At 74.6% G+C, this 46,361-nt stretch carries 52 protein-coding genes and 1 pseudogene; 34 read left to right on the top strand and 19 right to left on the bottom strand.

The features are described from left to right. Positions 1-582 precede the first annotated feature (582 nt). Positions 583-903, top strand: a complete 321-nt coding sequence (locus AC6H2I_RS27675; RefSeq protein ID WP_497504005.1) for a hypothetical protein — start codon at positions 583-585, stop codon at positions 901-903. 79 nt (positions 904-982) lie between these two features. After that, positions 983-2,266: an amidohydrolase family protein gene (locus AC6H2I_RS27680; RefSeq protein WP_497504056.1), complete on the top strand. Its 1,284-nt coding sequence runs from the start codon at positions 983-985 to the stop codon at positions 2,264-2,266. On the opposite strand, the gene AC6H2I_RS27685 is transcribed toward AC6H2I_RS27680, so the two are convergent. Both AC6H2I_RS27685 and AC6H2I_RS27690 read right to left on the bottom strand, forming a co-directional pair. Next, positions 2,244-2,603: a putative quinol monooxygenase gene (locus AC6H2I_RS27685; RefSeq protein WP_497504006.1), complete on the bottom strand. Its 360-nt coding sequence runs from the start codon at positions 2,601-2,603 to the stop codon at positions 2,244-2,246. The genes AC6H2I_RS27680 and AC6H2I_RS27685 overlap by 23 nt on opposite strands. 15 nt (positions 2,604-2,618) lie before the next feature. Then, on the bottom strand, positions 2,619-3,035 hold the full coding sequence (locus tag AC6H2I_RS27690; protein WP_497504007.1) for a hypothetical protein: 417 nt from the start codon (positions 3,033-3,035) through the stop codon (positions 2,619-2,621). Between the two features lie 116 nt (positions 3,036-3,151). Here AC6H2I_RS27690 and AC6H2I_RS27695 point away from each other — a divergent pair, with 116 nt between their 5' ends. The 3 genes from AC6H2I_RS27695 (at position 3,152) to AC6H2I_RS27705 (ending at position 5,876) form a co-directional block, all read left to right on the top strand. Further along, positions 3,152-3,949, top strand: a complete 798-nt coding sequence (locus AC6H2I_RS27695) for an MmyB family transcriptional regulator (RefSeq protein WP_497504008.1) — start codon at positions 3,152-3,154, stop codon at positions 3,947-3,949. Between the two features lie 96 nt (positions 3,950-4,045). Next, positions 4,046-5,080, top strand: coding sequence for an aldo/keto reductase (locus tag AC6H2I_RS27700; RefSeq protein ID WP_497504009.1), 1,035 nt, complete (start codon positions 4,046-4,048; stop codon positions 5,078-5,080). 301 nt (positions 5,081-5,381) lie between these two features. Then, complete coding sequence (locus AC6H2I_RS27705; RefSeq protein ID WP_497504010.1) at positions 5,382-5,876, top strand: PadR family transcriptional regulator; 495 nt, start codon at positions 5,382-5,384, stop codon at positions 5,874-5,876. 31 nt (positions 5,877-5,907) lie between these two features. Here AC6H2I_RS27705 and AC6H2I_RS27710 read toward each other — a convergent pair whose 3' ends face one another. The 3 genes from AC6H2I_RS27710 to AC6H2I_RS27720 all read right to left on the bottom strand — a co-directional run bounded on the left by AC6H2I_RS27710 (position 5,908) and on the right by AC6H2I_RS27720 (position 7,367). Next, positions 5,908-6,096, bottom strand: coding sequence for a 4-oxalocrotonate tautomerase (locus tag AC6H2I_RS27710; protein WP_497504011.1), 189 nt, complete (start codon positions 6,094-6,096; stop codon positions 5,908-5,910). Between the two features lie 40 nt (positions 6,097-6,136). Continuing rightward, positions 6,137-6,337 (bottom strand): helix-turn-helix transcriptional regulator, encoded by a 201-nt coding sequence (locus AC6H2I_RS27715; protein WP_497504012.1) that lies wholly within the window; start codon positions 6,335-6,337, stop codon positions 6,137-6,139. 238 nt (positions 6,338-6,575) lie between these two features. Further along, positions 6,576-7,367: a class II aldolase/adducin family protein gene (locus AC6H2I_RS27720; protein ID WP_497504013.1), complete on the bottom strand. Its 792-nt coding sequence runs from the start codon at positions 7,365-7,367 to the stop codon at positions 6,576-6,578. A 137-nt stretch (positions 7,368-7,504) separates the two neighbouring features. Here AC6H2I_RS27720 and AC6H2I_RS27725 point away from each other — a divergent pair, with 137 nt between their 5' ends. After that, the gene (locus AC6H2I_RS27725; RefSeq protein ID WP_497504014.1) at positions 7,505-8,815 is read left to right on the top strand and encodes a cation:proton antiporter; all 1,311 of its coding nucleotides are present in this window, start codon (positions 7,505-7,507) and stop codon (positions 8,813-8,815) included. An 87-nt stretch (positions 8,816-8,902) separates the two neighbouring features. On the opposite strand, the gene AC6H2I_RS27730 is transcribed toward AC6H2I_RS27725, so the two are convergent. Next, a complete protein-coding gene (locus AC6H2I_RS27730; protein WP_497504015.1) occupies positions 8,903-10,057 on the bottom strand; it encodes an amidoligase family protein in 1,155 nt (384 codons plus the stop codon). A gap of 296 nt (positions 10,058-10,353) precedes the next feature. Between AC6H2I_RS27730 and AC6H2I_RS27735 the strand changes: the two genes are divergently transcribed. Beyond that, positions 10,354-14,538 (top strand): CHASE domain-containing hybrid sensor histidine kinase/response regulator, encoded by a 4,185-nt coding sequence (locus tag AC6H2I_RS27735; RefSeq protein WP_497504016.1) that lies wholly within the window; start codon positions 10,354-10,356, stop codon positions 14,536-14,538. 64 nt (positions 14,539-14,602) lie between these two features. Here AC6H2I_RS27735 and AC6H2I_RS27740 read toward each other — a convergent pair whose 3' ends face one another. Beyond that, a complete protein-coding gene (locus AC6H2I_RS27740; RefSeq protein ID WP_497504017.1) occupies positions 14,603-15,313 on the bottom strand; it encodes a GntR family transcriptional regulator in 711 nt (236 codons plus the stop codon). A gap of 189 nt (positions 15,314-15,502) precedes the next feature. Between AC6H2I_RS27740 and AC6H2I_RS27745 the strand changes: the two genes are divergently transcribed. Genes AC6H2I_RS27745 through AC6H2I_RS27770 form a run of 6 tightly spaced genes read left to right on the top strand, consistent with a single transcriptional unit; the run spans position 15,503 to position 20,801 of the window. Beyond that, on the top strand, positions 15,503-16,537 hold the full coding sequence (locus tag AC6H2I_RS27745; RefSeq protein WP_497504018.1) for an extracellular solute-binding protein: 1,035 nt from the start codon (positions 15,503-15,505) through the stop codon (positions 16,535-16,537). Next, on the top strand, positions 16,537-17,610 hold the full coding sequence (locus AC6H2I_RS27750; protein WP_497504019.1) for an ABC transporter ATP-binding protein: 1,074 nt from the start codon (positions 16,537-16,539) through the stop codon (positions 17,608-17,610). The genes AC6H2I_RS27745 and AC6H2I_RS27750 overlap by 1 nt, the downstream gene beginning before the upstream one ends. After that, complete coding sequence (locus tag AC6H2I_RS27755; protein WP_497504020.1) at positions 17,607-18,446, top strand: ABC transporter permease; 840 nt, start codon at positions 17,607-17,609, stop codon at positions 18,444-18,446. Before AC6H2I_RS27750 ends, AC6H2I_RS27755 begins: the two co-directional genes overlap by 4 nt. Next, positions 18,443-19,240 (top strand): ABC transporter permease, encoded by a 798-nt coding sequence (locus AC6H2I_RS27760; protein WP_497504021.1) that lies wholly within the window; start codon positions 18,443-18,445, stop codon positions 19,238-19,240. The genes AC6H2I_RS27755 and AC6H2I_RS27760 overlap by 4 nt, the downstream gene beginning before the upstream one ends. Next, entirely contained in the window at positions 19,237-20,142 is a 906-nt protein-coding gene (locus tag AC6H2I_RS27765) for a polysaccharide deacetylase family protein (protein ID WP_497504022.1), read from the top strand. Before AC6H2I_RS27760 ends, AC6H2I_RS27765 begins: the two co-directional genes overlap by 4 nt. Next, complete coding sequence (locus tag AC6H2I_RS27770; protein WP_497504023.1) at positions 20,142-20,801, top strand: aspartate/glutamate racemase family protein; 660 nt, start codon at positions 20,142-20,144, stop codon at positions 20,799-20,801. The genes AC6H2I_RS27765 and AC6H2I_RS27770 overlap by 1 nt, the downstream gene beginning before the upstream one ends. Positions 20,802-20,816: 15 nt before the next feature. Here AC6H2I_RS27770 and AC6H2I_RS27775 read toward each other — a convergent pair whose 3' ends face one another. From AC6H2I_RS27775 to atpD, 9 genes are read right to left on the bottom strand one after another with little or no spacing between them, the layout of a single operon-like run. Beyond that, positions 20,817-21,653: a F0F1 ATP synthase subunit gamma gene (locus tag AC6H2I_RS27775; RefSeq protein WP_497504024.1), complete on the bottom strand. Its 837-nt coding sequence runs from the start codon at positions 21,651-21,653 to the stop codon at positions 20,817-20,819. Continuing rightward, positions 21,638-23,221, bottom strand: a complete 1,584-nt coding sequence (locus tag AC6H2I_RS27780) for a F0F1 ATP synthase subunit alpha (RefSeq protein ID WP_497504025.1) — start codon at positions 23,219-23,221, stop codon at positions 21,638-21,640. The genes AC6H2I_RS27775 and AC6H2I_RS27780 overlap by 16 nt, the downstream gene beginning before the upstream one ends. Next, positions 23,196-23,990, bottom strand: coding sequence for a F0F1 ATP synthase subunit B family protein (locus tag AC6H2I_RS27785; RefSeq protein ID WP_497504026.1), 795 nt, complete (start codon positions 23,988-23,990; stop codon positions 23,196-23,198). Before AC6H2I_RS27785 ends, AC6H2I_RS27780 begins: the two co-directional genes overlap by 26 nt. A 4-nt stretch (positions 23,991-23,994) precedes the next feature. Beyond that, positions 23,995-24,237, bottom strand: coding sequence for a F0F1 ATP synthase subunit C (locus AC6H2I_RS27790; RefSeq protein WP_497504027.1), 243 nt, complete (start codon positions 24,235-24,237; stop codon positions 23,995-23,997). A gap of 12 nt (positions 24,238-24,249) precedes the next feature. Further along, on the bottom strand, positions 24,250-24,921 hold the full coding sequence (locus AC6H2I_RS27795) for a F0F1 ATP synthase subunit A (protein ID WP_497504028.1): 672 nt from the start codon (positions 24,919-24,921) through the stop codon (positions 24,250-24,252). Continuing rightward, the gene (locus tag AC6H2I_RS27800; RefSeq protein ID WP_497504029.1) at positions 24,918-25,220 is read right to left on the bottom strand and encodes an N-ATPase subunit AtpR; all 303 of its coding nucleotides are present in this window, start codon (positions 25,218-25,220) and stop codon (positions 24,918-24,920) included. Before AC6H2I_RS27800 ends, AC6H2I_RS27795 begins: the two co-directional genes overlap by 4 nt. Further along, the gene (locus AC6H2I_RS27805) at positions 25,217-25,555 is read right to left on the bottom strand and encodes an AtpZ/AtpI family protein (RefSeq protein WP_497504030.1); all 339 of its coding nucleotides are present in this window, start codon (positions 25,553-25,555) and stop codon (positions 25,217-25,219) included. Before AC6H2I_RS27805 ends, AC6H2I_RS27800 begins: the two co-directional genes overlap by 4 nt. Continuing rightward, positions 25,552-26,010, bottom strand: coding sequence for a F0F1 ATP synthase subunit epsilon (locus AC6H2I_RS27810; protein WP_497504031.1), 459 nt, complete (start codon positions 26,008-26,010; stop codon positions 25,552-25,554). Before AC6H2I_RS27810 ends, AC6H2I_RS27805 begins: the two co-directional genes overlap by 4 nt. Continuing rightward, positions 26,007-27,425, bottom strand: coding sequence for a F0F1 ATP synthase subunit beta (gene atpD / locus AC6H2I_RS27815; protein WP_497504032.1), 1,419 nt, complete (start codon positions 27,423-27,425; stop codon positions 26,007-26,009). The genes AC6H2I_RS27810 and atpD overlap by 4 nt, the downstream gene beginning before the upstream one ends. A 226-nt stretch (positions 27,426-27,651) precedes the next feature. Here atpD and AC6H2I_RS27820 point away from each other — a divergent pair, with 226 nt between their 5' ends. From AC6H2I_RS27820 to AC6H2I_RS27865, 10 genes and pseudogenes are all read left to right on the top strand, one after another. After that, the gene (locus AC6H2I_RS27820; protein WP_497504033.1) at positions 27,652-28,716 is read left to right on the top strand and encodes a LacI family DNA-binding transcriptional regulator; all 1,065 of its coding nucleotides are present in this window, start codon (positions 27,652-27,654) and stop codon (positions 28,714-28,716) included. A 173-nt stretch (positions 28,717-28,889) separates the two neighbouring features. After that, positions 28,890-29,561, top strand: a complete 672-nt coding sequence (locus AC6H2I_RS27825) for an amino acid ABC transporter permease (protein WP_497504034.1) — start codon at positions 28,890-28,892, stop codon at positions 29,559-29,561. 11 nt (positions 29,562-29,572) lie between these two features. Further along, complete coding sequence (locus tag AC6H2I_RS27830; protein ID WP_497504035.1) at positions 29,573-30,226, top strand: amino acid ABC transporter permease; 654 nt, start codon at positions 29,573-29,575, stop codon at positions 30,224-30,226. A gap of 31 nt (positions 30,227-30,257) precedes the next feature. Then, complete coding sequence (locus tag AC6H2I_RS27835) at positions 30,258-31,064, top strand: transporter substrate-binding domain-containing protein (RefSeq protein ID WP_497504036.1); 807 nt, start codon at positions 30,258-30,260, stop codon at positions 31,062-31,064. 122 nt (positions 31,065-31,186) lie between these two features. After that, positions 31,187-31,906 (top strand): amino acid ABC transporter ATP-binding protein, encoded by a 720-nt coding sequence (locus tag AC6H2I_RS27840; protein WP_497504057.1) that lies wholly within the window; start codon positions 31,187-31,189, stop codon positions 31,904-31,906. 12 nt (positions 31,907-31,918) lie between these two features. Next, positions 31,919-32,860, top strand: coding sequence for a 2-hydroxyacid dehydrogenase (locus AC6H2I_RS27845; RefSeq protein ID WP_497504037.1), 942 nt, complete (start codon positions 31,919-31,921; stop codon positions 32,858-32,860). Continuing rightward, a complete protein-coding gene (locus AC6H2I_RS27850; protein ID WP_497504038.1) occupies positions 32,860-33,525 on the top strand; it encodes an HAD family hydrolase in 666 nt (221 codons plus the stop codon). Before AC6H2I_RS27845 ends, AC6H2I_RS27850 begins: the two co-directional genes overlap by 1 nt. Positions 33,526-33,594: 69 nt before the next feature. After that, positions 33,595-34,029, top strand: coding sequence for a hypothetical protein (locus tag AC6H2I_RS27855; protein ID WP_497504039.1), 435 nt, complete (start codon positions 33,595-33,597; stop codon positions 34,027-34,029). 34 nt (positions 34,030-34,063) lie between these two features. Next, on the top strand, positions 34,064-34,615 hold the full coding sequence (locus AC6H2I_RS27860; protein WP_497504040.1) for a cytochrome b: 552 nt from the start codon (positions 34,064-34,066) through the stop codon (positions 34,613-34,615). 101 nt (positions 34,616-34,716) lie between these two features. Then, positions 34,717-35,199: pseudogene (locus AC6H2I_RS27865) on the top strand (MlaA family lipoprotein); the annotation flags it as partial. 56 nt (positions 35,200-35,255) lie between these two features. Here AC6H2I_RS27865 and AC6H2I_RS27870 read toward each other — a convergent pair. From AC6H2I_RS27870 to AC6H2I_RS27880, 3 genes are read right to left on the bottom strand one after another with little or no spacing between them, the layout of a single operon-like run. Next, positions 35,256-36,647, bottom strand: a complete 1,392-nt coding sequence (locus tag AC6H2I_RS27870; protein WP_497504041.1) for an ATP-binding protein — start codon at positions 36,645-36,647, stop codon at positions 35,256-35,258. Next, entirely contained in the window at positions 36,644-37,303 is a 660-nt protein-coding gene (locus AC6H2I_RS27875; RefSeq protein ID WP_497504042.1) for a response regulator transcription factor, read from the bottom strand. The genes AC6H2I_RS27870 and AC6H2I_RS27875 overlap by 4 nt, the downstream gene beginning before the upstream one ends. 3 nt (positions 37,304-37,306) lie before the next feature. Further along, positions 37,307-37,738, bottom strand: coding sequence for a PepSY domain-containing protein (locus tag AC6H2I_RS27880; RefSeq protein ID WP_497504043.1), 432 nt, complete (start codon positions 37,736-37,738; stop codon positions 37,307-37,309). A 19-nt stretch (positions 37,739-37,757) separates the two neighbouring features. Here AC6H2I_RS27880 and AC6H2I_RS27885 point away from each other — a divergent pair, with 19 nt between their 5' ends. From AC6H2I_RS27885 to AC6H2I_RS27935, 11 genes are all read left to right on the top strand, one after another. After that, positions 37,758-37,946, top strand: a complete 189-nt coding sequence (locus AC6H2I_RS27885; protein ID WP_497504044.1) for a hypothetical protein — start codon at positions 37,758-37,760, stop codon at positions 37,944-37,946. Positions 37,947-37,967: 21 nt separating this feature from the next. Further along, positions 37,968-38,471, top strand: a complete 504-nt coding sequence (locus tag AC6H2I_RS27890; protein WP_497504046.1) for a hypothetical protein — start codon at positions 37,968-37,970, stop codon at positions 38,469-38,471. Then, a complete protein-coding gene (locus AC6H2I_RS27895; protein ID WP_497504047.1) occupies positions 38,468-38,914 on the top strand; it encodes a DUF1924 domain-containing protein in 447 nt (148 codons plus the stop codon). The genes AC6H2I_RS27890 and AC6H2I_RS27895 overlap by 4 nt, the downstream gene beginning before the upstream one ends. A gap of 11 nt (positions 38,915-38,925) precedes the next feature. Beyond that, entirely contained in the window at positions 38,926-39,375 is a 450-nt protein-coding gene (locus AC6H2I_RS27900) for a cytochrome C (protein WP_497504048.1), read from the top strand. Positions 39,376-39,489: 114 nt separating this feature from the next. Then, positions 39,490-39,678, top strand: coding sequence for a periplasmic nitrate reductase, NapE protein (gene napE, locus AC6H2I_RS27905; RefSeq protein WP_497504049.1), 189 nt, complete (start codon positions 39,490-39,492; stop codon positions 39,676-39,678). 8 nt (positions 39,679-39,686) lie between these two features. Then, positions 39,687-40,247, top strand: coding sequence for a ferredoxin-type protein NapF (gene napF, locus AC6H2I_RS27910; RefSeq protein WP_497504050.1), 561 nt, complete (start codon positions 39,687-39,689; stop codon positions 40,245-40,247). Next, positions 40,211-40,486: a chaperone NapD gene (locus AC6H2I_RS27915; protein ID WP_497504051.1), complete on the top strand. Its 276-nt coding sequence runs from the start codon at positions 40,211-40,213 to the stop codon at positions 40,484-40,486. The genes napF and AC6H2I_RS27915 overlap by 37 nt, the downstream gene beginning before the upstream one ends. Continuing rightward, positions 40,480-42,972, top strand: a complete 2,493-nt coding sequence (gene napA / locus AC6H2I_RS27920) for a nitrate reductase catalytic subunit NapA (RefSeq protein ID WP_497504052.1) — start codon at positions 40,480-40,482, stop codon at positions 42,970-42,972. Before AC6H2I_RS27915 ends, napA begins: the two co-directional genes overlap by 7 nt. Positions 42,973-42,986: 14 nt before the next feature. Next, positions 42,987-43,478, top strand: coding sequence for a nitrate reductase cytochrome c-type subunit (locus AC6H2I_RS27925; RefSeq protein ID WP_497504053.1), 492 nt, complete (start codon positions 42,987-42,989; stop codon positions 43,476-43,478). Next, positions 43,475-44,089, top strand: a complete 615-nt coding sequence (locus AC6H2I_RS27930) for a NapC/NirT family cytochrome c (protein ID WP_497504054.1) — start codon at positions 43,475-43,477, stop codon at positions 44,087-44,089. The genes AC6H2I_RS27925 and AC6H2I_RS27930 overlap by 4 nt, the downstream gene beginning before the upstream one ends. A 300-nt stretch (positions 44,090-44,389) precedes the next feature. Beyond that, the coding region (locus tag AC6H2I_RS27935) for a tetratricopeptide repeat protein (protein ID WP_497504055.1) at positions 44,390-46,361 on the top strand (1,972 nt) is incomplete at its 3' end.

A 46,361-nucleotide genomic window follows, 5' to 3' on the forward strand; every position in this document is an offset into this window, starting at 1 on the left:
AGACGCTCTCTGGGAGGCCATTCGACAGGGCATCGACGCAATCACGTCGGCGGAGTGCGTCAACTTCTTCGCCGCCGCCGGATATGACTGCGATTGAGAAGAAAATGCTCTGGCCGGCTTGCCTGGACACCATGCGCTTCCAGCACGCGGGGAGGTGCGACGCCGCCCATCGGCGCCCCCACCCCGCCGCCCCGCGGCGGCCGGCAGTGGCCTTGTCGAAAAGGCGGGTCGCGCGGCGCCTCACCGGAACGGAGGAGTTGTCACGACAGCCGCCTTGGGCGATGGTCGGAGCAGGGCCCGCTCCCTGTCCCGTGGGGGAACGTGTACCGCGTGGCAGCGTAGCGCCGTCGGCTACAATACCGGCCGCGGTGGCACCGGGTCCGCCCTCACCCTTGACCGTCCGGTCGAACGCCGTTCGCCGCCCCGTCTTCCGGCGGCCGTTCTGCGCGACCCGTCCCCCCGCTGATCCGGACCATCTGTCGGTCACAAGCGGCCAAGAGAAGCGACGCCCCCGCTCGTCTTCGCTGCGGATGATGCGCAGGCCGACCGCGTCCCAGGCCCTTGTGAAGCGGAGGCCGGTCAATGACCGCCAGCGTGTCGATCCTTACCGAACTCTTCAACGCCATCGTGGTCGCCAACGGCGGTGGCGACTCCGCGATCGTCCTGACCGCGGACATCGCGCTGGGCGGCGCCAAGCTGCCGCCGCTTCTCGTCAGTATGACGATCGACGGCGGTGGCTTCACCATCGACGCCGGCGACGAGACCCGCGTGTTCTATGCGCACACGGGCACGGTGGCGATCGCCACCCTGATCATCGACAACGCCGTCGCCACGGGCGGCGCCGGCGACGGGCTGCTCGGCCCGGATTTGGCCGGTCTGACCAGCGCCGTCGTCGCGGGGTGACGGGCCGGCGGGCTGTTGCCGGCGGGTGCGGTGCGCTACCATGGCCGGCACCGACCGCAACCCCTTGGGGACCCCGCCGATGTTCGACCTCGTCCTGCGCCGCGCCACCCTTCCCGACGGCCGCACCGGCATGGACATCGGCATCACCGGCGGCCGCATCGCCGCCGTGGAGCCGAACCTGCCGGGCAGCGCCGGCACCGAGATCGACGCCACCGGGCGGCTGGTGACGCCGCCCTTCGTCGACGCCCATTTCCACATGGACTCGACGCTCAGCTATGGCCTGCCGCGGGTCAACCGCTCCGGCACGCTGCTGGAGGGCATCGCGCTGTGGGGGGAGCTGAAGCCGCAGCTGACCCAGGACGCCATCGTGGAGCGGGCGCTGGCCTATTGCGACTGGGCGGTGGCGCGCGGCCTGCTGGCGATCCGCAGCCACGTCGACGTCTGCGACCCCCGCCTGCTGGCGGTGGAGGCGCTGCTGGACGTGAAGGCGCGCGTCGCCCCCTACCTCGACCTGCAGCTGGTGGCGTTTCCCCAGGACGGGGTGCTGCGCGCCCCCGGCACGGTGGAGCTGCTGACGCGGGCGCTGGACATGGGGGTCGAGGTGGTCGGCGGCATCCCCCATTTCGAACGCACCATGGCCGAGGGCGCGGAGTCCGTGCGCCTGCTGTGCGCCATCGCGGCGGAGCGCGGCCTGCTGGTCGACATGCACTGCGACGAGAGTGACGACCCGCTGTCGCGCCATGTCGAGACGCTGGCCTGCGAGACCCAGCGCCTGGGCCTGCACGGGCGGGTGACCGGGTCGCACCTCACCTCCATGCACTCCATGGACAACTACTACGTCTCCAAGCTGATCCCGCTGATGGCGGAAGCCGAGCTGGGGGTGGTCGCCAACCCGCTGATCAACATCACGCTCCAGGGCCGCCACGACACCTACCCCAAGCGCCGCGGCATGACCCGGGTGCCGGAGCTGATGGCCGCCGGCCTGACCGTCGCCTTCGGCCACGACTGCGTCATGGACCCCTGGTACCCCCTGGGCTCCGCCGACCTGCTGGAGGCCGCGCACATGGGCCTGCACGTCGGCCAGATGACCGGCTCCGACGCCATGCGCGCCTGCTTCGCCGCGGTCACCGAGAACCCGGCGCGGCTGCTGCACCTCGACGGCTATGGCTTGGCGCCGGGCTGCCACGCCGACCTGGTGGTGCTGCAGGCGGCCGACCCGGTGGAGGCGCTGCGCACCCGCGCCGCCCGCCTGTTCGTGGTGCGGCGTGGCGCGGTGGTGGCGCGCTGCGCCCCGGTGGAAAGCACGCTGTCCCTGCCGGGGCGCCCGCAGCGGGTCGACTTCACCCTGGCGCCGCGGGGCTGACCCCGCCGCGCGCCGTGGCCACGGTCCCGTCGCCGCGCAGGGGCTGCCACACCGCGACCCGCCGCGGTTCGCGCAGCAGGCCGGGCAGGGCGGCCTCGTAGGCCGCGCGGTAGGGCCGGGCCAGCTCCACCCGCACCACCTCGTCGAGGTCGCGCCACGTCTCGTGGATCATGAAGCGGGCGGGGTCGGCGGGATCGCGGTGCAGCACGGCGTTGACGAAGCCGGCCTCGTGGCGCATGGCGTCCAGCACGGGGTGGAGCAGGGCGAGGAACGCCTCCTCGCACCCGGGGTGGACGGCGAGGTGGACGAGGAACGCGACGCCGGTCGGGGGGGCCATCGCCGGGCCTCCCACTCAGGCCGCCGGCGCGGCGTGGCCGCGCCGCAGGCACAGCGCCTCGACCTCCGCGAAGCCGAGCACCAGGGCGGCCTGGGCCAGGACGAAGACGGTGCCCAGCGCGGTCGGCGCGACGCCGCCGGAGAGCAGCAGGGCGACGCTTCCCACCGCCCACAGGGCGTTGCCGGCGACCACCGCCCAGGCCGCCGGGCGGGGGGCTGCCGGGCGGGAGGCCAGCCAGGCCACGGCGACGGCGCAGGCCAGCAGGACGGCACCCGCCGCCTCGAGCAGCGCGACCGGCAGGCCGAGCGGCCCGGCGAGCGCGCGGCCGCCGGCCAGCAGCACCAGGCCGGCGACGGCGCAGGCCGCGGCGTCGGCCGCCAGGACCGGGCGCAGCAGGGCGGGGGACAGAGCGGGCAACCGGTGGCGTTTCATGACGACCTCCCAGGGATCGGCGGTGGGCAATGGTGGCGAGGATGGCGCCGCCGGCGCGGCGAAGCGATTACCTCGGGCGTAATGGAGGTGCCGCCGCACAGCGGCTATGCTGCGGCATGACCAGCCTCGACCCGCCGGCGTCGGCCGGATACTCCCCCGGCGACCTGCTGCGCGTGTGGCGCCGCCGCCGCCGCCTCAGCCAGCTCGACCTCGCCTGCGAGGCCGCCATCTCGACCCGCCACCTCAGCTTCCTGGAGACCGGGCGGGCGCGGCCGAGCCGCGACATGGTCCTGCACCTGGCCGCGCACCTCGGCATGCCCCTGCGCGACCGCAACGCCCTGCTGCTGGCGGCCGGCCACGCCCCGGTGTTCCCCGAACGGCCGCTGGCCGATCCGGCGCTCGGCGCGGCCCGGCGTGCGGTGGAGCGGGTGCTGGAGGGGCACGAGCCGCACCCCGCCCTCGCGGTCGACCGCCACTGGACCCTGCTGGCCGCCAACCGGCCGGCCGGCCGGCTGATGGCCGGCGCGGCACCGGCGCTGCTGGCCCCGCCGGTCAACGTGCTGCGCCTCAGCCTGCACCCCGACGGGCTGGCGCCGCGCATCGCCAACCTGGCGGACTGGCGGGGCCATCTGCTGGACCGCCTCGCCGTGCAGATCGCCGCCACCGCCGACCCCGTGCTGGAGGCCCTGCGCGCGGAGCTGGCGGCCTTCCCCGTGCCGGCGGCGGCGGCGCCTCACGACGATCTCGGTGGCATCGCCGTGCCGCTGCGGCTGGTGGTCGGCGGGCGGGTGCTGTCGTTCCTCAGCACCACCACCGTGTTCGGCACGCCGCTCGACGTCACCCTGGCCGAGCTGGCGGTGGAGGCGTTCTTCCCCGCCGATGCCGCGACCGCCGCGGCGATGCGGGAGTTGTGAAGTCACGTCACAAATGCTGGTCCGACGCGCCGTCTGTCTCATCGCCGCCGTGCCGCCTATCCTTCCCGCCACACCACCGCCACGGGGAGAAGGATCATGGAGCATCGTCGTCTCGGGGCCTCCGGCCTGAGGGTTCCGGCGCTGAGTTTCGGCGCCGGAACCTTCGGCGGCCGCGGGCCGCTGTTCGGCGCCTGGGGGACCAGCGACGCCGCGGAGGCGCGCCGCCTCGTCGACGTCTGCCTGGAGGCCGGCGTCACCCTGTTCGACACCGCCGACGTCTATTCCGACGGCGCGTCGGAGGAGGTGCTGGGCGCGGCCATCAAGGGCCGGCGCGACGCCGTTCTGCTGTCCACCAAGACCGGGTTGCCCATGGGCGACGGGCCGAACGACGCCGGGACCTCGCGGTTCCGCCTGCTGCGCGCGGTGGAGGGGGCGCTGCGCCGCCTCGGCACCGACCGCATCGACCTGCTCCAGCTCCACGCCTTCGATGCGGGAACCCCGGTCGAGGAGGTTCTGGCGACGCTGGACACGCTGGTGCGGGACGGCAAGGTCCGCTACGTCGGCGTCTCCAACCTCGCGGGGTGGCAGATCATGAAGTCCCTGGCGGTGGCCGAGCGCCACGGCTGGCCGCGCTACGTCGCCAACCAGGTCTACTACTCCCTGGTCGGGCGCGACTATGAATGGGACCTGATGCCGCTCGGCCGCGACCAGGGGCTGGGGGCGCTGGTGTGGAGCCCGCTGGGCTGGGGCCGTCTGACCGGCCGCATCCGCCGCGGCCAGCCGCTGCCCGCCGGCAGCCGCCTGCACGAGACCGCCGGCTTCGGCCCGCCGGTGGCGGAGGAGCGCCTGTTCGCCGTCGTCGACGCCCTCGACGCGGTGGCCGCCGAAACCGGGCGGACGGTGCCGCAGATCGCGTTGAACTGGCTGCTGGGGCGGCCCACCGTGGCCTCGGTCATCATCGGAGCGCGCACGGAGGTCCAGCTCCGCGACAACCTCGGCGCCGTGGGCTGGGCGCTCAGCGACGACCAGCGCGCCCGTCTCGACGCCGCCAGCGCGGTGACCGCGCCCTATCCCCACTTCCCCTACCGCCGCCAGGAGGGCTTCGCCCGCCTCGACCCGCCGCTGGTGTAGGCGACCGGCTCAGCGGTGCGCGTCAAGACGACGGCGCCGCGACAGCCGGCGCGTGACGGACCGGCCGCGCGGGATCACATCCCCCTTGCATCGGATGTCAAAACGATATATCGTTCGATTCAGTCAACGATAGGAGTTCGACATGCGTATCGAAAGAGGAAATCACTGCGGGCACGGGCACGGGCACGGGCACGGGCACGGGCACGGGCACGGGCACGGGCACGGGCACGGGCACGGGCACGGGTGGCACGGGGCCGGGCGAGGCGGAATGGGCGGCGGTGGCCGGTTTGGCGGCGGCGGCATGGCGGAGGGCTTCGGGCGCGGCGGCCGCCGCGGTGGCCGGGTCTTCGGCCCCGGCGACCTGCGTCTGGTGCTGCTGGCGCTGGTGGCCGAGCAGCCGCGCCATGGCTACGAGCTGATCAAGGCGATCGAGCAGCGTTTCGGCGGCGGCTATGCCCCCAGCCCCGGCTCGGTCTACCCGACCCTGACCCTTCTGGAGGAGCTGGGCTACGTCCAGTCCAGCGCCAGCGAGGGGGCGAAGCGCCTGTTCACGGTCACCGCGGCGGGCTCGGCCCATCTCGCCGAGAACCGGGCGGCGGTCGACGGGGTGATGGCCCGCATGGAGCTGGCGGCGCGCGCCATGTCCGGCGACGCCCTGCCCGAGGAGGTGCACCAGGCCATGCACACCCTGCGCGCGGCGCTGTCGTTCCACCGCGCCGGCTGGACCGCGGCGGAGACGGAGCGGGTGCGGGACATCCTGGAGCGCGCGGCCCGGGCGGTCGCCGATGGCGCCTGAGCCGCACGGCGGCCCAGGCGCCGGAGCGCGATCACTCGTCGTCGGACCACAGCTTGCCGGCGGACGCCCAGTTGGTCTTGCTGACCTCGTGGAAGACCACGTCGACGGCGTCGGCCTGGCAGCCCAGCGTGGCCACCGAGGCCTCCGTCAGGGCCCTGGCATAGGCGCGCTTCTGCTCCTGGCTGCGGCCCTCGAAGAGCTGCACGGTGATGATCGGCATGGGGGTCTCCTTTGGTTGCGCGGGGGATCATCCGGCGCCGTTACGGCGTCTCGTCGTCGAGAAACAGCGATTCCACGGGACGGTCGAACAGCCGTCCCAGCTTCAAGGCGAGGGGCAGGGAGGGGGCGTAGCGGCCGGTCTCGATGGCGTTCACGGTCTGGCGCGACACCCCCAGACGCTCGGCCAGCGCCGCCTGGCTCCAGCCGCGGCCGGTGCGCAGCTCGCGCACGCGGTTCCTCATTCCCGGGCCGTCCCGCGCCAGGGGACGACGGCGCCCCCCAGGCTGCACCGGGCCCGCCCGGCGGCCATCACCGGCCACACCACACCGCCGCCGCCGCCGCCGCCGCCGGATGACGCCGCCGGATGACGCCAGCGCACCGCGAATCCCGCCATCGCCACCCCCTGTCGTCTGGAAAGCGTCCTTGACCCTGGCACGGGGTGGATCGTCTGTCAAACCCCCTTTACGGCCGAGCTCCGGGTCAGGTGGCGTAGTCCGGACACAGGCGGTCGAGGCGGCGCAGCAGGGCCGGCCATTCGTCGGCGCCCTCGGGGTCGGGGTCGGCGGTGAGCTGGCGGTGGGTCAGCGCGCACACCGCCGGCGCCGGCATCAGCAGCGGCGCGCCGGTGGCCTGGGCGGCCAGCTGCATGCGGCAGGCCTTGTCCAGCATGTCCATCAGGACGAACGCCTCGGCCACCGTGCGCCCGGCCACCAGGCTGCCGTGGTTGTGCAGCAGCATGGCGCGGCGCTCGCCGAGCGCCGCGACCAGCCGCCCGGTTTCCGCCGGGTTCAGGGCCAGCCCCTCATAGGCGTGGTAGGCGAGCGCGCCGTGGAACCGCAGGGCGTGCTGCGACAGCGGCAGCAGACCGCCCTCGAGCATGGAGACCGCCACCGCCGCCTCGTTGTGCAGGTGCATGACGCACCGCGCGTCGGGGCGGGCGCGATGCACCGCGGCGTGGATGACGAATCCGGTCGCGTTGACCGGCGCGTCGGTCCCGTCGACCACCCGGCCGTCCAGGTCGATCTTCACCAGGTTCGACGCGGTCACCTCGTCGAAGGTCAGGCCGAAGCGGTTGATCAGGACGTGCCCCGGTTCCCCCGGCACGGCCGCGGAGAGGTGGGTGTAGATGAGGTCGCCCCAACCGCGCTCCGCCACCAGACGGTAGGCGGCGGCGAGGTCGACCCGCGCCGCCCATTCGGCGTCGCCGGGACGGGGGCCGGGACGGGCGCCGGGAGTCGGGGGGCCGGAAACGGCGGCGGAGGGCTGGGACACGGGCGGTCTCCGGCAGGCGGGGGCGGGTGGCGGCGGTGGCCGGAATACTGGCATGCCAAATATTGAGCGGTCCACCCCGAACCCTTCGCGCCCCGGCGGCGTTGCCTCTGTCCGGTCATGCCGCCGCGGAGTCGTCCTTGGAGCCCTACATCGTCGTCCTCACCGGCGTCGGCCTGCTGATTTTGATGGTGGCATGGCTGCCCATGCTGCTGCGCGAGCTGCCGCTGTCGCTGCCCGTGTTCTGCGTCGGCGCCGGGTGGTTCGTGTTCCACGTCCTGGCCCCGGCCGGGGATGAGCCGCCGCATCCCCTGCGCTTTCCCGAGATCACCGAGCGCCTGACCGAGCTGGTGGTGATCGTGTCGCTGATGGGGTGCGGGCTGAAGCTCGACCGGCCGCCGGGCTGGCGCGCCTGGCGGGTGTCCTGGCGCCTGCTGGCGGTCGCCATGCCGCTGTGCATCGCCGCCCTGGCGCTGCTGGGGTGGGCGCTGGCCGGGCTCGGCCTCGCCGCGGCGGTCCTGCTGGGCGCCGCACTCGCCCCCACCGACCCGGTGCTGGCGTCCGACGTCCAGGTCGGGCCACCGCGATCGGGCGAGGAGGACGAGGTGCGCTTCGGCCTGACCTCGGAGGCCGGGCTGAACGACGGGCTGGCCTTTCCCTTCGTCAACCTGGCCATCGCCCTGGCGATCGCCGCCGCCGGCGACGCGCCGCAAGGGTGGGGGTGGGACTGGCTGCTGGTCGACGTGGTGTGGAAGCTGGCGGCCGGCGCGGTGCTCGGCTGGGGGCTGGGGGCCGGACTGGGCTGGCTCACCTTCCGCCTGCCCAACCGGGCGCGGCTGTCGCGCACCGGCGACGGCTTCCTGGCGCTGGGCATGACCTTCCTGGTCTATGGCCTGACCGAGATGGCCCATGGCTACGGGTTTCTCGCCGTCTTCGTGGCGGCGCTGGCGTTCCGCCAGGCCGAGCGCAATCACCGCTTCCACGACCGCCTGCACGATTTCGCCGAGCAGACCGAGCGGTTGCTGATGATGGTCGTGCTGGTGCTGTTCGGCGGCGCGCTCGGCCACGGGCTGCTGGACCCTCTGACCTGGGGGGCGGCGGCCTGTGGCCTGCTGTTCCTGGGCGTGGTGCGCCCGGTGGCGGCGTGGCTGGCGCTGCGCGGCACCGGCCACACCGGCGGCGAGGTGGCGGCGCTGGGCTTCTTCGGCATCCGCGGGGTCGGCACCTTCTACTACCTCGCCCACGCCCTCGGCGAGGCGCCCTGGGCGGAGGCGGAGCGGGTGTGGGCGGTCGCCGGATTCGTCGTCCTGGTGTCGGTGGTGGTGCACGGCACCACGGTCACACCGGCGCTGCGCCTGCTCGACCGCGGCCGGGCGCCGGCCGGCGCCCGCGGCCAGCACCGCCGCCGGCCGCTCGTCCGGCTGCTGCGCGCCGTCGCCGGCGACCGCTGAGCAGGGTGTCCGAACGCCGCCCACCCATGGGCGGGCTCGGACACCCTGCACAACCGGCTGAGGGCGCGGCCGCCCGGCGCCCCCGGCTCACGCCACCCGGCGCGGTGCCTGGGGGGCGCCGCGGCGCCGCGGCGGATGCGCCGCCGCCGCCGGCACCGCGCCGGCACGTTCCAGCGCCGCCGCCCAGGCGTCCGCGTCCCCGGCGAAGGCGCGACGCCGGCGGGCGAGCTCGGCCAGCCGGTCGGGGTCGGCGGCCAGGCGTTCCACCAGCACCCAGCGGTTCCAGTCCGCCGCCGGGCTCCACCCCGCCTCGCCGACCCGGGCCAGCGGCAGCCGGCAATGGAGGGCGGGGCGCGGGTTGATCTTCTCGTGCGGCAGGCGGGCCCGGACGAGCTCGGGGTGCAGGTGCATCAGCACCGGCAGCAGGTCGAGACCGCGGTCGCGGCTGGGATTGGCGTCGAGATAGGCCGTCGCGAACGAGGCCGCGTCCGGGCGGTGCGGCGGATCGAGCAGGCTGGCCACATAGGCCGCGGGGAAGGGGGCGGGCAGGGACGCGCGGGCGGCGCGGGCGCCCGGGCCGCCCGCCCACGGCGCGAGCGTGGCGTGGCGCAGCCACGGCTCCAGCAGCGCAAAGGCCGTGAGGTGGGCGGCGAGCGTCGCGGTGGTGGCGTCGGCCCCGTCCCCGTCCTCCCGGCCGGCCCCGGCCCCGTCCTCCCGGCCGTCCCCGGCCGCCGTCCCCCCGGCCGGTCCGCCGCGGCCATCGGGCAGGTCCACGTTGAGATGGAGGCCGGGGACCCCGGCCAGCGGCCGGCGCGGGGTCGCCGCTCCGGCGGCGGCGAGCACCGCCACCGCCCGCTCCACCTCGTGCAGGCGGTCGAGCGGCAGCGGCGCGGTGATCAGCTCGTGGGGCACGAGGCGGCGGGCCGCGACCCCCAGCAGCGCGGCGCCACGCCGGCCGAGGCGCCAGGGCAGGGTGCCCGCGTGGCGCTGCGGGTGGGCGTGGCGCAGGTCGAGTTCCACCGCCAGGTCGCCCAGGGCGCTGCCGTGGACGGCCCAGGCATGGGCGTCCTCGGAGGTCACCGCACCGCCGAACGCGGCGGCCAGCGCGTGCGCCGCCGGGGCCGCGGCGAGGCCCATGAACTCCAGCTCCACGCCGACCCGGCGCAGCCCGCCCCCGGCGCGGTGCAGCAGGGGCGGGCTGTCGTAGGGATCGGCCAGGACGGCGGCGGCGGACGCGCTCACGGGGGCGGCTCCAGCGTTCGGAAGCCCAACATCTTGGCGGTGGGTCTGGCCGCTTCAAGGCGCCGTGGCCGGGGTTCCCCCTTCGGGCCACCGTGCCCCCGGCCGTGCCCCCGGCGGCGCGCGCGGCGGCGCGACTCGCGGGAAGGAAATGCACGCCCGCGGCGCAGGCGCGTGCTACAAGGACGGGAGGCCCGCGCCGGCCGCCGCGCCGGTCGCCGCGGGGCATGGCGCGGAGGATGGCGCGCCGCCAACGACGACGGAGAGGCCATGCCGGCTGGTGGGCGGGGAGAGGGGTCATGACACGGGGCGGCGCCATGCCGGGCCCGCTGCGCTGGGCGGCGGCGACCTTGGCCGCGGGGCTGGTGCTGGCGGCGCTGCTGGCGTGGGGAACGCGCGAACGCAACCGGGACCGGGTCGGGGAGGCCGTGGCGCTGCGTGCCGTGCGCATCGCCGACGCCGTGGTGGAGCGCGTCACCCTCTACCAGTACGGCCTGCGCGGCGCGCGCGGGGCGATCCTGGCCGCCGGCGAGGGCGCGGTCGACCGCGCGCTCTTCGGCCGCTACGCCGCCTCCCGCGACGTCGATGACGAGTTCCCCGGTGCCCGCGGCTTCGGCTTCATCCGGCGGGTGCCGGCCGCCGCCGAGGCGTCCTTCGCCGCCGCCGCCCGCGCCGACGGCTGGCCGACCTTCACGGTGCGCCAGCTCGCCCCGCACGACGGCGAGCGCTACGTCATCCAGTACATCGAGCCGGTCGAGCGCAACCGTCCCGCCGTTGGGCTCGACATCGCGTCGGAGCCGACGCGGCGGCGCGCCGCCGACGCCGCGGTGGCCGACGGCGCGGTCCGTCTCACCGGGCCGCTCACCCTGGTCCAGGCGGCGGGTGCGCACCAGCAGTCCTTCCTGATCCTGATGCCGATCTACCGCGGCATCGTCACCCCACCGACCGCGGCGGAACGCCGGGACGCCGCCATCGGCTGGAGCTACGCCGCGCTCAACATGAACGAGGTGCTGGGGGCGCTGCGGGTCGACACCGCCCACCTCGACCTGACCCTGCGTGACGTCACCGACCCCGCCGCCGGCGCCACGATCTACGACCGCGCCGCCGGCGACGCCGGCGCCGCCGGCGCCGGCGTCGGCGCCAGCGTGGAGCGTGACGTGTTCGGCCGGCGCTGGCGGATCGAGGTCGCGGCGCACCGCACCTTCGTGGAGGCCCTCAACCTGCCCAGCCCGGGCCTGCTCCTCCTCGCCGGGAGCGGCGCCAGCGTCCTGGCGGCCGCGCTGGCGGGGGCGGTGGCGGTGGGCCGCCGGCGGGCCCGGGAGGTCGCCCTGGCGCGGCGGCGCCTGGCGACCATCGTGGAGACCTCCGCCGAGGCGATCATCGGCGAATCCCTGGACGGCACGGTGACCAGCTGGAACGCCGCGGCGGAGCGGCTGTTCGGCCACACCGCCGGCGACGTTCTCGGGCGCCCCCTGGCCGACCTCCTGGTGCCGCCGGACCGCCGGGGCGAGCACGCCCGCGCGCGCGCCGCCGTCGCCGCCGGTGCGGCGTCGCTGGCCCCGGAGGAAACCCTGCGGCGGCGGCGCGACGGCACGCTGGTGGAGGTGGCGGAATCGGCCAGCGCGATCCACGACGACGGCGGCGCGGTGATCGGCGTCGCCTGGCAGATGCACGACATCGGCGTGCGCAAGGCCAACGAGCGCCGGATGGCCCGCTTCAACGCCCAGCTCGAGCAGGAGGTGGCGGCGCGGACGGCGGCGCTGGAAGCGGCGTTGCGCGAGAACGGCTCGCTGCTCAGCGCCATCAACGAGCACCTGTTGTGGTCCGTCACCGATCCGGCCGGGCGTATCGTCGACATCAACGAGAACCTCTGCCGCCTCGTGGGGTACCGGCGCGACGAGCTGCTCGGGCAGGATCACCGGCGCATCGGGTCCGGCGTCCACGACGCCGCGTTCTGGAGCGGCATGTGGGCCACCCTGGCGGCGGGGCGGAGCTGGCGCGGCGAGGTGTGCAACCGCGCCAGGGACGGGCGCCTGCTGTGGCTGGACAGCGTGTTCGTTCCCCACCTCGGCGAGGATGGCGCCATCGAGCGCTACCTCGCCCTGCGCATCGACATCACCGACCGGAAGGCGGCCGAGGAGGAGCGCAGCCGCGTCAACCAGCTCCTGCGCAGCGTGCTGGCCGCGGCCTCGGAGGTGTCGATCATCGCCACCGACGCCACCGGGGTCATCACCCTGTTCAACCGCGGGGCCGAGCGCATGCTTGGCTACGCCGCGGCCGAGGTGGTCGGCCGGCACACCCCGCGCCTGATCCACCTCGACGCCGAGGTCGCGGCCCATGCCGCCGCCCTCGGCGCCGCCCTGGGCGCCGCCGAGGGGCGGCCGATCGACCCGTTCCGCGCCCTCGTCCACACCGCCGAGCGGGAGGGGTTCGAGACCCGGGAGTGGACGTACGTCCGCAAGGACGGCAGCCACCTGCCGGTGTCGCTGGTGGTGACCACCATCCGCGACGCCTGGGACGGCGTCACCGGCTACCTCGGCGTCGCCCAGGACATCGGCCGGCGCAAGGAGTTCGAGGCCCGGCTGCGCCACGCCACCCGCGACGCCGAGGCGGCGAGCCGGGCCAAGGGCCAGTTCCTCGCCAACATGAGCCATGAGATCCGCACGCCGATGAACGCGGTCCTCGGCCTCACGCACCTGCTCCGGCAGACGCCGCTGAGCGTCGAGCAGCGCGACCTCGCCAACAAGATCCAGACCTCCGGACGCGGCCTGCTGTCGATCATCGACGACGTTCTCGACGTCTCCAAGATCGAGGCCGGCCGGCTGGAGCTGGAGACCGCGCCGTTCCGTCTCGACGCGCTGCTCGACGACGTGGCCGCGATCATGGCGGCGGCGGCCCTGCGCAAGGACCTGCGCCTCGCCATCCGGGTCGCGCCGGGCACGCCCGACGCGCTGCTCGGCGATGCCGCCCGGCTGAAGCAGATCCTGGTCAATCTCGCCGGCAACGCCATCAAGTTCACCGAGCGCGGCGCGGTCGTCGTCGAGGTCGATGGGCCGGCCGCCGGGGCCGGGCCGGACACCGTGCGCTTTTCCGTCAGCGACACCGGCATCGGCATTCCCGCCGACGCCCTTCCCGGGCTGTTCGACGCCTTCTCCCAGGCCGACGCCTCGACCACCCGGCGCTACGGCGGGTCCGGGCTCGGCCTCAGCATCTGCAAGCGCCTCGCCGAGCTGATGGAGGGCGCCATCGCCGTGGAGAGCCGGATGGGCGAGGGCAGCGTGTTCCGCGTCACCGTGCCGCTGGCCCGCGCCTCCGCCGGGCCGTGCGCCGCCGCCGCGGCGCCGCCGCCGCTGGCGCTGCTGGCCGTCGCCGCCGACGGGGCGGTGCGCGGCGACCTGGCCGCCGTCGGCGCCCATCTCGGCTGGTCGGTGCGGGCGGCGTCGTCGGGACGGCAGGGGGTGACCCTTCTCGACGCGGCCGTCCCCGGGACCGACGGCGTGCTGGTCGACCGCACCCTGCCGGAGGACGAGATCGCCGCGCTGCTGGCCGCGGCCCGCCGCGGCGGCCCGGAGCCGGTGCCGGTGCTGGTGGTCACCTCCTCCCACGACCGGGAGCGGGGGGCCCTGCCGGCCGTCGCCGAGGCCTGCGACGGGGTTCTGGTGGAGCCGGTGACGGCCGTGGCGGTGCGCGTCGCGGTGGACGCGGCGCAGGCACGGCGGCGCGGGCACGCGGCGGCGGGGGGGCGTGCCCGGTGGCGCCTGCGGGATCTGCGGGTGCTGCTGGTGGAGGACAACGTCATCAACCAGGAGGTGGCCCGGCGCATCCTGGAGTCGGAGGGCGCGACGGTGTCCATCGCCGCCAACGGCAGGGACGCCGTCGACCGGCTGCGGGCCGACCCGGCGTTCGACGCGGTGCTGATGGACGTGCAGATGCCGGTGATGGACGGCTACGAGGCGACGCGGCGCATCCGCGCCGATCTCGGGCTGGGCGGCCTGCCGATCATCGCCCTGACCGCCGGCGCCCTGGCCGACGAGCGCCAGCGGGTGGTCGAGGCGGGGATGACCGATTTTCTGGCCAAGCCCTTCGATCCCGAGCGGCTGGTGGCGGCGCTGGCCGACCGCCGCCCCGCGCCGCCGCCCGGTGGCGGCGCGCGGGGTGGGCCGATGCCCGGCCTCGACCCGCAGCGGGCGGCCGACCTGTTCGGCTCCGACGCGGGGCTGCTGCGCAGCTTCGTGGGCCGCCTGGTCCAGGAAGGCGCCGCCACGGTGCCGGCGCTGCGCTCCGACCTGGCCGCCGGGGACGCGGCGGCGGCCGAGCAGCGCTTGCACAGCCTGCGGGGCGCAGCCGCCAACATCGGGGCGGTCGACGTGGCGGCCGCGGCGACGGATGCCGAAGCCGCCGCGCGCGAACGCCGGGCGGGCGACGCGATCGCTGCCGTCGACCGTCTGCAAGCCGCTCTCGACGCCCTGGCCGCCGGGGCCTGAGCGATCCAGCCGGCCAGGGGCCGGGCCGGCCGCGCCGGTCCCGGCGCGCCGCACCGTGCGCCGCCTACGCCCCGACCCGGAACAACGCCGCGACGTCGCCCCGCGACGGGGCCTCCGGCGCCACCCTCAGGCGTCCCTCGATGTGGCGGAAATGCTCGGTCGACAGGGCCACGGCGCGGGCGATGTCGCGGGCCCGCAGGGCATCGACGATGGCGGCGTGCTCGTTGGCGCCGCACACCGAATCGGCGGCCGCCTCGTACACCGACACCATCACCGAGGAGCGGGTGAGCAGGTCGCGCAGGATGGCGGACAGCTGGGGATTGCCCAGGGAATCGGCAATCAGCAGGTGGAACGCCCCGGAGAGCCGGACCGACGCGGCGCGGTCGCGGCGGTCGGCCGCCCCCCGCTCCTCGGCCACATGGGCGTCCAGCCGCGCCACCAACGCGTCGTCCAGGCGGTCCGCCAGCTCGGTCAGCACGCCCGCCTCGAGCACCCGGTGGGCCTGGTAGATGGCCCGCACGTCCGCCAGCGTCGGGCGGGGAACGCGGACCCCGCGGTTGGGCACGGCCTCCAGCCGGCGTTCCGCCACCAGCCGGTGCAGGACCTTGCGGATGCGCTCGCGCGACACCCCGAAGGCCTCGGCCAGCGGGGTTTCCGCCAGCTTGGCGCCGGCCGCGATCCGCCCGTCGAGGATGGCGTTGAGGATCGCGGCGTAGACGGCCTCGTCGGTCTCGGGGGCACCCTTGCGGGGGCGGGGCGGGGCAGGGGGCGTCATGATCGGTCGCTCGCAGGCCAAAAAATGTGCACAGTCGAACGAAAAAATGTGCACATTCTTTCGCGAAGCAACCATGCCGCTCTACATGTACTGTTTCAAACCGTTGATTTCCATCACGGAAGAAAAATGTGCACATTTGGCACGTGCCTTGCGTGGCGGCGTTGACCTCGCCCACAGGAGACCGCAGCCATGGCCACCACCCGTTTTCACCGCCGCACCCTGCTGACGACCGGCGGCGCCCTCGCCGCCACCCTGGCGATGCCCGCCATTGTCCGCGCCCAGCCCCGCGAGATCGTCATCGGCGGCCCCGCCGGGGCGGCGAAGTACTTCAACGCGGCGGTGTTTCCGGCCATCGCCAGGGCGCTCGGCGTGACCATCCTCTACGAGGGCTCGAACTCCCTGACCAACCTGCAGAAGATGCAGGCCGACCGCGACGCGCCGAAGTTCTCGGTGGTCATCATGGACGACCCGGTGATGATCCGCGCCGCCGACGAGGGGCTGATCGTCCCCATCACCGCCGCCGGCTCCCCCAACCTCGACCGGCTGGTGCCGGGGGCGGTGCACCGCGACGGGCTGTGGGCCAACTACCAGCGTCCCTGGGCCGGCATCGCCCACAACGCCGCGGTCGCCGCCCCGGCGTCGTGGGCGGACCTGTGGGCGCCGGTCCACAAGGGCCGCGTCGTCATCCCGTCGATCCAGAACACCGAGGGGTTCTGGAACCTGCTGGTGGCCGCCCACCTGGAGACCGGCAAGCCCTTCGCCGAGGCCCAGTACGAGGTCGACGCCGGGTTCCGCAAGCTGAAGAGCCTGGCGCCCAACCTGCTCACCGTCTACACCAACGCCCCCCAGGCCATGAACCTGCTGGAGCAGGGCGAGGTGGCGCTGATCGGCGGCCAGTTCTCCGCCTACACCCTGACGCGCAAGGCCGAGGGCGCGCCGGTCGACCTGGCGATCCCGAAGGAGGGCGGCTTCGCCATGCCATCCGGCATCGCCAAGGTCAAGGGCGGGCCGGCGACCGCCCTGGCCGACGCGGTGATCGACGCGTTCCTGGGCGCCGAGGTCCAGGCGATCCTTGCGGAGAAGGCGGTGGTGGCGCCCACCAACACGGCGACGCCCCGCCCCGCCGGCCACCCCGATCCGGCGACCCTGTTCGCCCCGGACTGGGGCTTTGTCGCGCGCGAGCGCGGCGCCTGGGCCGAGCGCTGGCAGACGGAGCTGCTGTGATGGTCCAGCCCGGCGATCCGGTCCACCTGTCGGTGCGGCAGGTGTCCAAGCGCTACGGCCGCACGCCGGTGCTGGAGGACATCGACCTGTGCATGGCGCAGGGCGAGCTGGTCACCCTGCTCGGACCCTCCGGATGCGGGAAGACCACCCTGCTGCGGGTGATCGCCGGGCTGACCGCGCCCGACACGGGCTGGCTGGCGCTCGCCGGGCAGGACATCACGCGCCTGCCGCCGCACCGGCGCAACGTCGGCGTCGTGTTCCAGAACTACGCCCTGTTTCCGCACCTGGACGTCGCCGGCAACGTCGCCTTCGGGCTGAAGGTGCGCAAGCGGCCCGCTGGCGAGATCGCCGCCGCGGTGGAACGGGCGCTGGCGCTGGTCCAGCTCGGCGCGCTGGCCGACCGGCCGGTGCGCGCGCTGTCGGGCGGCCAGCAGCAGCGGGTGGCGCTGGCCCGCGCCCTCGCCGTGGAGCCCAGCGTCATCCTGTTCGACGAGGCGCTCTCGGCGCTCGACCGCAAGCTGCGGGAGGCCATGCAGGGGGAGCTGCGGGCGCTGCTGCGCGCGATCGGGGCCACCGCGGTCTTCGTCACCCACGACCAGGAGGAGGCGCTCACCATGTCGGACCGGGTGGCGGTCATGCACCGCGGCCGCATCGACCAGCTCGCCGACCCGCGCACCCTCTACGAGCGGCCGGCCACCCCCTTCGCCCTGGCCTTCGTCGGCCAGTCCCTGCGCCTGCCGGGGCGGGTGGTGGCGGCCGACGCCGCCGGCTCGCTGGTGGAGACGGCCGCCGGCCCGCTGCGCGCGCCGCGCCGCATGCTGCCCGGCGTGGCGGTGGTCGTCGCCACGCGGCCGGAACACGTGCGCCTGGCGGCGGGTGAGAACACGCTGCGCGGCACGGTCAGCGCCATCACCTTCCAGGGGCCGCGCAGCGTCGTCACCGTCGACGCCGGCGGCCTGACGCTGACCGCCGAGCTGCCGGGACGCCACCCCCTGCCGGCGCCGGGGACCGCGGTCGCTGTCGGCTGGCCGGTGGCCGAAACCCTGCTCTTTCCGGCGGAGGATGCGGCATGAGGCACCCGCTGTCCCGCGGCGAACGCCGCGCCGCCGCCCTGCTGGCCGGGCCGGCCGGGCTGATCCTGCTGGCGCTGTTCGCGCTGCCGCTGGGCCTGCTGTTCGCGGTCAGCCTGCAGGGCCCGGAGGGCGTCAGCCTCGCCGCCTACGAGCGGCTGCTGACCACGCCCCACCACCGTGCGGCGATCGGCAACTCCCTCACCCTGGCCATGAGCGTCACCGTCATCGCGCTGCTGGTGGGCTATCCCGCCAGCTTCGCCATCGCCCGGGCCTCCGGGGTCTGGCGCAGCGTGATGCTGGGCTGCCTGTTCCTGCCGCTGGCCGCCAGCGTGATCGTCAAGGCGTTCGCGTGGACCATCCTCCTGCGCTCCAGCGGGGTGGTGAACAGCGTCCTCCTCGGCCTCGGACTCGTCGACCGGCCGGTGCGCATGATCTTCACCGAGACGGCGCTCGTGGTCGGCGCCGTGAACGTCTTCCTTCCCTTCATGATCCTGCCCATCTTCGCCGTGGTCGCCCAGGTCGACCGGCGCCTGGGCGAGGCGGCCGCGACCCTGGGCGCCAGCCCGCTGGTGGCCTTCGTGCGGGTGACCCTGCCGGTCACCATGCCCGGGATCGTCGCCGGGGTGGCGCTGGTGTTCTCGCTGTCGGTGTCGGCCTATGTGGTGCCGACGCTGCTGATCGGGGAGCGCTTCCCGACGCTTGCCTCGACCATCGCCAAGGCCTATCTGCTGACGCGCGAGCCGGCGTTCGGCGCGGCCGCCGGGGTCGTCCTCCTGGTGATCGCCGTCGCCGTGGTGGCGCTGGCGAGCCGGATCGGCGGGGAGGGGCGGGCATGAGGACGCTGGCCCTGGCCCTCTGCTGGACCCTGGCGGTGCTGGCCTGCCTGTTTCTGCTGGCGCCCCTGGCGGTCATCGCCGCGGCCAGCCTGTCGCCCACCCCGGTGTTCGACCTGCCGGTCGGCGGGGCGTCATGGGCGTGGTACGGCCGCATCGCCACCCTGGACGGGTTCTGGCCGGCGCTGTGGCTGTCGGCGCAGATCGCGCTGCTCTCCACGGCGCTGGCGATGCTGGCGGGCACGCTGGCCGCGGTGGCCATCGCCCGCGGCCTGGTGCCGGGCTCCGCCGCCTTCGCCGCCGCCCTGGTGTCGCCGCTGATGATGCCCGGCCTGGTGCTGGGCATCGCGCTGCTCCAGTACTTCCGCGGCCTCGGCCTCACCGCGGGCTGGCCGGCGCTGCTGCTCGCCCATCTGGTGGTGACGCTGCCCTACGTGGCGCGGACCATGATCGCCGGCATGGCGCGCTTCGACTTCACCCTGATCGAGGCGGCCCGGACCCTGGGCTGCACCTGGGGGCAGAGCGTGGTCCGGGTGATGATCCCGGCCCTGGCGCCGTCCTTCCTGGTGGCCGGGCTGTTCAGCTTCCTCGCCTCCTTCGACAACTACCCCGTGTCGATCTTCCTCACCGACGTCCGGACCAAGACCTTGCCCATCAAGATGCTCCAGTACATCGAAGAGGCGCCGGACCCGACCCTGGCCGCGCTGTCCACGCTGATCCTGCTCGGCACCCTGGCGCTGCTGGTGGTCGCCGACCGCATGGTCGGGCTGTCGCGCATGGCGGGAACGGCGGAATGAGCGCTGCCGGGGCCGTGGCCCGCGACCTCCTGGGCTACGCCGGCCAGCCCCCCGACCCGGCGTGGCCGGGCGGGGCGCGGCTCGCCCTGTCCTTCGTGCTGAACTTCGAGGAGGGGGCCGAGTTCTCGGTGCGCGACGGGGATCCCCGCAACGAGGCGGTCTACGAGGTGACCGACCGCCGCGACGGGCCGGACCCGTGCATCGACAGCCATTTCGAATACGGCACCCGCGCCGCCTGGTGGCGGATCATGGCGCTGTTCGAACGTTTCGGCTATCCGCTGACCGTCAGCGCGTGCGGCCGCGCGGTGGCGCGCCTGCCGGCGCTGGCCGGCGACGCGGTGGCCCGCGGCCATGAGGTCGCCGCCCATGGCTGGCGCTGGGAGAGCCATGCCGGCATGGACGAGGCGGCCGAGCGCGCCGCCATCGCCCGCACCGTGGCGGCGATCCGCCAGGCGACCGGGGTGCGGCCGGTGGGCTGGCACACCCGCTCCGCCGCCTCGCCGGCGACCCGCCGCCTGCTGGTGGAGGAGGGCGGATTCCTCTACGACAGCGACGCCTACAACGACGACCTGCCCTACGACGTGGCGGTCGCCGGGAAACGCCACCTGGTCCTGCCCTACGCCTTCGACACCAACGACATGCACTACTTCCACACCCAGCGCTTCGCCGGCGCCGACTTCGCCGACTACGTCACCGACGCCGCCGACTGGCTGCACGGCGAGGGCGGGCGCATGCTGTCGGTCGGGCTGCACCTGCGCATGATCGGCCGGCCCGGCCGCATCGGCGCGCTGGCCCGCATCCTGCGCCACGTCGCCGCCATGGACGGGGTGTGGGTGGCGCGCCGCGCCGACATCGCGCGCCACTGGCTGGCCACGGTCGCCCCGGCGGGGCGGGGGCGGTGATGCGCATCCTGGTCGCCAACCCCAACACGTCCGCCGTGGTGACGGCGCGCCTGGTGGCGGCGGCGCGCGCCGCCGCCGGGGCCGCCGCCGAGATCGTCGGCGCCACCGCGCCCTTCGGCGTGCCGGCCCTGGAGACCCCGGAGGACCTGGCCATGGCCGCCGACGCGGTGCTCGCCATGCTGGGCAGCCGGCCCGGCTGCGACGGCGCCGTCGTCGCCGCCTTCGGCGACCCCGGGCTGCGCCGTGCCCGCACCCTGGCGGGCATTCCCGTGCGCGGGCTGGGCGAGGCGGGGTTGCGGGCGGCGGGCGCGGGCGGCCGGCGCTTCGCCATCGTCACGGTCGGGCCGGCGATGGGCCCGGCCATCGCCGCCCGGGCGGCGGCGCTCGGCCTCGACGGGCAACTCACCGGGATCGCCTTCCTCGACGGCGGCGTGCTCGACGTGGCGCAGGCGCCGGAGCGCTTCCACGCCGCCATCCTCCAGGCGGCCGCCCGGGCGGCGCCGGCGGCCGACGCGGTGCTGCTGGGCGGCGCCCCCTTCGCCGGGCTGGCGGCCCGCCTCCAGGACGCCGCCGCCGTGCCGCTGGTCGACGGGCTGGCGGCGGCGCTGGCCGCCCTGCTGGAACGCCGGCCGGCGCCGCCGACGCGCCAGGATCCGTGAGCCGCGGCGGTGCGTTCACCCCGCGCCGGCCACCAGCTCCAGCAGTTCCGCGGTGATCGCCTCCTGGCGCAGGCGGCGCTCCAGGTGGGTCATCGCGTCGAGCCGGGAGGCCACGTTCTGGCTGGCCGCCAGCATGACGCTCAACCGGGCGGCGTTCTCGCTGGCGAAGCTCTCCATGGCGGCGTGGGCGAGCTGGGCGAAGACGTGCTCGTCGGCCAGCCGCTCGGCCAGGGCCGCCGCGGCCAGGCCGAGCAGGGGCGGCGCTCCGGGCGCGGGGCCGAACTGGGCGGGATCGACGGGGAACAGGGCCTGGCGCGTCACCACCCCGTCGGGGCGGCGGCGGTAGAGCAGCTCGACCCGCTGCACCGCGCCGGCGGCGGTGAGCGCGCAGAGGCGGTCGGCGAGGCGGCGGGCCACCGCGGTGACGCCGCCGGGCTGGGTCGCCATGGCAATGGCGTGATCGGCCGGCAGGCCGTGCTCGGCCAGCGCCGCCGCGGCCCGGGTCCCGGCCACCAGCAGCACGCGGCGGCCGCCGGCGGCGGCCCGGTCGGCCAGCGCGTGCCCGATCAACGGGTCGTTGAAGGCGCCGACGAAGCCGTGCTCGGCGCCGAACAGCACCAGCCCGCACGCCCCCCGATGGCCGCCGCCCGGCGGGGCGGCGCCGTCGGTCATGGCGGCGAGCGCCCGGGCCAGGGCGTTGCCGACCACCGCGGCGTAGGCCCGGGTGCCGCCGAGGGCGGCGCTCGCCTGCTGAAGGCGCACCGCCGCCAGCGCCCGCGTGGCGTCGATCACCCCGCTGAGGTCCGCCATGGACGCCCGGCGGGCCTCGACCTCGCTCAGACGCTCGGACATGGCGTGCCCCCCAGCGCCCACCGCGCCGCGCCGAGCAGCGCGGTCCGCGTGGCGTCGTCGAGGGGACCGCCGGCCGCGACCCGGGCGGCCGCGGCGCCGGCGTCGATACCGGCGTCGTCGAGGGGCCCGCCGGTGCCGGCGGGGAGGGCCCCACCGGTGCCGGCGGCGAGGCGGGCGGCGAGGGCGTCGCGGACGGCGGCGATCCGGTCCACCGGCACGCCGTCCAGCAGCCGCTCGTTCAGCGCCAGCAGCAGCGCCGCCTCCAGCCCCGCCGCCAGGGGCGCCAGGCGCGGCTGCGCCAGCAGGGCGCGCAGGCGCCGGCCGTGCTCGACGATGGCCCGGGTGCGCGCGTCGGCCATGCCGCCGAAGCGGGTGAACGCCTCCAGCTCGGTGAACTGGGCGTAGTCGAGGCGCAGGCTCTCGGCCAGCGGGCGCAGGGCGGGGGTCTGCGCCTTGCCGCCGACCCGCGACACGCTGCGGCCGGCATCCACCGCCGGCTTCTGCCCCTCGTGGAACAGCTTGGCGTCCAGCACGATCTGCCCGTCGGTGATGGAGATGAGGTTGGTCGGGATGTAGGCGCTGAGGTTGCCGGCCTGGGTCTCGGCGATGGGCAGGCAGGTCAGCGACCCGCCGCCCCGCGCCGGCGCCAGCTTGGCCGAGCGTTCCAGCAGCCGGGCGTGGAGGTAGAAGACGTCGCCGGGGTAGGCCTCGCGGCCCGGCGGCTGGCGCAGCAGCAGGGCGATCTGGCGGTGGATGGCGGCGTGCTTGGTCAGGTCGTCGACCACCACCAGGGCGTGGCCGCCGCCGTCGCGCACCTGCTCCGCCATGGTGAACCCGGCGTAAGGGGCCAGCCATTGCAGGCCGGGCGGGGCGTCCGGGGCGGCGACCACGACCACGCTGCGCTCCAGCATGGCGTGGTCGCGCAGGGACTCCACGACCGCGCGCACCGAGGACGCCTTCTGGGCCACCGCGACGTAGACGCAGACCACGTCGCCGCCGCGCTGGGCCAGCATCGCGTCGAGCGCCAGCGCGGTCTTGCCCACCGCGCGGTCGCCGACGATCAGTTCGCGCTGGCCGCGGCCGATGGGGAACATGGCGTCGACCACGGTCACGCCGGTGTGCAGCGGTTCGGCGACCGCGGCGCGCTCGGCGATCGTCGGGGCCGGCCGCTCGACCGGGTCGAGGCGGTCCGCGGCCGGCGGCGGGCCGCCGTCCAGGGGCCGACCCAGTGGATCGACGACGCGGCCCAGGAGCCCCGGCCCGACGGGCACGCGGACCACGGCGCCGGTGCCGTGCACCGCGCCGCCGGCCGCCAGCCCCGGCCCGTCGCCCAGCAGAACGCAGCCGATGGCGTCCTCGTCCAGCATCATGGCGAGGCCGGGCACCCCGCCGGGCAGCAGAAGGATCTCGTCGGCCCGCGCCCCCGGCAGCCCGGAGATGCGGGCGATGCCGTCGCCGACCCGCTCGATCCGCCCGATCTCCTCGAGCCGGGCGCCGGGCTCGGCCGTGCCGGCCCGGTGGCGGGCCTCCTCCAGCCACGCGTCAAGCGCGTTCGCGAGCGTCGGCATGACCGTCCACCTCCTTGGCCAGCCGCGCCAGGGCGTCCTGCCAGCTGTCACGGATCACGGTGTGGCTGACGTGCACCTCCAGACCCGCCAGCAGGGCCGGGTCCTCGGCGAAGGCGACGGGCATGCCGTCTCCCGCGGTGTCGCCCGCGGCGTCTCCCGCCGCGCGGCCCAGCGCGCCCGCCAGGGCGGTGCGCACGCGGGCCTGGGCCTGGGCGTCCAGCGCCGCCGCGGTCACCACCCGGACGCCCCGGGCCGCCTGCTCGCCCAGGGCGCGGCGCTCCGCCTCGGGCAGGGCGTCGAGGCGGGCCCGCACGCGGGCGAGGAAGGCGTCCGTCGCCGCGCCGGGCGCGGCCGACCGCAGCAGCGTGGTCGCCATGGCGCCGGCCAGGGCGAGGGCGCGGCCGCCCAGCCCGGCCAGCGCTTGCCGGCGCTCCTCCTCCAGGCGCGCGCGGGCCTCGGTGAGCAGGGCGTCGGCGGCGCCGCGGGCCCGGGCGACGATCGCCTCGGCCTCCCGGGCGGCGGCGGCCCGGGCGGCGGTGCGAAGGTGCTCCGCCTCGGCGTCGATGGCGGCGCGCGCCCCGGCGGCGTCGCGGCGCACCGCCTCGGCCCCGGCGGCGGCCGCGGCGGCCTCGTCGAGCAGGCGGCCGGCCTCGGCGCGGCGGCGGTCGATGGCGGCCAGCACCGGCCGGTAGAGGAAGCGACGCAGCAGCAGGACCAGGATCAGGAAGTTGATGGCCTGGAGCGCCAGCGTCCAGCCGTCGATGGCCATGGCGTCAGCCGACGAAGGGGTTGGCGAACAGGACGAGCAGCGCCACCACCAGGCAGTAGATCGCCATGGTCTCGATCATCGCCAGCCCGACGAACAGGGTGCGCGACAGCACGTTGGCGGATTCCGGCTGGCGGGCGATCGCCTCCATGGCGGCGGCCACGGCGCGCCCTTCGGCCAGCGCCGGACCGATCGCCCCGAAGGACACGGCCAGCGCGGCGGCGAGGATGCTGATCATCTCGATGGTCATGGGGAACCCCCTTCAGCTTTTCTCGATGCTGCCGATGGCGCCGCCGAGGAAGACGGCGGCCAGCACGGTGAAGATGTACGCCTGCACCACGCCGGTCAGGACCTCCAGCGCCATCAGCGGGATGGGGACGAACAGCCCGGCCAGCGTCAGCACCAGGCCGATGACGAACTCGCCGCTCATGACGTTGCCGAACAGGCGGATCATCAAGGAGAAGGCCCGCGTCACCTCCGACAGGAGGTTGAGCGGCAGCATCAGTGGCGTCGGCCGGGCGAAGCCGGCGAGATAGCCGCGCAGCCCGAGGCGCCGCACCCCGGCGACGTGGACCGACAGGAAGACAACCAGGGCCAGCGCCGCCGCCGTCTCCAGCGACGCGGTCGGCGCCTTCAGCCCGGGCACCAGCCCGGTCAGGTTGGCCAGCACCAGGTACAGGAACAGGGTGCCCAGCAGCGGCAGGTACGGGCGCGACGCCGTCTGCATGGTGTCGTCGAGCTGGCGCTCGATGGTGTCCACCACCGCCTCCAGCAGCGACTGGGCGGCCGAGGGCCGCAGCGCCAGGTGGCGGGTCAGCAGGGCCGACACCAGCGTCGCCAGCGCCATCAGGCCCCAGGTGGTGACCACCGGCAGGGCGATCGGCACGGCGCCGAGGTGGAGGGCGATGGGGGTGACCAGGGGCGAGTCCGTCATCGCCGCGCCTCCCGCCGCACCCGCCCGGCGCGGATTATCAGGAATCCCGCCAGCGCCCCCAGGAGCGCCGGCGCGCCGGCCAGGGCGGCGCCGAGGAACAGCGCCGCGGCGGCGCCGAGGCGGGCGGCGTGCAGGGCCAGCGGCCGCGCCACCCCCCGGCCGGCCAGCCACAGCCGCGTGTTGAGCGCCAGCGCCCGGAAGTAGAGGGCGCCGAACAGCGCGCCGGCGATGGCGGCGAGGACGGCGGCGAGGACGGCGGCGAGGGCCGCGGCGGGAACGGCGGCGAGCAGCGCGGTCATGGCTCCTCCTGACGGATGCGTGCCCACGCCATCCAGCAGCCCCAGGCCAGCCCCGCCGCGAGCAGCGACAGGGTCCAGAAGATCCGGCCGGAGCCGGCGTCGAGCCAGCGGCCGAGGAACAGGCCGGCCAGGGTCGGCACCACGACCAGCCACCCCAGCGACCCGATCAGCGCGAGGTTGCGCCCGATCGGGCGCTCGCCCTCGCGCCGCCAGCGGTGGCGGTGGCCCTGCTGGCGGCGCACCGGGCCGGCGAGGTGGCCGTTGCCGTCGCCGTTGCCGTTGCCGCCAACGCTGTCGCCAACGCGGCCGCCGCCGTTGCCCTCGCGCCCGCTCATGGGCCGCCTCCGCGCGTCGGCCGGGGCGGCTCGGGGCGGCCGGTCCCGTCGGCGCGCAGCGCCGCCACGAGATGGCGCACGGCCGCGAGGTGCAGGCGCTGCGCGCCGGTGCGGGCCGCCGCCTCCTCGTCGCGGGTGCGGGCGAAGCGGCTCAGCACCTCGTGCTCCAGCCGGTCCAGATCGTCGCCGGGCACCGCCTCGCGTGTCGCCACGGCGACCGCGCCGCCGCCGCTGACCGTCAGCACGCCGCCGCGCACCGCGCAGAAGCCTTCGCGGCCGTCGGCCCGGCGCCAGGACAGGACGCTGGGCACCAGCGCGGTCAGGAAATCGGCGTGGCCGGGACGGATGCCGAAGCCGCCGGCGGGATCCTCGGCGCGGACCTGGACGACGCCGTCGAGCGAGACGGCGACCGCGTCGGGGGTGGTGACGGTGAGCGAGAGTGCCACCGGGATCATCGCCCGCCCTCCCTGGCTTCCTTGGCCCGGGCGTCCGCCAGCGCGCCCACCATGTAGAGCGAGGATTCCGCCCAGTCATCGGTTTCGCCGTCGAGGATGGCCCGGCAACCGGCGATGGTGTCGGCCACCGCGACGCTGGCCCCGCGGTGGCCGGTGAACGCCTCGGTCACGGCGAAGGGCTGGGTGAGGAATCGCTGCAGGCGCCGGGCGCGGCGCACCGCCACGCGGTCCGGGGCGCTCAGCTCCTCGATGCCCAGCAGGGCGATGATGTCCTGCAGTTCGCGGTAGTGGGCGATCAGCCCGCGCACCGCCTCGGCGGTGGCGTAGTGCGCCTCGCCGACCGCCAGGGGGTCGAGAAGGGTGGAGGTGGAGGCCAGCGGATCCACCGCGGGGTAGAGGCCCTCGGCGGCCATCGGGCGGGACAGCACGATGGCGCTGTCGAGATGGCCGAACAGCTCCGCCACCGCCGGGTCGGTGAAGTCGTCGGCGGGAACGTACACCGCCTGGATCGCCGTCACCGTGGCGCCGGGCACCGAGGCGATGCGCTCCTCCATCTCGGCGATCTCGGTGATCAGGGTCGGCTGGTACCCGACCCGCGACGGCAGGCGGCCGAGCAGGCCCGACACCTCCGCCCCGGCCTGCACGAAGCGGAAGACGTTGTCCATCAGCAGCAGTACGTCGCGCCGCGCCACGTCGCGGAACCACTCGGCGATGGTCAGCGCGGTCAGACCGACCCGCCAGCGTGCGCCGGGCGGTTCGTTCATCTGCCCGAACACCAGCGCCGTGCGGTCCAGCACCCCGGAGCGGCGCATCTCCTCCAGCAGTTCGTGGCCCTCGCGGGAGCGCTCGCCGATGCCGGCGAACACGGAGATGCCGGTCTGGCGCGCCACCATGGTGTGGATCAGCTCGGTCACCAGCACGGTCTTGCCGACCCCGGCACCGCCGAACATGCCGCCCTTGCCGCCCCGCGCCAGCGGGGCCAGCAGGTCGATCACCTTGATGCCGGTCTCGAAGCGCTCGCGGTGCGGCGTCTGCTCCGCCAGGGCCGGTGCGGGGCGGTGGATCGGCCAGCGCGGCGTGGCCGCGGGAAAGGGCGCGCCGCCGTCGCCCGGCCGGCCCAGTGTGTCGACCAGCCGGCCCAGCACCGGGGCGCCCACGGGAACGGTGATGGGCGCCCCGGTGGCCCGCGCCGGCGTGCCGCGGGCGAGCCCGGCGGTGGTGCCGAGCGCGATGGCCCGGGCGGTCGCGCGGTCGACATGGGCCTGCACCTCGCACACCAGCGGGTCGGGCGCGTCCCACAGCACCTCCACGGCCTCCATCAGGGCGGGCAGGCTGTCGGGGGCGAAGGCGAGGTCGACCACCGAGCCGCGCACGGCGCGCACGCGGCCGGCCGCCGGCGGCGGCGTCGCTGGCATGAGCGACTTCCTCCCTGTGCGGTGCGGTGGGAAAAGCTTGGCACCGCCGGCCGGCGATGTCGTGAACGGGAATGGCATGGAAGAACTGTGGAATGGGCATGCGCCGCCGGCCGGCGGCGGCCGTACCCTTTTGGGCCCCGGGTGCGGCTTGACAGGGCGGTCGTCCGGGCGCACAAAATTGGAACGATCCAACATTCGGGCCAACAAAGCGATCGGTGGCGGCATCATGTCGGAGCAGGCCGGCGGCGCGGGGCGGGGGCGGGTGACGTTGCAGGACGTCGCGGTGCACGCCGGCGTGTCGCGCTCGACCGTGTCTCTGGTTCTGCGCGACAGCCCCCTGGTCGCCGAGGAGACGCGGCGCCGGGTCGCGGAGTCGATGGCCGCGCTGGGCTACGTCTACAACCGCGGCGCCGCCAACCTGCGGGCCAGCCGCACCAAGACCGTGGGGCTGCTGGTCACCAACATCGCCAATCCCTTCTTCGCCGAGATGACCGCCGGGGTCGACCACGTGCTGGACGCCGCGGGGATGGCGGTGTTCCTGGCCAACACCACCGAGGCGCTGGACAAGCAGGACCGCTTCCTGCGCCGCATGCGCGAGCAGAACGTCGACGGGGTGATCATCTGCCCCGTCGCCGGCACCGAGGCGGACCTGATCGCGCGGATGCGCGAGTGGGGCATGCCGTGCATCCAGACCCTGCGCTACGTCGCCGCACGCGACGGCGACTACGCCGGGTGCGACTACCGCTTCGGCATGGACCTGGTGACCGAGCACCTGATCCGCCTGGGCCACCGCCGCATCGCCCTGGTGGGGGGCGAGCGGGTGCACTCGGCGCTCAGCGACCGGCGCGCCGGCTTCGCCGATGCCCTGCGCCGCCACGGGCTGGCGTCCGACCTCGTCGTCAAGGCGCCGCTGACCCGGCGCGCCGGGGCCGAGGCGGTGGGCACGCTGCTCGACCGCGCGGACCCGCCGACCGCCGCCATCGCCTTCAACGACATCGTCGCCTTCGGCATGCTGGGCGGGCTGGCCGACCGCGGCATCGAGGCGGGCCGCGACTTCGCGGTGTGCGGCTTCGACGACGTGCCCGACGCCGCCCTGTCGCGCCCGGCGCTGACCACGGTGTCGACCCAGCCCTTCCAGATCGGCAAGGAGGCGGCGAAGCTGCTGCTGCGCCGCATCGCCGATCCCCGGGGCGCGCCGGAGCGGGTGATCCTGCCGACCCGCCTGATCGTGCGCGAATCCTGCGGCGGCGGCGGGCGGCGGGAACGGGCACCGCCGCGGGCCCGGGCGTGACCGGGGGCGTGACCGGGGGCGTGACCCGTTTTCGGGGTTGCTTGTTTGGATCGATCCAATTACCGTCGACGCGTTCCGTGACACGAACAATCCGGTCCGAAAGAACGCCCGTGCAAGGGTGACCACGCGCCGCGCCCATCCACCGGGCCGGTGGCAGCCGGGGGAGGAAACGGGTGGACTACGAGTTCCGGTTCGGCGACCTGCTCGCCTACACCGACGTCCTGCTGGCGGGGGCCTGGCTCACGGTCCAGCTGTCGGCCAGCGCCATGGTGCTGGGCCTGGTGGTGGCGATCCTCGGCTCGCTGGGCAAGACCTGGGGGCCGGCCCCGGTGCGCTGGGCGATCCAGGCCTACATCGAGGTCATCCGCAACACCCCCTTCCTGGTGCAGATCTTCCTGATCTTCTTCGGCCTGCCGGCGGTGGGCGTGCGGCTGTCGCCGGACGCCGCGGCGCTGCTGGCCATGGTGGTCAACGTCGGTGCCTATGCCATCGAAATCCTGCGCGCCGGCATCGAGTCCATCCACAAGGGGCAGATCGAGGCCGGCCTGGCGCTCGGCCTGAAGCCCTTGCAGGTGTTCCGCTACGTCGTGCTGAAGCCGGCGCTGCGCACCGTCTACCCTGCGCTGACCAGCCAGTTCATCCTGCTGATGCTGGGGTCCAGCGTCGTCTCGGCCATCTCGGCCGAGGAGCTGACCTCGGTCGCCAACAACATCCAGTCCCAGACCTTCCGCGCCTTCGAGGTCTACATCGTGGTGACGGTCATGTACCTGGGTCTGGCGCTGGCCTTCTCCGGGGTGTTCGCGGCGATCCGCCGCGTCGCCTTCGGTTACGCCGACCGCCGCTGACGGAGTGCGCGATGATCCGCCCCTTCACCCTCAACGAGGTCTGGTTCCTGGTCGGCGCCGTGCAGTGGACCCTGGCGCTGTCGGCCATCGCCTTCCTGGGCGGTGCGCTGGTCGGGCTGTTCGTGGCGCTCGCCCGCACCGCCGAGGCGCGGCCGCTGCGCTGGGCCGCCACCGGCTACATCCAGGTGTTCCAGGGCACGCCGCTGCTGATGCAGCTGTTCCTGGTGTTCTTCGGCGCCACCGTGCTGGGCTTCGACGTCAACCCCTGGGCGGCCGCGGCACTCGGCCTCACCCTGAACGCCAGCGCCTTCCTGGGCGAGATCTGGCGCGGCTGCATCCAGGCCGTGCCCAAGGGCCAGTGGGAGGCGGCCAACGCGCTGGGCATGGGCTACGTCACGCGCATGCGCTACGTCGTGCTGCCCCAGGCGGTGACGGTGGCGATTCCCCCCACCGTCGGCTTCTCGGTCCAGCTCATCAAAAGCACCTCGCTGGCCGCCATCATCGGCTTCACCGAGCTGACGCGGGCCGGCCAGCTCGTCAACAACGCCACCTTCAAGCCGTTTCTGGTGTTCTCCATCGTGGCGCTGCTCTACTTCGCCCTGTGCTGGCCGCTGTCCCTGCTCAGCAGCCATCTGGAGCGGCGCTACGCCGCCCCCACCCGTTAGCCAACAACCAAGACCTGGAGAGGATCCGCCCATGACCACCCGTTTCACCCGCCGCCTCGCCCTGGCGACCGGCCTGCTGGTCGCCACCGCCCTCGGCACCGCCGCCCTGCCGGCCGCCGCCGACACCCCCCAGGAGATCAAGGCGCGCGGCAAGCTGGTCGTCGGCATGCTCGTCGACTTCCCGCCCTTCGGCATCACCGACATCCAGGGCAAGCCCGACGGCTACGACGCCGACGTCGCCAAGGCGATGGCCGAGGCGATGGGGGTGCCGGTCGAGATCGTGCCGGTGACCGGCCCCAACCGCATCCCCTACCTGCAGACCGACAAGGTCGACCTGCTGGTGGCCTCGCTGGGCATCACGCCGGAGCGCGCCAAGCAGGTCGACTTCTCCGACCCCTACGCCGCCATCTCCATCGGCGTGCTGGCCGCCGGCAAGACGGCGATCGCCGGTCCGGAGGACCTCAAGGGCAAGAGCGTCGGCGTGGTGCGCGCCAGCACCCAGGACACCGCGGTGACCCGCGTGGCGCCGGACGGCGCGACCATCCGCCGCTTCGACGACGACGCCAGCGCCGTCCAGGCTCTGCTGTCGGGCCAGGTCGACGCCATCGGCGTCTCCAACGTGGTCGCCAAGGAGATCAAGAAGCTGGACACCGCGGCCAACTACACGATGAAGTTCGAGCTGAGCCGCCAGGTCCAGGGCATCGCGCTGCGCCAGGGCCAGCCCGAGCTGATGACGTGGGTCAACGACTTCATCGCCACGATCAAGACGAACGGCACGCTCAACGCGATCCACCGCAAGTGGCTGGACAGCGACCTGCCCGAACTGAAGAAGTCCTGACGCGCGCCATGCCCGCCCCCACCGCCCCCACCGCCCCCACCGCCGCCGCCCCCTCCGCCGCGGCCCCCTCCGCCGCCCGGCCCGGCGCCGGCCGCCAGCTCGGCGGCGAGCCCATCATCGTGATGGAGGGGGTGCAGAAATGGTTCGAGTCCTTCCAGGTGCTGAAGGACATCGAGCTGACGGTGCGGGCGGGCGAGCGCATCGTCGTCTGCGGGCCCTCGGGCTCCGGCAAGTCCACCCTGATCCGCTGCATCAACCAGCTGGAGCACCACCAGAAGGGGCGCATCGTCGTCGACGGCAAGGAGCTGGGTCGCGGCCTGCGCACCATCGACGCGGTGCGCCGCGACGTCGGCATGGTGTTCCAGTCCTTCAACCTGTTCCCCCACCTGACGGTGGTGGAGAACTGCATGCTCGCACCCCTGAAGGTGCGTGGCGTCAAGAAGGAGGAGGCGCGGGCCACCGCCATGCGCTACCTGGAGCGGGTGCGCATCCCCGAGCAGGCGGACAAGTACCCGGGCCAGCTCTCCGGCGGCCAGCAGCAGCGCGTCGCCATCGCCCGCGCGCTGTGCATGACCCCGAAGATCATGCTGTTCGACGAGCCGACCTCGGCGCTCGACCCGGAGATGGTCAAGGAGGTCCTTGACACCATGATCTCGCTGGCCGACGACGGCATGACCATGCTGTGCGTCACCCACGAGATGGGCTTCGCCCGCTCCGTCGCGGACCGCGTGATCTTCATGGACCGCGGCGAGATCGTCGAGGTCGCGCCGCCCGAGGAGTTCTTCGCCAACCCCCGCTCGGACCGCACCCGCACCTTCCTCGGCCAGATCCTTTCCCACTAGAAGACGCCATCCATGAAACCCGACCTCCTCCTCGTCGAACCGATGATGCCCGCCATGGAGGCGGCGCTGGACGCCGCCTACACGGTGCACCGCCTGCCCCCCGCCGGGGAGGCGCGGGACGCCTTGCTGGCCGGGGTGGCGCCCCGGGTGCGGGCGGTGGTGACCGGCGGCGGCACCGGCGTGCGCAACGAGGTGGTGAACGCCCTGCCGGGCCTCGGCATCATCGCCGTGTTCGGCGTCGGCACCGACGCGGTCGACCTGGAGAACGCCCGGTCCCGCGGCGTGCGCGTCTCCAACACCCCCGGCGTGCTGACCGAGGACGTGGCCGACATGGCCATCGGCCTGATGATCATGACCCTGCGCCGGCTCGCCCAGGGCGACCGCTTCGTGCGCGCCGGGCGCTGGCCGTCCGGCGGCATGCCGCTGGCCCGCAAGGTGACCGGCAAGCGCCTCGGCATCCTCGGCATGGGCCGCATCGGCCGCGCCATCGCCGACCGCGCCACCGCCTTCGGCATGGACATCGCCTACACCAACCGCAACCCGCTGGCGGACGCGCCGTGGCCCCACGTCGGCGACCCGGTGGCGCTGGCGCGGCGCAGCGACGTGCTGGTGGTGGCCGCCGCGGCCGGCCCGTCGACCCGCAACCTGGTGGGCCGCGCCGTGCTGGACGCCCTGGGGCCGGAGGGGGTGCTGGTCAACGTCGCCCGCGGCAGCGTGGTCGACGAGCCGGAGCTGGTGGCGGCCCTGGTCGAGGGCCGGCTGGGCGGCGCCGGCCTCGACGTGTTCGCCGACGAACCAAGGGTGCCCGAGGCCCTGTTCGGCCTGGACAGCGTGGTGCTGGCCCCGCACCAGGCCAGCGCCACGGTGGAGACCCGCGCCGCCATGGGCGACCTGGTGCTGGCCAACCTGGAGGCGTTCTTCGCCGGTCGCGACCTGCCGACCGGGGTGGTGTGATGGCGCCGCCGCGCCGCGCCGGAGCCTACGACGCGGTCATCTTCGACTTCGACGGGGTCATCGTCGACAGCGCGCGGCTGAAGATCGACGCCTTCACCACCCTCTACCAGCCGCACGGGCCGGCGGTGGTGGCGGCCGTCGCCGCCTACCAGCGGGTCCATGGCGGCGTGTCGCGCGTCGCCAAGTTCCGCCATTTCGAGGAGACGCTGCTGGGCCGGCCGCTGACGGAGCAGCGCGCGGCGGAGCTGTCGGTGCGCTACAACGCCCTGGTGGAGGAGGCGGTGGTCGCCGCGCCCGCCGTAGCCGGGGCGCAGCAGGCGCTGCGGGCGCTGGCCGGAACCCTGCCCCTGTTCGTGGCGTCCGGCACGCCGGAGGACGAGCTGGAGCGCATCGTGCGGCGGCGCGGCCTGGCCGCGGTCTTCACCGCGGTGTGCGGCGCGCCGCGCGCGAAGGACGAGCTGGTCGGGGCCATCGTCGCCGGCCACGGGCTGACGGCGGCGCGCACCTTGATGGTGGGCGACGCCATCACCGACCACGCCGCCGCCGCCGCCCACGGCCTGCCGTTCCTCGGCGTCGTGCCGGCGGGGGAGGAGAGCCCGTTCCCCGCGGGAACGCCCACCGTTCCCGACCTGGAGGGGCTGGCGGAGCGGGTGCTGGCGGATTGACGCATCCGGTTCCCGCCGGTGCGCGCGGCGGTGTAGGATGGGCGCTCGCGGCCACGCTGGGGGGCGGCCATGGGCCCATTCACCGACGTGCGGATCCTCCGGCGCGGCCGTGGCACCGGCCGTGGCGGCGACACGCTGGCACGGCGGCTGCGGGCGCTGCGCCGGCTCGTGGCCCGCCGGCCGTTTCCGGTGGCCGCGGTGTGCGGCCTGGCCGGCCGGGTCGGCGAGCAGGCCCGCCACGCCGGGCGCAACGGCATCGCCGCCATCGCCGACCAGCTCGCCGCCGCCGCCGCGGTGGGGGCGGGCGGCGACCGGCGACTGGTCGCGGTGCTGGCCCTGCACGTCGACGCCATGGCCGTCGTCAAGACCCGCCGCGACGCCGGCGACCTGCAGGGTGAGGCGGTCGCCGGGCGCCTCCTCGCCGCCGGGCTGGCCGGGGCCATCGCCTGCCTGACGCCGCATCCCTCCCGTTCATCGCCGGTTCAGCCGGCGCGGCGTAGGTGAATGGCGATCGTCAACCCGTCGGGAGTCCTGCCCCGTGACCGAGAAGAACCGATACGACCTGGGCTTCCAGGCCCTGCACTGGGGGATGGCGCTGGTCATCCTCGCCGCCTGGCTGATCCCGTCCCTGGCGGAGGACCTGCCGCGCGGCCCGGAGCGTCTGGAGTTGATGGCGCTGCACAAATCCCTGGGTGTCACCCTGCTGGCGCTGCTGGTGCTGCGCGTCGTCTGGCGCGCCGTCAACCCGCCGCCGGCGCCGTCGCCGCGCATCACGCCGTGGATGCACCGCGCCGCCGCCGCCGGCCATCTCGTGCTCTACGCCGTGATGCTGGCGCTGCCGGTGGTCGGCGTGCTGATGAGCCAGGCCAAGGGGCAGCCGGTGGTCGCCTGGGGCGCCTTCCCCCTGCCGACCCTGCTGGCGCAGGACCGCGACCTCGGCCACACCCTGGAAGAGGTGCACGAGGTGCTCGGCAATGCCATCCTGGTGCTGGCCGGGCTGCACGCCGCGGCCGCGCTGCTCCACCAGTACGTCCTCAAGGACGGCGTCCTGGCCCGCATGCTGCCCTGGGAGACGAAGCCGCAGACATGACCACCGCCCCCCTCCGCAACAGCCTCCTGGCCGCCGCGCTGCTGTTCGCCGGCGCGGCGGAGGCGCACGCCGCCGACCCGCTGGAGCCCTTCAACCGCGCCATGTTCGCCGTCAACACGGCGGTGGTGCGCCACGTCATCGATCCCACCGTGGCGGCCGTCGCACCCTGGCTGCCGGGACCGGTGGTGACGGGGCTCGGCAACGCCTACGCCAACCTCACCGAGATCGAGTTCATCCTCAACAACGCCCTGGTCGGCGACCTGGCCGGCGTCGGCACCTCGGCGGCGCGCTTCGCCGTCAACTCCACGGTCGGCCTCGCCGGGCTGTTCGACGCCGCCGCCGCCGCCGGGCTGCACCGCACCGAGCGCGACTTCGGCGAATCCCTGTGCCGCACCGGCCTGCCGGCCGGGCCCTACGTGGTGCTGCCGCTGGTCGGCTCCGCCAGCGTGTTCAACGCCGCCGCCCTCGCCGGCGCCGTGGCGCTCGAGGTCTACGCGCTCAGCTTCATCTCCACCACGCTGGCCATGGCCGACTTCATCATCATCGACCTGGGCGGCTCGGCCTCGGCGCTGCGCTACTCCGTCGACGTCACCGCCGCGTCGGCCGACCCCTACGCCGCCAAGCGCGACGAGTACCTCGCCTATCTCGACGCCGCCTGCGGTCCCGGCGTGGCGGCCGCGCCGGAGACGGCCGCCGGCAGGGTCAGGGTCGCCGTCAGACCGCCCATGGAGGAATCCCCCAGGGTCAGCGCACCGCCGTAAAGCCCGGCGAGGTCGGTCACGACCGCCAGCCCCAGCCCGGTTCCCGGCACCGCCTCGTCGAGGCGCACGCCGGGGGCGAGCACCGCACGCCGGCGCGCCGCCGGCAGCCCGGGGCCGTCGTCCTCCACGGCGAGGACGAGGCGGTCGTCACCGTCGGCCCGCACCCGCACCCGCACCCGGCCGCGCGCCCATTTGCAGGCGTTGTCCATCAGGTTGCCCAGCATCTCCTCGAGGTCCTGGCGCTCGCCGGCGAAGGCGAGGCCGGGGGCGGCGTCGATGGCCATGGCGAGGTCGCGGTCGGCGTGCAGGCGGCCCAGGGTGCGGGCCAGGCGGTCGAGGGTGGGGGCGATCTCGGTGCGCACGCCGGGCACGCCATGGGCGGCGGCGGCGCGGGCGCGGGCCATGTGGTGGTCGATGGCGCGGGTCATCCGCTCCACCTGGCGCAGCAGGCGCTCCACCCCGGCGGGGGCGAGGTCGCGGGCGTCGTTGGCCAGCACGGCGAGGTCGGTCTTGAGCGCGTGGGCGAGGTTGCCGGCCTGGAGGCGGGCGCGGGCCACCACCGCCCCCTCGTGGTCGAGCACGGCGTTGAGGTCGGCGGCCAGCGGCCGGACCTCCGCCGGCACGTCGTCGGACAGGCGGCGGCGGCGCCCGGCCCGGATGGCCGACAGCTCGCGCCGCAGCCGGGCCAGCGGCCGCAGGCCGACCGCCACCTGGACGGTGGCCGCGCCGATCAGCGCCACCCCCAGGACCACGAGCGACAGGGCCAGCGTGCGGTCGAAGGCGGCCTCCGCCGCGGCCGCCTCCGCCTCGTCGCCGGCCACCACCAGGCGCACCGGGGCACCGGCATCGGGCAGCAGCACGGTGCGCTCCAGCGCCAGCAGGGCCTGGCCGCCCGGTCCGGCGATCGGGTGGCGGTGCAGCTCGCCGTCGGCCAGGGCGTCGGGCGGCAGCGTCAGGGTGGCGTCCCACAGGGAGCGCGAGCGCAGCGCCACGCCGCCGCCGGCCCCCTCGACCTGCCAGTAGAGACCGGACAGCGGCCGGCGGAAGCGCGGATCGCTCAACGGCCGGGGCAGGGCGGGGGCGCCGTCGCCGCCCGGTTCCAGCCCGGCGGCGAGCTGGTCCAGGTGGGTGGCGAGTTCGGCGGCGAAGCGGGCCTGCACGTGGTCGTGGAACAGGTCGGACAGCACGCCGCCGGCCAGGGTCAGGGCCAGGGTGATCCACACCGCCGCCCCGGCCAGCAGGCGGAAGCGCAGGGAGCCCGGCGGCCTCACGGCTCCTCGCAGCGGTAGCCCTGGCCGCGCACGGTGTGGATGATGGCGGCCCCCAGCTTGCGGCGCAGGCGGCCGACGAAGACCTCGATGGTGTTGCTGTCGCGGTCGAAGTCCTGGGCGTAGACGTGCTCGGTCAGTTCGCCGCGCGACACCACCTGCCCCTTGCGGTGCATCAGGTAGGACAGCACCCGGTATTCGTAGCCGGTCAGCTCCACCTCGCGGCCGGCGACGGTGACGCGGCCGGCGCGGGTGTCGAGGCGCACCGGCCCGCAGGCGATCTCGGCCGACGCGAAGCCCTTGGCGCGGCGGATCACGGCGCGGATGCGGGCCAGCAGCTCCTCCGGGCTGAAGGGCTTGGCGAGGTAGTCGTCGGCGCCGGCGTCGATGCCCTCCACCTTGTCGTGCCAGTCGCCGCGGGCGGTGAGGATCAGCACCGGCACGGTGATGCCGTCGCGCCGCCAGCCGCGCAGCACCGTCAGCCCGTCCACCTTGGGCAGGCCGAGGTCCAGAACGATGGCGTCGTAGGGCTCGCTCGCCCCGAGGAAGCCGCCGTCCTCGCCGTCGCGGGCGCGGTCGACGGCGTAGCCCTCGCGCTCCAGCCGCCGGACCAGCTGGCCGCCCAGCTCGGCGTCGTCCTCCACCACCAGAACCCGCATGGCTCACCTGCACTTCCTGTGATGGCCGCGGCCATGGGTGGCCAGCAGGTCGCCGGTCTCGGCATCGTAGACCAGCTTCACGATGCGGCCGCCCGGCATCAGCATCTTCACCTCGTAGATCAGCGGGGCGGCGGCGCCTCCGACCGGCGGCCCGGGGCCGTGGCGGGGGCAGCGGCGCCCTCCGGGGCGGTCGTCCTCGTCCCCGTCCTCGATCTCGACGTCGAGCACGGTGCCCCCGGTGGCCGCCTCGGCGCGGGCGACGATGGCCTCCAGCGGCAGCACCCGGCCGGCCCGCAGGGCGGCGCGGGCGCGCTCGTGGTCCTCCCGCTCGTCGCCGTCCCCGTCGGCCCGGCACGGCACCGCCACCACCGCCGGTGCCAGCACGGCGGCGGCGGCAAGCAGGACGGCAACGGCGGGCGGGCGGGCGGGAACCATGGTGGGAGCCTAGCCGGGGATGCCTGAACGGACGCTGAACGGCCGGCTCAGCCGCCGTTCAGGCGGTGGCGATCATAGTGCCGATCGTCGTTCCAAGGCCAACCCCCGAGGGAGGTGTCCCATGCTCCGCACCATGCTGCTGCACACGCTGGCCGCCGCGCTGCTGACCGCCGGCGCCGCCGCCTCCTGGCAGGCGTGGCTCTCCTGACCGTCACCGAAGGACCGTCCCATGTCCACCCGCAAGCCCACCACGGCCGAGACGGCGTCCCTGCTGGCGTTCCACGCCGTGCTCTCCGGCGCCGTCCTGGTCGCCTACCTCAGCGGCGACGAGGACACCTACGGCATGCACGTGTTCTCCGGCTACGCCGTGCTGGCGGCGCTGGCGGTGCGCGCGCTGGCCGGGCTGCTGGCACCGGCGGGCGCGCCGCTGGCCCTGCCGCGGCCGCGCCTGCGCCCCGTCGGCGCGTGGCTGGCCGGCGTGCTGTCCGGCGACCCGGCGGCGCGGCGCGCCCGCAGCCCGCTGCTGCCCTGGATGGCGGCGGCGCTGCTGACCGGCCTGTCCGCCGCCGCGCTGAGCGGTGCGGTCGCCGACCAGGTGGTGCCCCTGGAGCGCCTGCACGAGACGCTGGCCAACGCGACCCCGGTGCTGGTGATCGCCCACGTCGCCCTGGTGCTGGCCCTGCACGGGCTGAAGCACCGCTCCCTGTCCCGTTCCCAAGGAGTGTCCACATGACCGCCCTGTCCCGGCGCGCCGCCCCGGTCGCCGCGCTTCTTGCCCTCCTCCCCCTGGCCGCCGCCCTGGCGTCCCCCGCCCTGGCCGAGGACCCGCGCGAGCGCCTGCTCGCCGCCTACGCCGGGCAGGCCCGCGCCGCGGAGCCCGGCTTCGCCGGCTTCGCCGCGGCGCGTGGCCGGGCGCTCTACCTGGGCCCCCACGCCGGCGGCAAGCCGGAGACCCCGGCCTGCGCCACCTGCCACACCCCGGACCCCAGGGCGCAGGGCCGCCACGAACGGACCGGGCGGGCGATCCGGCCCATGGCGGTGTCGGCCAACCCGGACCGCTTCACCGACGCCGCCGACGTGGAGAAGCGCTTCTCCCGCGACTGCCCCGCCGTCCTGGGCCGCCCCTGCACCGCTGGCGAAAAGGGCGATTTCATCACCTGGCTGGCCGGACAATGAGGAGCCGCCCCATGCGCCCGACCGCATCATCCCCCCTGGTTGCCGCCCTGGCCGCCGCCCTGCTGCTGGCGTCGGCACGCTCTCCCGCCCTGGCCTCCGGGCCGGAGCGGGTGCCGCCGGTGACCCACGCCGCCACCGCGAAGGAATGCGGCGAGTGCCACATGGCCTTCCCGCCCGGCCTGCTGCCGGCCGGGAGCTGGACCCGCATCATGGACGGCCTGTCCGACCATTTCGGCGAGGACGCCAGCCTGCCGGCGGAGCCCGCCGCCGCCATCCGCGCCTATCTCACCGGCCACGCCGGCGGTGGCGACGGCCGCCTGCTGCGCATCACCGAGCAGGGCTGGTTCCAGCGCGAGCACCGCTTCCGGGCCGACGTGTGGGCACGCCCCGACATCCGCTCCAAGGCCAACTGCGAGGCCTGCCACCGGGGAGCCGCGAGCGGGCTCTTCGGCGACGAGTGACGGCCGCCGCTTTCTGTTTCCGGTACGCACAATCCGCTTATGGTTGCACATTCGCGCGCCATCTGCACATTGTTTGGGTCAGACAGCCGTCACCGTCCTCCGGGAGACGCTCCCATGACCGACGACAGCCACCGCGCCGCGCCCCTCGACCCGCCGGCGACCCGGGGCCGCGAGATCCTGGCGTTCCTCTTCCTCTCCGTGCTGATCTGGCCCTTCGTGGCGGTCGCCGTGGTCGGCGGTTACGGATTCCTGGTCTGGATGTACCAGATCATCGTCGGACCCCCCGGGCCGCCGCCGGTGTGAGGCGCACCATGGCCCCGGCCATGGACCCCGCCCGCCGCGGCCTGCTGCGCGGCCGCCTGCGGCCCGGACCGCCGCCCCTGCGCCCGCCGTGGACCGACGAGGCGGCGGTGACGGAGCGCTGCACCCGCTGCGGGGCCTGCGCCGCGGCCTGTCCGGAAGGGATCATCGCCGGCGGCGACGGCGGCTTTCCCGTGATCGATCCGCGCCGCGGCGGATGCACCTTCTGCGCCGCCTGCGCCGCGGCCTGCCCGGAGCCGGTGTTCGCCGCCGTCGCCGGCCGCCCGTGGACCCTGGTCGCGGTGGTCGGCCCCGGCTGTCTGGCCGGCCACGGCGTGGTCTGCCAGAGCTGCCGCGACGCCTGCGAGCCCCGCGCCATCGCGTTCCCGCGCACCGGCCGGCCCGGCCGGCCGCACCTCGACCCCGCCGCCTGCACCGGTTGCGGCGGGTGTGTCGCGCCGTGTCCGGCCGACGCCATCACCCTGGCCCGGCCCACCGCGTCCGACCCCGCCCGCACCGAACAGGGAGACCCGCCATGGCCGACGCCCCGGAATGGCACATCGCCAGCCTGATCGTGCACGCGCTGCCCGACCGCATGGAGGCGGTCCGCCGGTGCGTCGCCGCCCATCCCGGTGCGGAGATCCACGCCGAGGCGCCCGGCCGCCTGGTGGTGGTGCTGGAGGCACCCGACGCCGCCACCCTGGCCGACGGCATGACGGCGCTGGGCCGTCTCGACCACGTCATGGCCGCCACCCTGGTCTTCCACCAGATCGACACCACCCCCGCCGAGGAGGAGACGTGCCCATGCTGACCCGCCGCGACTACCTCAAATCCAAGGCCGCCGCCACCGCCATGGCCGCCGCCGGCATGACCGCCCCGGCGGCGGCCCAGACGCCCCTGGTCGCCGGCGAGGAGGCGGCCCTGGACTGGAACAAGGCGCCCTGCCGGTTCTGCGGCACCGGCTGCGGCGTCATGGTCGGCGTCAAGGAGGGCCGGGTGGTCGCCACCCACGGCGACATGCAGCACGAGGTCAACCGCGGCCTCAACTGCGTGAAGGGCTATTTCCTGTCCAAGATCATGTACGGCGAGGACCGCCTGACCCGGCCGCTGCTGCGCAAGACCAACGGCGTCTACGCCAAGGACGGCGCGTTCGAGCCGGTGTCGTGGGACGAGGCGTTCGACGTCATGGCCGCGCAGTGGAAGCGGACCCTGAAGGAGAAGGGGCCGAGCGCGGTCGGCATGTTCGGGTCGGGCCAGTGGACGATCTGGGAGGGCTACGCCGCCCAGAAGCTGATGAAGGGCGGCTTCCGCTCCAACAACCTGGATCCCAACGCCCGCCACTGCATGGCGTCCGCCGCGGTCGCCTTCATCCGCACCTTCGGCATCGACGAGCCGATGGGCTGCTACGACGACATCGAAGAGGCCGACGCCTTCGTGCTGTGGGGCTCCAACATGGCGGAGATGCACCCCATCCTGTGGACCCGGGTGTCGGACCGCCGCATCAGCGCCCCCCACGTCCAGGTCGCCGTGCTCTCCACCTTCGAGCACCGCAGCTTCGACCTGGCCGACCTCGGCATGGTGTTCCGTCCCGGCACCGACCTCGCCATCCTCAACTTCATCGCCAACCACATCGTCCAGACCGGCCGCGTCGACCGGGGGTTCCTGGAGCGCCACTGCACCCTCCACCAGGGCAACACCGACATCGGCTACGGCCTGCGGCCCGAGCACGCGCTGGAGATGCGGGCCACCCACGCCCGCGACGCCGGCGGCTCCACCCCCATCGACTTCGAGGCGTACGCGGCCCAGCTCGCCCCCTACACCCTGGACCACGTGCACGGGCTGACCGGCGTGCCGCGCGAGCGGCTGATGGCGCTGGCCGAGCTGTACGCCGATCCCGACCGCAAGGTCGTGTCGTTCTGGACCATGGGCTTCAACCAGCATGTGCGCGGCGTGTGGTGCAACCACCTGGTCACCAACCTGCACCTGCTGACCGGCAAGATCTCCACGCCCGGCTCCGGCCCGTTCTCGCTGACCGGCCAGCCCTCGGCCTGCGGCACGGCGCGCGAGGTCGGCACCTTCGCCCACCGCCTGCCCGCCGACATGGTGGTGACCAACCCCGCGCACCGCAAGACGGTGGAGACGGCGTGGCGGGTGCCGCCCGGCACCATCCCGGAGACGCCCGGCTACCACGCCGTCCTGATGGACCGCATGCTCAAGGACGGCAAGCTCAACTGCTTCTGGGTGCAGTGCAACAACAACCTCCAGGCCGCCCCCAACACCGCCCACGAGACCTATCCCGGCTACCGCAACCCCGACAACTTCATCGTCGTCTCCGACGCCTACCCCACGGTGACGGCGCTGGCCGCCGACCTGATCCTGCCCGTCGCCATGTGGGTGGAGAAGGAGGGGGCGTATGGCAACGCCGAGCGGCGCACCCATTTCTGGCACCAGCTGGTCGACGCCCCGGGGGAGTCGCGCTCCGACCTGTGGCAGGTGGCGGAGTTCGCCAAGCGCTTCACCACCGACGAGGTGTGGCCGGCCGAACTGCTGGACGCCAACCCGGCGTTCCGCGGCCGCACCCTGTTCGACGTGCTGTTCCGCAACGGCGCGGTCGACCGCTTCCCGCTGGCCGACCGGGAGGAGGGCTACGCCAACGACGAGGCCGACCATTTCGGCTTCTACATCCAGAAGGGCCTGTTCGAGGAGTACGCGGCCTTCGGGCGCGGCCACGGCCACGACCTCGGCCCCTTCGACCTCTACCACGCGGTGCGCGGCCTGCGCTGGCCGGTGGTGGAGGGGGAGGAGACGCGCTGGCGCTTCCGCGAGGGCCACGACCCGTACGTGCCCGCCGGCAGCGACGTGCGATTCTACGGCAACCCCGACGGCAAGGCCAAGGTGTTCGCGTTCCCCTACGAGCCGCCGGCCGAGAGCCCGGATGCGGAGTTCGACCTGTGGCTGGTGACCGGCCGCGTGCTGGAGCACTGGCACTCCGGCTCGATGACCGGGCGGGTGCCGGAGCTCTACCGCGCCTTCCCCAACGCGGTGGTGTTCATGCACCCCGACGACGCGCGCGAGCGCAAGCTGCGCCGCGGCTCGGAGGTGCGGGTGCGCTCGCGCCGTGGCGAGATCCGCACCCGGGTGGAGACCCGCGGGCGCAACCGGCCGCCGCGCGGCGTGGTGTTCGTGCCATGGTTCGACAGCAGCCAGCTCATCAACAAGTGCACCCTGGACGCCACCGACCCGATCTCCAAGCAGACGGACTTCAAGAAATGCGCCGTGCGCGTGCAGGCGGTCTAAGGGGAGGCCAGGCCATGGGAAAAACCACTCTGGCGGCCCTCGCCGCCCTGGCGTTGCTGGTGCCGGCGCTGCTGGTGCCCGCGGTGCTCCAGGCCCAGATGCCGGAGGAGTCGCCGTTCCGCCCGCCGGTGACCTTCACCGACGAGCCCGCGGCCCCGCCGCTGTCCGACCGCGTGCCCGAGCGCGGTCGCATCCAGCGCAACTACCCCGAACAGCCGCCGGTGATCCCCCACGCCATCGCCGGCTACGAGCTGAACCTGCGCACCAACCGCTGCCTGACCTGCCACGCCCGCCAGTACTACACCGACGTGGACGCGCCGATGGTGAGCATCACCCACTACGTCGACCGCGCCGGCCAGACCCTCGGCGCGCTGGCGCCGCGGCGCTACTTCTGCACCCAGTGCCACGTGCCCCAGGCCGACGTCGACCCCCCGGTCGCCAACACCTATGTCGAGCTGGAGACCCTGGTCGAGCACGGCCGCGCGGCCGGGGCGGGGCGGCGATGAGGGGGCGGGCGTTCCCCCGCCGGTTCTGGCAGACCATCGCCCGCCCGGCCCGCCACCTCAGCCTGGGCGTGCTCACCCTGGGCGGCTTCTTCGCCGGGGTGGTCTTCTGGGGCGGCTTCAACACGGCGCTGGAGGCCACCAACACCGAGGCCTTCTGCGTGTCCTGCCACGAGATGCGCGACAATGTCTTCGAGGAGCTGAAGACGACGATCCACTACACCAACCGCTCCGGGGTGCGGACCACCTGCCCGGACTGCCACGTGCCCCATCAATGGACCGACAAGATCGCCCGCAAGATGCAGGCGTCGAAGGAGGTGTGGGGCCACCTGTTCGGCACCATCGACACCCGCGACGAGTTCCTGGCGATGCGCCGCGAGCTGGCCGAGCACGAGTGGGCGCGCCTGAAGGCCAACGACAGCCTGGAGTGCCGCAACTGCCACAGCGACGAGTCCATGGACATCACCCGCCAGAGCCCGCGCGCCGCGCGCGTCCACCAGGCGTACCTGTTCACCGGCGAGCGCACCTGCATCGACTGCCACAAGGGCATCGCCCACCACCTGCCCAGCATGGAGGGCGTGCCCCCCGGCTGGAGCGAGGCGGCCATGGAGTGACGGGAGGCGATCAGGGATACCCGCCTGCGCCCCCCCTTGAACCCTCTCCCCTCCGGGGAGAGGGTGGCCCGCAGGGCCGGTGAGGGGGGTGTGCACCGGCCGAACGCGCGGCCCACGCCGACCCCTCGCCCTGCCTCTTTCCCCGGAAGGGCGACGGAACCCGACCGCGGCCGCCCTGCGGAAGAGGCCGCCGTCCTCGACGGTCTTCCCGCGATCCGATATCCTTCCCCTGTCATGGCCACTTCTGGAAGAGCCTTCGCCCAGGCATACGGCTATGCAATGACGGAGAGGTGACGCGGCATGCAGGACATCCGCCAAAGCGGCCAGGGCAACACCGCCGTCCAGATCACCGGGGACGGCAACCGCGTCACCATCACCTGCGCTGGCGTCGTCCTCCTCCTCCAGGCCAAGCACGCCCAGCCGCAACGTCTGCGCTCCGACCTCGACCTGCTGCGCCCCGAAACCCGGCTGCTGGACCTGCTCGGCCGCGACGCCGCATGGGCGGATCTCACCGCGTGGCTGGCCGACCCGCGCCCGGTGCTGGCCCGCGCGGTGATCGGCCCGGCCGGCAGCGGCAAGACCCGGCTGGCCATCGAGCTGTGCGCCGACGCGGCGGCGCAGGGCTGGCGGGCCGGCTTCGTGTCCAGCGACGACCTCGCCGCCTTCGTCGCGGCGCAGCGCACCGCCGCGTGGCCGGTCGACGCGCCGGTGCTGGCGGTGGTCGACTACGCCGCGCGCCATGCCCGCGACCTCAACACCTGGCTGCACAGCCTCGCCCGCCTGCCGGAGGCGGAGCGGCCCCGCCTGCGCCTGCTGCTGCTGGAGCGCCACGCCGACTCCAACGAAGGCTGGTGGGCGGAGGTGCAGCGCCTCGCCGGCAGCGACGACGGCCTCTACGAGCTGCTGGATCCGCCGGACCCGCTGCCGCTGCCCGTGCTGAACGGGGTGGAGGACCGCCGCACCCTGTTGCGCGGGGTCATGGCGAAGTGGAGCGCCCACCATGGGGCTCCCGCCATCGCGCCCCCGGCCGCCGGCGAGGACGCCCATTTCGACACGCGCCTTGCCGATCCGGCGCTGGCGGCGGAGCCGCTGGCCCTGCTGATGGCCGGCCTCGTCGCCGCCCACCACGGGGAGCCGACGCTGCTGAGCCTGGGCCGGCTCGACCTCGCCCTGGAACTGGCCTGCTGGGAGCGCGACCGGCTGGCCCGGCTGGCCAGGGAACGGGGTGTCAACGAACGGTTGCTCCCCCATCTCGTCGCCTGCGTCACCCTGTGCCGCGGCGTCCGGCGGGAGGACCTGTGGGCATGGATCGACGCCGAACGGACGGCGCTGCGCTGCGAGGGCGGAGTCGACCGGGAGGTCGTCGCCACGGCGCTGCGCGACGTCCTGCCGCCCGCCGACGGCGAGGGCGCCCAACCGTTCACCGGCGTCCAGCCGGACATCGTTGGCGAGACGTTCGGCCTGCTGGTGCTGGCCGCCAACCGGGACCTCGACCAGGGGGCATTGATCGACCGGTGCCGCGCCCGAGCCCCCGCCCACACCGCCCAACACCTCGTCCTGACCATCCAGGACTTCGCCCGTCCCTCGCAGCCGTCACCACCCCGCGCGCGGCCGGAAGCGATGGTGCTGCCGCGCTGGCTCGGGGAAGGCAACCCGGCGCTGGCGTGGTTCGACCGGTTGCTGACCGGCATCGAGGACCTCGACCTTCTGACGGCCATCGCCGACCAGATGCCGGAGCACACGGTGATCCTGCGCGGGCGGCTGGCTGAGATCGAGACGCGCATCGCAGACCAATGGCGATCGCGCGCCAGTGCGGAGGCCGAAGAGTGGCCGCGGCGGGTCTTTGCCGCCGTTCTCAACAATCTGGCCAATCGCCTGAGTGATGTGGGCCGTCGGGAGGCCGCGCTCGCCGCCGCCGAGGAGGCGGTGACGATCCGGCGTGAGCTCGCGTTGTCGCGTCCCGATGCGTTCCGTCCCGATCTGGCCAGTTCCCTGAACAATCTGGCCAGTTTTCTCAGTGATTTGGGCCGTCGGGAGGCCGCGCTCGCGGCCGCCGAGGAGGCGGTGACGATCCGGCGTGAGCTCGCGTCGTCGCGTCCCGACGCGTTCCGTCCCGATCTGGCCATGTCCCTGAACAATCTGGCTAAGTTTCTCAGCGATGTGGGCCGTCGGGAGGCCGCGCTCGCGGCCGCCGAGGAGGCGGTGACGATCCGGCGTGAGCTCGCGTCGTCGCGTCCCGACGCGTTCCGTCCCGATCTGGCCATGTCCCTGA

The organism is Azospirillum sp. NS33 (genome assembly GCF_059703765.1).

Bases quoted from the DNA above. Each gene is read 5' to 3' on its own strand.
- AC6H2I_RS27785 (WP_497504026.1), bottom strand. From the start codon at position 23,990: ATGGCCATCGACGGCTGGACGCTGGCGCTCCAGGCCATCAACTTCCTG.
- AC6H2I_RS27875 (WP_497504042.1), bottom strand. From the start codon at position 37,303: ATGCGGGTTCTGGTGGTGGAGGACGACGCCGAGCTGGGCGGCCAGCTG.
- AC6H2I_RS27685 (WP_497504006.1), bottom strand. From the start codon at position 2,603: ATGGCCCCCCCGACCGGCGTCGCGTTCCTCGTCCACCTCGCCGTCCAC.
- AC6H2I_RS27795 (WP_497504028.1), bottom strand. From the start codon at position 24,921: ATGACGGACTCGCCCCTGGTCACCCCCATCGCCCTCCACCTCGGCGCC.
- AC6H2I_RS27690 (WP_497504007.1), bottom strand. From the start codon at position 3,035: ATGAAACGCCACCGGTTGCCCGCTCTGTCCCCCGCCCTGCTGCGCCCG.
- AC6H2I_RS27770 (WP_497504023.1), top strand. From the start codon at position 20,142: ATGCGCATCCTGGTCGCCAACCCCAACACGTCCGCCGTGGTGACGGCG.
- AC6H2I_RS27755 (WP_497504020.1), top strand. From the start codon at position 17,607: ATGAGGCACCCGCTGTCCCGCGGCGAACGCCGCGCCGCCGCCCTGCTG.
- AC6H2I_RS27740 (WP_497504017.1), bottom strand. From the start codon at position 15,313: ATGACGCCCCCTGCCCCGCCCCGCCCCCGCAAGGGTGCCCCCGAGACC.
- AC6H2I_RS27820 (WP_497504033.1), top strand. From the start codon at position 27,652: ATGTCGGAGCAGGCCGGCGGCGCGGGGCGGGGGCGGGTGACGTTGCAG.
- napE (WP_497504049.1), top strand. From the start codon at position 39,490: ATGACCGACGACAGCCACCGCGCCGCGCCCCTCGACCCGCCGGCGACC.
- AC6H2I_RS27900 (WP_497504048.1), top strand. From the start codon at position 38,926: ATGCGCCCGACCGCATCATCCCCCCTGGTTGCCGCCCTGGCCGCCGCC.
- AC6H2I_RS27700 (WP_497504009.1), top strand. From the start codon at position 4,046: ATGGAGCATCGTCGTCTCGGGGCCTCCGGCCTGAGGGTTCCGGCGCTG.
- AC6H2I_RS27925 (WP_497504053.1), top strand. From the start codon at position 42,987: ATGGGAAAAACCACTCTGGCGGCCCTCGCCGCCCTGGCGTTGCTGGTG.
- AC6H2I_RS27885 (WP_497504044.1), top strand. From the start codon at position 37,758: ATGCCTGAACGGACGCTGAACGGCCGGCTCAGCCGCCGTTCAGGCGGT.
- AC6H2I_RS27790 (WP_497504027.1), bottom strand. From the start codon at position 24,237: ATGACCATCGAGATGATCAGCATCCTCGCCGCCGCGCTGGCCGTGTCC.
- AC6H2I_RS27715 (WP_497504012.1), bottom strand. From the start codon at position 6,337: ATGAGGAACCGCGTGCGCGAGCTGCGCACCGGCCGCGGCTGGAGCCAG.
- AC6H2I_RS27930 (WP_497504054.1), top strand. From the start codon at position 43,475: ATGAGGGGGCGGGCGTTCCCCCGCCGGTTCTGGCAGACCATCGCCCGC.
- AC6H2I_RS27760 (WP_497504021.1), top strand. From the start codon at position 18,443: ATGAGGACGCTGGCCCTGGCCCTCTGCTGGACCCTGGCGGTGCTGGCC.
- AC6H2I_RS27695 (WP_497504008.1), top strand. From the start codon at position 3,152: ATGACCAGCCTCGACCCGCCGGCGTCGGCCGGATACTCCCCCGGCGAC.
- AC6H2I_RS27830 (WP_497504035.1), top strand. From the start codon at position 29,573: ATGATCCGCCCCTTCACCCTCAACGAGGTCTGGTTCCTGGTCGGCGCC.
- atpD (WP_497504032.1), bottom strand. From the start codon at position 27,425: ATGCCAGCGACGCCGCCGCCGGCGGCCGGCCGCGTGCGCGCCGTGCGC.
- napF (WP_497504050.1), top strand. From the start codon at position 39,687: ATGGCCCCGGCCATGGACCCCGCCCGCCGCGGCCTGCTGCGCGGCCGC.
- AC6H2I_RS27850 (WP_497504038.1), top strand. From the start codon at position 32,860: ATGGCGCCGCCGCGCCGCGCCGGAGCCTACGACGCGGTCATCTTCGAC.
- AC6H2I_RS27780 (WP_497504025.1), bottom strand. From the start codon at position 23,221: ATGCCGACGCTCGCGAACGCGCTTGACGCGTGGCTGGAGGAGGCCCGC.
- AC6H2I_RS27880 (WP_497504043.1), bottom strand. From the start codon at position 37,738: ATGGTTCCCGCCCGCCCGCCCGCCGTTGCCGTCCTGCTTGCCGCCGCC.
- AC6H2I_RS27915 (WP_497504051.1), top strand. From the start codon at position 40,211: ATGGCCGACGCCCCGGAATGGCACATCGCCAGCCTGATCGTGCACGCG.
- AC6H2I_RS27855 (WP_497504039.1), top strand. From the start codon at position 33,595: ATGGGCCCATTCACCGACGTGCGGATCCTCCGGCGCGGCCGTGGCACC.
- napA (WP_497504052.1), top strand. From the start codon at position 40,480: ATGCTGACCCGCCGCGACTACCTCAAATCCAAGGCCGCCGCCACCGCC.
- AC6H2I_RS27750 (WP_497504019.1), top strand. From the start codon at position 16,537: ATGGTCCAGCCCGGCGATCCGGTCCACCTGTCGGTGCGGCAGGTGTCC.
- AC6H2I_RS27680 (WP_497504056.1), top strand. From the start codon at position 983: ATGTTCGACCTCGTCCTGCGCCGCGCCACCCTTCCCGACGGCCGCACC.
- AC6H2I_RS27805 (WP_497504030.1), bottom strand. From the start codon at position 25,555: ATGAGCGGGCGCGAGGGCAACGGCGGCGGCCGCGTTGGCGACAGCGTT.
- AC6H2I_RS27835 (WP_497504036.1), top strand. From the start codon at position 30,258: ATGACCACCCGTTTCACCCGCCGCCTCGCCCTGGCGACCGGCCTGCTG.
- AC6H2I_RS27735 (WP_497504016.1), top strand. From the start codon at position 10,354: ATGACACGGGGCGGCGCCATGCCGGGCCCGCTGCGCTGGGCGGCGGCG.
- AC6H2I_RS27895 (WP_497504047.1), top strand. From the start codon at position 38,468: ATGACCGCCCTGTCCCGGCGCGCCGCCCCGGTCGCCGCGCTTCTTGCC.
- AC6H2I_RS27775 (WP_497504024.1), bottom strand. From the start codon at position 21,653: ATGTCCGAGCGTCTGAGCGAGGTCGAGGCCCGCCGGGCGTCCATGGCG.
- AC6H2I_RS27710 (WP_497504011.1), bottom strand. From the start codon at position 6,096: ATGCCGATCATCACCGTGCAGCTCTTCGAGGGCCGCAGCCAGGAGCAG.
- AC6H2I_RS27810 (WP_497504031.1), bottom strand. From the start codon at position 26,010: ATGATCCCGGTGGCACTCTCGCTCACCGTCACCACCCCCGACGCGGTC.
- AC6H2I_RS27840 (WP_497504057.1), top strand. From the start codon at position 31,187: ATGGAGGGGGTGCAGAAATGGTTCGAGTCCTTCCAGGTGCTGAAGGAC.
- AC6H2I_RS27705 (WP_497504010.1), top strand. From the start codon at position 5,382: ATGGCGGAGGGCTTCGGGCGCGGCGGCCGCCGCGGTGGCCGGGTCTTC.
- AC6H2I_RS27890 (WP_497504046.1), top strand. From the start codon at position 37,968: ATGTCCACCCGCAAGCCCACCACGGCCGAGACGGCGTCCCTGCTGGCG.
- AC6H2I_RS27745 (WP_497504018.1), top strand. From the start codon at position 15,503: ATGGCCACCACCCGTTTTCACCGCCGCACCCTGCTGACGACCGGCGGC.
- AC6H2I_RS27765 (WP_497504022.1), top strand. From the start codon at position 19,237: ATGAGCGCTGCCGGGGCCGTGGCCCGCGACCTCCTGGGCTACGCCGGC.
- AC6H2I_RS27675 (WP_497504005.1), top strand. From the start codon at position 583: ATGACCGCCAGCGTGTCGATCCTTACCGAACTCTTCAACGCCATCGTG.
- AC6H2I_RS27800 (WP_497504029.1), bottom strand. From the start codon at position 25,220: ATGACCGCGCTGCTCGCCGCCGTTCCCGCCGCGGCCCTCGCCGCCGTC.
- AC6H2I_RS27845 (WP_497504037.1), top strand. From the start codon at position 31,919: ATGAAACCCGACCTCCTCCTCGTCGAACCGATGATGCCCGCCATGGAG.